Source organism: Ralstonia sp. RL, from assembly GCF_001683835.1.
Lineage (GTDB): Bacteria > Pseudomonadota > Gammaproteobacteria > Burkholderiales > Burkholderiaceae > Ralstonia > Ralstonia mannitolilytica.
The window spans coordinates 1-57,671 of record NZ_LWRX01000247.1 but is presented as its reverse complement, the minus strand read 5'-3'; the positions used below and the strand labels follow the sequence as shown (position 1 = coordinate 57,671).

Below are 57,671 nucleotides of genomic sequence, written 5' to 3'. Positions count from 1 at the left end.
GCTTGCCCGGCTTGAACGGGATCAGCTTGGCGACCCCATCGACGAAGTTGTAGCCGAGGTCGAGCACGCGGCCCACGTCGCGCACGGCAGCCTTGGCCGCCATGGTGCCGAAGGTGGCGATCTGCGAGACGGCGTCCTTGCCGTACTTCTCCTTCACGTACTGGATGACGCGGTCGCGGCCGTGCTGGCAGAAGTCGATGTCGAAGTCGGGCATCGACACGCGTTCCGGGTTCAGGAAGCGCTCGAACAGCAGGTTGTACTTGAGCGGGTCGAGGTCGGTAATGCCCAACGCATAGGCCACCAGCGAGCCGGCACCCGAGCCGCGGCCCGGTCCCACCGGCACGCCGTTGTTCTTGGCCCAGTTGATGAAGTCGGCCACGATCAGGAAGTAGCCCGGGAAGCCCATCTTGATGATGGTGCCGGTCTCGAATTCCAGGCGGGCGTAGTACTCGGGCCGCTTCGATTCGCGCACGGCCTCGTCGGGGAACAGCACCTCCAGCCGCTTCTCCAGCCCTTCCTTGGCCAGTTGGACGAGGTAGTCGTCCAGCGACATGCCGTCGGGCGTCGGGAACCGCGGCAACTTGGGCTTGCCCAGCTCGAGCGTGAGGTTGCAGCGCTGCGCGATCTGCACCGCATTGGCAAGCGCAGACGGGATGTCGGCAAACAGCTCGCACATCTCGTCCTGCGTCTTGAAATACTGGTCGGTCGTGAAGCGACGCGCGCGGCGCGGGTTGGCCAGCAGGTCGCCCTCGGCAATGCAGACGCGCGCCTCGTGCGCGGTGAAGTCGTCCGGCGTCATGAACTGCACCGGGTGCGTGGCAACCACGGGCAGGTGCATCGCCGCCGCCAGCTTCACGGCCTGCTGGATGTAGGCCTCGGTGCCCGCGTGGCCCGCGCGCTGCAACTCGATGTAGAACGCGTTCGGGAACACGCGCGACCAGTGCGCTGCCAGCTTGCGCGCGAGCGCCTCGTTGCCGTTGGCCAGCGCCATGCCGATATCGCCGCCCATCGCGCCCGACAGCGCCAGCAGGCCGCCGGCCAGCGGCGCGCCCTCCACGCCAGGCTCGTCGAACCACTCGGGTGCGATTTCGGCGCGGCCACGGTGCTGGTTGGACAGCCAGGCGCGCGCCAGCAGCTGGCACAGATTCAGATAACCCTGCTTGTTGCGCACCAGCAGCAGCAAGCGGCTCGGCTTGTCGCGCTCGTCGTGATTGGTGATCCACACGTCTGCGCCCACGATGGGCTTGATGCCCTTGCCGCGCGCTTCCTTGTAGAAGCGCACGAGGCCGAACGCATTGGCGAGGTCCGTCAGCGCGAGGGCGCCCATGCCGTCCTTGGCCGCGGCCTTGACGGCATCGTCAAGGCGCACGTTGCCGTCGACGACGGAGTATTCGGAATGGAGACGGAGGTGGACGAAGCGCGGCGAATTCATCCGCGTATTGTACCGGGTGACACCTTCCGCAAAGCATTCCGAGCACGCCCGCCCGGCCTGCGGCAGCCCCGCACCGCTGCGCGGGCGGCTATAATTTCGGCTTACGAATCAACGGGTTATCCAAGCGCCTGAAAAACGGCGCGGCAGCACATGCAGATCGTCAATATTTCCGCTTACAAATTCGTCACGCTCGAAGACCGCGAAACCCTGCGCCCCGCCCTGCTGGCCGAGTGCCAGGCGCGCGAGCTCAAGGGCACCGTGCTGCTGGCCCCCGAGGGCATCAACATCTTCCTGGCCGGCACGCGCGAGGCTATCGACGGCATCGTCGGCTGGCTGCGCGCCGACCCCCGCTTTGCCGATCTGAACCCGAAGGAAAGCCTGTCCGACCACCAGCCGTTCCGTCGCCTGCTGGTGCGCCTGAAGAAGGAAATCATCACGATGCGCCACCCGCTGATCCGCCCGGAAGACGGACGGGCGCCATCGGTTTCGCCGGCCGACCTCAAGCGCTGGCTCGACCAGGGCCACGACGATGAAGGCCGCCCCGTGGTGATGCTCGATACGCGCAACGGCTTTGAAGTCGCGGTCGGCACGTTCCGCAACGCTGTCGACTACGGCATCACCAAGTTCACCGAATTCCCCCCGGCCATTGCCGCCCACAAGGACGACTTCGCAGGCAAGACCGTCGTGTCGTTCTGCACCGGCGGCATCCGCTGCGAAAAGGCGGCGATCCACATGCAGAAGATCGGCGTCGAACGGGTGTACCAGCTCGAAGGCGGCATCCTGAAGTACTTCGAAGAAGTCGGCGGCGAGCACTATGATGGCGATTGCTTCGTCTTCGACCACCGCACCGCGCTGAATGCCCAGCTGCTGCCGGCCGGCCCCAAGCAGTGCTTCGCCTGCCGCGCGGTGGTGACACCGGAAGAACAGCAATCCGCCGACTACATCCCCGGTCAGCGCTGCCCGCATTGCGCCGACCGCCAGACCCGCGCCGCCGCATGAAGCGACTGAACGCCGCCCTCCTGCTTGCACTATGCTGCCTTGCGGTGTCGGGCGGGTGCTCCACCAGCTGTGCGGGGGGCTCCAACCGGGGCGTGTTCTGCGGCACCGGCACGCGGTTCTGAACGCACGCCTCATAAAAAAACGCCGGACATGATGCCGGCGTTTTTTATTCTGGTGCATGGGCTTACTGGGCGCCACGCACGAACTGGTTCGTGATGGCGACTATGCGTTCACCATACAGCCTGGCGGTTTCCAGGTCGCCCGGCAGCGGGCCCTCTTCCGGGCTGACATCCGACGGCGATTGCGCCAGCGCCCCGCCAAACCCGCCCAGGTAGTTGACGTCGTTGCGCGTGGCGGCCTTGGTGTTAGCCGGCATCATGCCCGTGCCCACCCAGATCATCCCGTGCTGCTGCGAGAGCGTCCACAGGTACTGGATCGAGGCGTACTTGTCTCCGTTCATCGATGCCGAGTTGGTGAAGCCAGCCGCGATCTTGTTCTTCCATGCCCCGGTAAACCAGGCCTTGGACGAGGCATCGGCAAACTTCTTGAAGTCGCCCGACACACCGCCCATGTAGGTCGGCGCGCCAAAGACGATCGCATCGACACTGGCCAGCAGGGCCCACGTGTCGTCATTGACGTCGGCCACCGAGATCAGATGCGCTTCGGCGCCGGCATTCTGGATGCCTGCGAACACGGCTTCCGCCTGCTTCTTGGTATGGCCATAACCACTGTGATAAACGACGGCAACTTTTGCCATGGGAATCCTCTTTTGGTTGGGTCGACAAAAAGACGAGAGAAACGGCGCACCAGCGTGCGCCGTCAACATTACGGCAAATCGAATACCAGCACTTCGCTGTCTTCGCCGTCCGACAGCGTCACCGCGGTTTCGTGCGTCAGCTTGGCCGCATCGCCACCGGTCAGCGCCCGGCCGTTGACGCTCACCTTGCCACGCACCACGTGCACGTAGGCGCGCCGGCCGTCTGCCAGGGACAGCGTCGCGGCTTCGGCACCGTCGAAGCGGCCGGCGTAGAGCGCCATATCCTGGTGCACCTCGACCGAGCCGTCGCGGCCATCGGCGCTGGCGATCAGCGCAAGCTTGCCGCGCTTGGCCGCCGCATCGAAATGGCGCTCTTCATAGCTCGGCGTGAGGCTCATCTGCGCGGGCAGCACCCAGATCTGCAGGAAGTGCGTCGTCTGGTCCTGCGCGTGGTTGAACTCGGAGTGACGCACGCCAGTCCCAGCCGTCATGCGCTGGACGTCGCCCGGGCGCAGCACGCTGCCGTTGCCCATGCTGTCCTTGTGCGCGAGCTCCCCGTCCAGCACGTAGCTGATGATCTCCATGTCGCGGTGGCCGTGCGTGCCGAAGCCCATGCCGGGCGCGACGCGGTCTTCGTTGATGACGCGCAGCGGCCCGAACTGCACATGCTCCGGGTCCATGTAATCGGCAAACGAGAAGCTGTGATACGACTTCAGCCAACCGTGGTCTGCGTAGCCGCGGTCCTGCGAGGGGCGGATTTCAATCATTTTGATGGATCTCCTATCCAAATCACTGCGTTGATGTGGCAATGCTACGCACATTGGCTATATTTACGCGGTGCCGCTTTGACACATCCCATCAAAAATTCTGAATATGGCGCTCTCGCTGGAATCCCTGGAAGTGCTGGACGCGATCGAACGCAAGGGCAGCTTTGCCGCAGCCGCGCAGGAGCTCGGCAAGGTGCCGTCGGCGCTCACCTATGTCGTGCGCAAGCTGGAAGACGACCTCGACGTGCTGCTGTTCGACCGCCGGCGCCACCGTGCGGAGCTGACGCCCGCCGGCCGGGCGCTCCTCGACGAAGGCCGCCACCTGCTGCAGGCCGCCGACGATCTCGCGCGCCGCGTCAAGCGCCTGGCCACCGGCTGGGAGGCCACGCTGACCATCGTGGTGGATGATCTCGTGCACTTCCGCGCACTCATGCCGGTCATCCAGGATTTCTACGCCGAGAACACCGCCACGCGCCTGCGCTTCTCCCGCGAAGTGCTGGCCGGAACATGGGATGCACTGCTCTCGGGCCGTGCCGACCTGCTGATCGGCCCGGCCCAGGTGATGCAGATGCAGGGCCTGCAGACGCGCACGCTCGGAAAGATCCCGTTCGTGTTCGCGGTGGCGGCGCACCACCCACTTGCGCGGCTGGAGGAGCCGCTGCCCGCTGCCGCCATCACGCGACATCGCATCGTTGCGGTCGGGGATACGTCACGCAGCCTCCCGGCACGCACGATCGGCGTCATGGCGGGGCAGGACACGCTGGTGGTGCCGTCGATGGCCGACAAGGTGCAAGCGCAGATCCGAGGCCTGGGCTGCGGCTGGCTGCCCGTTCCGCTGGCGCAGCCGTACCTGGACTCCGGCGTGCTGATCGCCAAGACCACTACCGAGGACGACCGTGCCGGCACCTTCCAGGTGGCCTGGCGCACGAACATGCGCGGCAAGGCACTGCAGTGGTGGGTCGACAAGCTGGAGGACCCGCGCCTGGCGCAGGCCCTGCTGATGCAGTAGCGGTAGCCGCTGCGAAATCGCGCACAATAGCGGTGTCGGTATCTGCGCCTGGAGTGCTGCGTTGTCCCAAGCCAATCTCGATTTTCCGGATTCCACCCTCGCGTCGCGCGGACCATACCGCGGGCGCTTCGCCCCGTCGCCGACGGGGCCGTTGCACATCGGCTCGCTGGTCACCGCACTGGCGAGCTGGCTCGACGCGCGCGTGCACGGCGGTACGTGGCTCGTGCGCATTGAAGACATCGACTTCCAGCGCAACGTGCCAGGCGCCGATCGCGACATCCTGGCCACGCTGGAGGCGCTCGGCCTGATCGCCGACGAAGCGCCCCAATGGCAGAGCGGCCATCTGGCGCGCTTCGAATCGGCACTGGAACGGCTGCAAACCGTCGGCAAGCTCTACCCCTGCGGCTGCACGCGGCGCGAGATTGCCGACTCCGTCACGACCATCGACGCCAACGGCCGCCTGCGTCACCAGACACTGATCTATCCCGGCACGTGCCGCAACGGCCTGCACGGGCGCCAGGCGCGCGCCTGGCGCGTGCGCGTGCCCGATCCGCAAGCCGCGACCGTGTGCTTCAACGACCGCTGGCAGGGCACCCAATGCCAGAACCTGGCCGAAGCCGTGGGCGACTTCGTGCTCAAGCGCGCCGACGGCATGTGGGCGTATCAGATCGCGGTGGTGGTGGACGATGCCGCCCAGGGCATCACCGATGTGGTCCGGGGCGCCGATCTGCTCGACTCAACCCCGCGCCAGATCTATCTCCAGCAGTTGCTCGGGTTGCCCGCACTGCGCTACCTGCACGTGCCTGTCGTCGTCAACACCGAAGGCGAAAAGCTGAGCAAGCAGACCGGCGCGCGCGCCATCGACCGCAATCAGCCGCTTGCCGCGCTCACCGAGGCAGCAAGGCATCTTGGGCTGGAGATCCACGCGCAGGATGTGGAAGGCTTCTACCGGGAGGCCGTCCCGGCATGGGCCAATCGCCTTGCACGATTGACTCCGGCGGCATAGTTGCCGCCGTTCCCGACGGCGCGCCTTAACGCTTGCGCGGCACGCCGCCCAGCAGCGCCGCGATCGGACGCTTGGCCGTGCGCGGATGCCCCGCCGGTTGTGCGGGCTTGGCGGTCTCGGCCGTTTCCGCAGGCGCCGTCGACTCGTACGGACGATTGAAGAACGGATCATCCGACGGCCGGAATGCCGGGCGGACGACGGTGTGGTCGAGCACGCGGGCGCCGTTGCGCTCCTCGCGCTCACGGGCACGGCGCACTTCGGCGCGCGCACGCTTCTCGTTACGCTCGCGGCGCTCACGGTCCCGGGACTGCTCGCCGGTGGGGTCGAACCCTTCCAGTTGCTCGCGCGGCAGGTTGCGCTTGATCAGCTTCTCGATATCGGCCAGCAGCCTCTCATCGCCGGGAGCGAACAGCGACAGTGCGTCGCCGGACGCGCCGGCACGGCCTGTGCGGCCGATACGGTGCACATAGTCTTCCGCATTGAAGGGCAGGTCGAAGTTGATCACGCACGGCATCTGCGAGATGTCGAGACCACGTGCTGCCACGTCGGTGGCGACCAGCACATCGACGGTGCCCTGCTTAAACGCTTCGAGCGTCTGCATGCGTTCGGTCTGGGTCTTGTCGCCGTGGATGGCGCTGGCGTTGATGCCTTCGCGCTCCAGCGCACGCGCCAGGCGCGAGCAGCCGATCTTGCTGTTCGAGAACACGATGCACTGGCGCGGCAGGCCCTGCTCGGCGCGCTGCTTCAACAGGTGCACGAGCGCGGCCTGCTTGTGGTTGTCCGGCACGGTGTAGATCACCTGGCGGACGTTCTCGGCCGTGGCGTTGCTGCGCGCCACTTCGATGGTCTGCGGATGACGCAGGTAGCTGGCGGCCAGCTTCTTGATCTCCGGCGAGAACGTCGCCGAGAACAGCAGCGTCTGCCGATGCGCCGGCAGCAGGTTGATGATGCGCTGCAGGTCGGGCAGGAACCCCATGTCGAGCATGCGGTCGGCTTCGTCCAGCACCAGCATGCGCACCTGCGACAGGTTCACGCTGCGCTGCTGCACGTGGTCCAGCAGGCGGCCCGGCGTGGCCACGAGGATTTCCACGCCCCGGCGCAATTGCTCGGTCTGCGGGTTCATGTCGACGCCGCCGAACACGACCGCGCTGCGCAGCGCCGTGTACTTCGCGTACTTGGCAACGTTGTCGTACACCTGGTCGGCCAGCTCGCGCGTGGGCGTCAGGATCAGCGCCCGCACCGGGTGGCGCGCCGGCGATGCGCTCGTATTGGCGTCCGGCAGCAGGTTCTGGATGATCGGCAGCGAGAAGCCGGCGGTCTTGCCGGTGCCCGTTTGCGCCGCGCCCATGACGTCACGGCCGGCAGTGACCACCGGAATGGCAGCCGCCTGGATGGGCGTGGGCTTGGTATAGCCGCTTTCGGCCAGCGCACGGAGGATATCGGCGTGCAGGCCAAAGCTGTCGAATGTCACCGATTCGTTGACCGGCGCTTCTGACGATGTCGCAGTGTTCATAGGGGGATGCAGCATGCCGGGTGGCATGGCGGCGCGACAGACTCAGGCGGAAACACCCGCGAGCGGCTCGCGCAAAGCGTTAAAAATCAAAAGTTTATCACGTGCAGCCTAGGCAAGACCGACAACGGACAGCGCCGGGCTCCTGTCGGGTCACGCGAGCCTTGACACGGATCAAGCGCCGGCGCGCGGCGCTGCGCGACCATCGCGGCATCCCAACCGCGCCCTGCCCGCCATGGTCACCACCCTGTATGAAGCGCCCCAGCACGTCTGCCTGATGTTCTCCGACCTCGTCGACGACCACGACGCCCTGCCGGTGCAGACCAACCAGTTCCTCATCGTCGACCACGGCCACGGCGCGCTCATCGACCCCGGCGGCCAGATGACGTACAACGCGCTCTTCCTGGCGATGAACCGCTACTTTGCGCCGAAGCAGCTCGACTATGTGCTTGCCTCGCATGCCGACCCGGACATCGTTGCCTCCGCCGGAAGATGGCTCACGAGTTCGAGCTGCGACATCCTGATCTCGCGCGTGTGGGAACGGTTTCTGCCGCACTTCTGCAACGTGGGCAAGACCGAAGGTCGCATCGTGCCGATCCCGGATACGGGCATGGCGATCCCGCTCGGCAACACGCACCTGCTGGCGGTGCCGGCGCACTTCCTGCACTCGGAGGGCAATTTCCAGTTCTACGATCCGCAGTCGCGCATCCTGTTTTCGGGCGACCTGGGAGCGTCGATGGTGCATGCCAATGTGGCTGCCACACCGGTGAAGGATTTTGATGCGCACCTGCCGCTGATGGCGCCGTTCCACCGCCGCTACATGAGCGGCAACCGGGTGTGCCGGCTGTGGGCGCAGATGGTGCGCGGGCTCGACATCGAATGGATCGTGCCGCAGCACGGTCAGGCCTTCCGCGGCAAGACCATGGTCAATCGGTTCATCGATTGGGTGGAAACGCTCGATTGCGGCATCGACCTGATGACGCCGGAGACTTTCCGGCTCCCCGCGCTGCCGCCAGGGGCAACGGGGGCTACGCTCAGCGCGCGCGCTGGGGCCCGGGGCTCGGAGCAGCCGGCAGGATGATCTTCATCATGGCGTCGGCCAGTTCGCGCGCCAGCACCTCGGCGTCGATGCGCGACGGGTCATGCCACGTGTACATGAAACCCATGACGCCGCCCATGGCGTGTGCCGCGACGCGTGCATCGCCAAACTCGAACACGCCCAGGCGCTTGCCTTCGTCGAGCAGCGCATACAGGTCGCGATAGTACGCGCGCGACATCGCGCCCATCCATTCGATCGTCTCGGGGCGCAGGTACTGGCGGTCGCGATAGCAGAGCGTGGCCGAGTAATGGCACGCGATGCAGCGTCGGGCCAGTTCCAGCATGCACGCATGCAGGCGTTCGCGCACCGGCAACGCCGGGTCGGCCGTCTCGCGGATGGCCGACATGGTGATCCGCGCCGACTCGCGGCACAGGATGTCGAAGATCTCGTACTTGTCGGTGAAGTAGTAATACACCGCCGGCTTGGTCACGCCGAGCGCGCTGCACAGATCACTCATCGTCATGCCGGCATAGCCCTTCGTGAAGAAGAGCTGGGCGGCGGTATCGAGAATCTGGCGGCGGCGCGCCTCCTGCCGCTCGGCAATGTGCGGGCGCATCGACGGCGCCTCGGCTTCGGCAGGCGGATTCACGTCGGAGACAGCGGTTTTGCGGACGGAGGACATAGCACGCATTTTCGCACGCCGCCCGGGAACACGCCGTAGCGTGCGCACATCCTGGCGGCCCGGCATCCTGGAATGCTTGACGCCTCAAAAAACGGCTCCTATATTCATACCCGTTGGTATAAAAAACTACCATCAAGTATAGACAGTGCGACGCCCACGGGCGTATGCCCTGCACAACCCAACGGAGACAAGCTTTGGCGATGGACGAGTCCGAGTATCTCGGCCGCGTTCGCGCGCTCTGGGCGCGCGCATGGCCGGTCGATGCCCCCCGCGAACCCCACTACCCCGTCGGACGCGTCGCCCTGACCGAGTATCTGCGCCACTGGGCTCGCACCACGCCAGACAAACCGGCCATCCACTTCTACGGGCACGACACGACGTTCGCCCAGCTCGATGACCTGTCTGACCGCTTTGCGGCGCTGCTAGCCCGGCACGGCATTGGCGCGGGCGATCGCGTGGGGGTGTTCCTCTCGAACTGTCCGCAATTCAATGTGGTGTTCTTCGGCATCCTGAAGCTCGGTGCCGTGTATGTGCCGATCAGCCCGCTATCGCAGCGCGCGGAGTTGATGCATGCGCTCACCGACGCGACGCCGCGCGCCATCGTCACGCTGGATCGGCTGATGCCGCTGGTGCGCGACGTGCGGGCCGAGACATCGCTCGAGCATGTTTTCGTCACGCGCTATGCGGATGTGGTGCCCGCGCAGCCGACGCTGCCGCTGCCCGCGATGCTGGCCGAAGCGCCCGCCCCCTGCGATGACGCCATCGACCTGGTGCCGGCGCTGGCAAACACTGCGCCCATCGCTTTGCCGCCCGCTGGGCTCGACGCCCCCGCCGCGCTGAACTACACCGGCGGCACGACGGGCCTGCCCAAGGGCTGCATCCACACGCAGGGCGACATGGTCGACATGGCCGCCGCGTTTTCGGCCGTGTCGCTGCGCGCAGACGGCGACACCGTCATGCTGAGCTTCTATCCGCAGTTCTGGATTGCCGGCGAGAACACCGGGCTGATCTTTCCCGCGTTCCTCGGCGTGCCGCTGGTGCTGCTGGCGCGCTGGGATGCCGAGGCCTTCATGGCCGGCGTGCAGCGCTACCGCGTCACCAACGGCTCGATGCTCGTCGACAGCGCGGCCGAAGTGATGGCGCATCCGCGCGTGCACGAATACAACCTGCGCTCGCTGCGACACACGGGCGTGTCGTCGTTCGTCAAGAAGCTGAACCCGGAGTACCGCCGCGCGTGGCGGGAGCTCACCGGCTCGATGATGGCCGAGAGCGCCTGGGGCATGACCGAAACGCAAACCTGCAACACCTTCACGGTCGGCATGCAGGATGACGATTTCGACCTGCGTTCGCAGCCGATCTTCGTGGGACTGCCCGTGCCGGGCACCGACTTCAAGATCTGCGATTTCGACACGCACGAAGTCCTGCCCATCGGCGCAGAGGGCGAACTGTGCGTGCGCACCCCTACGCTGCTCAAGGGTTACTGGAACAAGCCGGAAGCGACTGCACAAACCCTGCGCAACGGCTGGTTCCACACCGGCGACATCGGCTGCATCGACGAGCACGGCTACATCCATTACCTCGGCCGCCGCAAGGAGATGCTCAAGGTCAATGGCATGAGCGTATTCCCGGCCGAGATCGAAGCCATGCTCGGCAAGCACCCCGCTGTGCTGGGCTCCGCCGTGGTCGGCCGCGCCGACGAGCAGCGCGGCCAGGTCCCGGTCGCGTTCGTGATGCTGCGCCCCGAGGCCGTCGGCACGCTGGACGACGCGACGCTCACCCAGTGGTGCCGCGACAACATGGCGGTCTACAAGGTGCCCATCGTGCGCATCGTCGATGCCCTGCCGCTCACGGCCACGGGCAAGGTACGCAAGCAGGATCTCGCGCCGCTCGCAGAACGGATTTGACGCCTCCCCCTCACATGACGTTTCGCAAACTGCTGATCGCCAATCGCGGCGAGATCGCCATTCGCATTGCCCGCGCGGCCGCCTCGGTCGGCCTGCCTTGCGCCGCCGTCTATTCCGAAGACGACCGGGATGCCCTGCACCCGCTGCGCGCCGACGAAGCCGTACCCTTGCCCGGCACCGGCCCCCGTGCGTACCTCGATGGCGAAGCGATTCTCGCCGCCGCGCGCGCCGTGGGCGCCGACGCGCTCCACCCCGGCTACGGCTTTCTGAGCGAGCACGCCGCGTTCGCGCGCCGGTGCGCCGAAGCCGGCGTGCAGTTCATCGGCCCTGCCCCGCGCGTGCTCGACATGTTCGGCGACAAGGCCCGGGCTCGGGCGCTGGCACACGAAGTCGGCATCCCGATCGTCAATGGCACACGCGGCGCAACGTCGTTGCAGGAGGCGCAGGCGTTCTTCGCGGCGCTGCCGCCGTCGCACGGCATGATGATCAAGGCCGTGGCCGGCGGCGGCGGGCGCGGCATGCGCGCGGTGCACGATGCGGCTGCGATTGCGCAGGCCTATGCGCGCTGCGTGTCCGAGGCCCAGGCCGCATTCGGCAGCGGCGACGTCTACGTGGAAGCGCTGGTGCCGGCGCCGCGCCACATTGAAATCCAGATCGTTGCAGACGCACACGGCAATGTCGCGCACCTGGGCGAGCGCGAATGCAGCCTGCAGCGCCGTCACCAGAAGCTGGTCGAGATCGCACCCAGCCCCGCGCTGGACGACGCCCTGCGCGCGGGCATCGCCGACGCGGCCATTGCGCTCGCCAAAGCGGCCGGCTACTGCGGCATCGGCACATTCGAGTTTCTGGTGGAAGGCGCCGGCACACCGCACGCCGCGTTCTACTTCATGGAAGCCAACCCGCGCGTGCAGGTCGAACACACCGTCACGGAGATGGTGACGGGTGTCGACCTCGTGGCGACGCAATTGGCGCTCGCGCAAGGGGCGTCGCTGGCAGAGCTTGGGCTGGGCCAGCCGATCGCACCGCGCGGCCACGCTGTCCAGGTGCGCATCAATGCCGAAACGCTCGACGCTTCCGGCCAGCCGCATCCGTCCACCGGCACGCTTGCCGCGTTCGAGCCACCCAATGGCCCGGGTGTGCGCGTCGACACGTGCGGCTACGTCGGCTATCGGCCGAACCCGCGCTTCGATTCGCTGCTCGCCAAGCTGATCGTCCATACAGCGCGCGGCACGTATGCGCAGGCGCTGGCGCAGACGTACCGCGCACTGTGCGAATTCCGCATCGAAGGGTTGGCGACGAACAAGCGGCTGCTGCAGGATCTCCTGAGCGATGCAGACGTGCAGGCCAACGCGGTCCACACGCAGTTTCTCGACGCGCGCCTGACGGAGCTGCTGAACGCCAGCGACGGTGCGCACCGAGCGTTTCATCCGTCGTCGGATGCCGCGGCAGATCCGGATGGGCAGGCGCGCCACGTCCCCATCGATGATCTGCCGGACGATGCCGAACTGCTGACGGCGCCCATGGACGGTGCGCTGATCCAGATCCACGCGGAAGCCGGCGCAGCCGTCACGCGCGGCCAGGTGCTGGCCGTGATGGAGGCGATGAAGATGGAACACGTGGTGCTCGCGCCGGCATCCGGGCACGTGCTTCAGGTGTATGCACAACCCGGCGCCACCATGCGCGAAGGCCAGCCGCTGCTGGCGCTGCAGCTGGACGATGCCGACCAGCACGCCGAAGCGGCGGACGTTGAAGTCGACCTGGACCACATCCGCCCCGATCTGCAGGCCGTCATCGACCGCCATGCCTTCGGGCTCGACGAGAACCGGCCCGAGGCCGTCGCCCGCCGACGCAAGACGGGCCAGCGCACCGCGCGCGAGAACATCGCGCACCTGTGCGACGCCGATTCGTTCATCGAGTACGGCGCCCTGGCCATTGCCGCGCAACGGCAACGGCGCTCGCTGGACGACCTGATCCGCTCGACGCCGGCTGACGGCATCATCACCGGCATCGGCACCGTCAACGGCGCGCACTTTCCCGACCAGGACGCCCGCTGCATGGTGCTGGCCTACGACTACACCGTGCTGGCCGGCACGCAGGGCACCTTCAACCACAAGAAGACCGACCGCGCGCTGGACCTGGCGCAGCAGTGGAAGCTGCCCGTCGTGCTGTTTGCCGAAGGCGGCGGCGGCCGGCCCGGCGACACCGAGAAGCGCGGCATCAGCGGGCTGGACTGCCCGACCTTCATCCAGTTCGCGCGCCTGTCGGGGCTCGTGCCGACGGTGGGCATCGTGTCGGGGCGGTGCTTTGCCGGCAATGCGGCGCTGCTCGGTTGCGCCGACGTGATCATCGCCACGCGCGATGCCACCATCGGCATGGGCGGACCGGCCATGATCGAGGGCGGCGGCCTGGGCGTGTATGCCCCCGAGGAGGTCGGCCCCGTGAGCGTGCAGGCCCCCAACGGCGTGATCGACGTGCTCGTCGAGAACGAAGCGCAAGCCGTGGACGCGGCGCGCCAATACCTCAGCTACTTCCAGGGCCCGCTCGCCCACTGGAGCGCCAGCGACGCCCGACGCCTGCGCCACGTGATCCCGGAAAACCGCTTGCGCAGCTACGACATGCGCGCCGTCATCGATGCACTGGCCGACACCGGCTCCGTGCTGGAGCTGCGAAAGGCGTTTGGCGTGGGCATCATCACCGCGCTGATCCGCATCGAAGGCCGCGCATTCGGCTGCATTGCCAACAACCCCCGGCATCTCGGCGGCGCCATCGATTCGGCCGCCGCCGACAAGGCCTCACGCTTCATGCAGCTGTGCAACGCCTTTGACCTGCCGATCGTCTCGCTGTGCGACACGCCGGGCTTCATGGTGGGCCCTGAAGCGGAGAAGACGGCCACCGTGCGCCACGTCTGCCGGATGTTCGTCACGGCGGGCAGCCTGCGCGTGCCGCTCTTCACGGTGGTGCTGCGCAAGGGCTACGGCCTTGGGGCGATGGCGATGGCGGCGGGCGGCTTCCAGGCGCCGTTCTTCACGGCGTCGTGGCCGAGCGGCGAGTTTGGCGCCATGGGCATCGAGGGCGCCATCCGCCTCGGCTACCGGAAGGAGCTGGAAGCGGTGCAAGACCCGGCCGAGCGCGAGGCGCTGTTCCGCAAGATGGTTGACGAGGCCTACGAGCAAGGCCGCGCGCTCAACATTGCGAGCTATCTCGAGATCGACGCGGTGATCGACCCCGCCGACACGCGCCGCTGGCTGCTGCGCGGGCTGCGATCGGTGCCGCCTGCCCCGCCGCGGCATACGCGCGACCCTGCCTCGCGCCGCTTCATCGATACGTGGTAGGCCACAACGAACAATCAAGGAGACCCCATGGCTGCATCATTCCGCTTCGCCCGTCCGTCGTCAGCGCTGGCCTGTGCCGCGACGCTGCTTTGCGCACCGCAGGCGCACGCCGCCGATGCCGCGCCGATCAAGGTCGCGTTCATCGATCAGCTGAGTGGCCCGCTCTCCAACGTGGGCGAGCAGTTCCTGGCCAACATCAAGCTCGCCATCGACGACGCCAACGCGCAGCCGCAGGGCGTGCTCAGCGGTGCGCGCTACGAACTGTCGACGTACGACAACAAGCTCTCGGCGCAGGACAGCCTGTCGGCGTTGCAGAGCGCGATCGATGCCGGCGCGAAGATCGTCTTCACCGGGGGTTCGGGCTCGTCCGTGGTGGCGGCCATGGTCGATGCGGCCACGAAGCACAACGAGCGCAATCCCCACAAGCGGGTGCTCATCATCAACTACGCGTCGATCGACCCGGACCTGACGGGCGCGCACTGCAGCTTCTGGCACTTCGCCACCGAGGCGAACACGGCCATGAAGATGCGCGCGCTGGCCAACTTCGTGAAGACGCAGCCCGACATCCGCAAGGTCTACTCGCTCAATCAGGATTACGCGCATGGGCGGCTGTGGGCGTCGCTGGGCAAGCAGATGATCTCTGCGGCACGGCCCGACGTGCAGTTCACCGGCGAGACGCTGCACCCGATCGGCAAGGTGAAGGACTTCGCGCCCTATGTTTCGAAAGCCAAGGCCAGCGGCGCGGATACGCTGCTCACTGGCAACTGGGGGCAGGATCTGAACCTGCTCATCAAGGCCGCCGGTGACATGGGCTACGACGTGCGCTACCTGAACCACAGTGGCGCGGGCGCACCCGGCACAGTGCTGGCGGTATCACAGGCCAAGCTCGGCAAGGTGACGTGGGTGTCGGAATGGACGCCGGGCAGCGGCAACGCGCCGCTGATGCAGATGGACGCCCGTGCCCGGCAGACGGCCGCCGGCGAGCATTTCGCACCGCGGACCGTGCTCTCGGTCGAACTGCTGACCGATGCCATCCGCAAGGCCCATTCCACCGACCCGCTGAAGATCGCCCTTGCCCTGGAGGGCATGCAGAAGCAGAGCTTCCTCGGCGAAGTCACCATGCGCAAGGTCGACCACCAACTGCTGCTGCCGCAAGTCGTCTCGACGATCGCACCGGTGGACGGCAAGACCGTCAAGGTCGGCTATGACGGCACGCAATGGGGCCACAAGACCGAAAGCACCACCGCCGCCAAAGACCTCGACCTGCCGACCACGTGCAAGATGAAGCGGCCGGCAGGCGCGTGACGGTTCAGTCTGCGCGGTCGGTGCGCAGGGGGCCGTACTCGATCGGCACCCAGGCGAAGGCCTTGCCGTCCTTGCGCACGTGGCCCAGGCCCGGGAACGGCAGGTGCGCACCGGCCACCCACAGCTTGTTCTGCGCCGCGTCGGCAAACAGCTTGCGGCGCGAAGCCACGGCCTGCTTCTGGTCGACGTCGTATTCGAACGCGACCTCGGGGTGCTGGAACTGCACCGCGTGGCTGTGGACGATGTCGCCCCACACCAGCAGGCTGCGGCCCTTGGAACTCACCAGGTAGCCGCTATGCCCCGGCGTATGGCCGTTCGCCACCACCGAGCGCACGCCATCCACCACTTCGTCGCCGGGCTTGAACTGCTTCAGCCTGCCGGCGGCGGCGTACGGCGCCACGGCATCGCGTGCCATCTTGAAGAACGGCTGCATGTCTTTCGGCTTGGATGCCGCGATCGTCTCGCTGAGCCAGAAATCCGCTTCCGGCGCAGCCACATACACCTGCGCGTTGGGGAACGTCGGCTGGCCTTGCGGCGTCAGCAGGCCGCACGCGTGATCCGGGTGCAAATGGGTGAGCAGCACCGCATCGACCTGCTCGGGCTGGTAACCGGACGCGCGCACGTTGCCCGCCAGGCCGCCCATGGTCGGACCGAAGCAGGTACCCGAACCCGTATCGACGAGGATGCGCTTGCTGCCCGTGTCGATCAGGTAGCCGTTCACGGCAGTCTGCATGCCGGGTGTGCTCGATACGAACATGCGTGCCAGCAGGCTCTGCACCGACTGCGCGTTCATGCCCACCAGCGTTTTGGCAGGCAGGTCGACGTAGCCGTCGTACAGCGCGGTCACGACGTCATCCCCGAGCGCCATGCGGTAGTAGCCCGGCACCTGCGTGCGTTGCTGTGCAATGGCGGGTGCCGGTGTGGCGGCAGGCGTGGCGGTCTGTGCGTGGACGATGCCGACGGATGCGGCCATCGCAACGGCCGCTGCGGCGGAAGTGAGCAAACGCATGTCTTGGCTCCTGAAGATTGGCCGCTGCCCCGGTGCAGCGGCGCAAGCGCGATCATGCCACTTCCGAAGCACATGCGTTGTCGCTATTGGCGACAGGGGTATTGCCCTGAGAAGCACGCCCCAGAACAAGCCAGGCCCGACATGCCGGGCCCATTGCTTCATGCCGATTGACAGCGGCTGCGCATCCGCGGGCCAATCGGTGGCGTGCTTACTGCACCGTGAACTTCGGCGACGAATACACGGTGCCGCCGACCTTGCAGTCCGGATCCATCGGCGCGTTGGTGAACGTGAGCGACGATGCATCGTTGTTCCACGTCGTCACCACCTTGCTCGGGCCGCACTTGCCCGCCAGGAAGACATTGACTGCAGCGTTGTTGATGGTCAGCTGCGTGGTGCTGTCCGCCTGCCCGGTCCACGGCGTGAGGCCGGTGATCAGGCCGCACGTCCCGCCACCGGCAAAGGTGGTTGACGTGATGTTGACGATGCCCGACGGTGTGATGGTGCCGTTGAACGTCACCGTGCAGTTGGCGCTCAGGATGCCCTTGGACAACGTGGTTGCGCCGGTCACGGAGAACGGCTCGCCGTTCGGGTTCATCGGCTGGCCATCGACACGCGAAACGGTGACGGCCAGTGCGGGTGTGGCTGCTACGGTGGCAAGTGCGAGTGCAACTGCAAGAGATACGACTTTACGTGTGCTCATTTATTGCCTCACTGGAACTGACGGTGGAAACCGTCTTAAGAAAGCGGCGGGAACCCGTTCCCGTTGGACGCCCGCCGCGCCGATTTAGCCAGGTAGACAGCGGCACCCGGCTAAAACTTGTACGACACCCCCACGAACGTGATGATCGGATTGGCCTTCAGCGTGGTCTTCGTGGTGGCGAGCGTCGTGCCGTCCGCGGCCTTGATCACGGTGGCGGCTTCGGTCTTGAGCGGGATGTACGACACCGTTGCCGTCAGCGCCCAGCGCTCGTTGATGGCATAGCTCGCGCCCAGGTTGAAGATCGGCGACCACGACGACGAGGATTTCCCCTCCACGCTCGTCGGCCCCGGCTTGCCCGCACCCGCGGCGAGCACGCTGCCCAGCTCGCGATTGACGGCCGAAGCAAAGTTCGGATTCAGCTCGATGTTGGTGAAGAAGCTGTAGACCACGCCCGCGCCCACGAACGGCCGGAACTTCGATTGCGCATGCCCGAAGTAGTACTGCAGGATGACGCCGGGGCTCCACTGGCGCGCCTTGCGCACCGCCGGCTGGTTCGAAGGATCATCCAGGTCCACATGCCCGAGCGCGCCTGCCGGCCCGGGCGCGCGGATCACGCCATGCCCGGTCAGCTTGAATTCGGGCGGCACGCCGGCAATCGTGGTCAGCGCGATGTTGTCCGTAAAGAAGTGCGTGAGCGTCAGGCCGAGCGTGTCGGCGTTGTTGACCGTCAGGCCGCTGTTGGGCGACGTGAAGCTGCGCGGCAGGCGCAGCGGGTCGTTGATCGGCGCGTTGATCACCGTGGTCGTCAGGTTGTTGCTGGAGTCCTGCGGCATGATGTGGAACCACCCCAGCGTGGCCACGTTGTCGCCGGCCTGCTGCGCCATGGCGCCGCCCGTTGCACAAGCCGCCATCAATGCGACAGTCAGTCGTTTCATGTTCCTTCCTCCTGTTGTTCTGAGCGGGGCGTGGCGCTGCCTCGGTCATGCGCCACGCCCATGGCGTTTTCGGATGGAGCCGTCACTGCACGAAGGCACCCACGGTGAAGTACGGGTTCTTCGTATCGCTCATGTCCAGGAAGCCGAAGGTCTTGCCGGTGAAGATCAGCTTGCCCGTCGGCGCGGAGCCTGCGGGCGCGCTCGTCTGCGTGGTGCGGATCACGCCCGGCACGGTCTGCGTGAAGTCCAGGTTCAGCGGACGGGTGAGCGCGGCCTGCGAGGCGTTGAACGGGTCGAGCAGGGTGGCCTGCGTGCCGACCAGCGCCGTGGCGCGATAGTTGAACTGGCTGTCCACGCCCGTGTACTCGCCGTCTTGCGAGCCCTGCGCGACGTTCGCGGCCGGCGCCATGATCGAGATGCCGGATTCGTCGTCAGCCACGGGCGGGCCGGCCGTCAGATCAGAGTTGGCCGCGCCCACGCGAATGAAGATCGGGACGAGCTGGCCGTACAGCTTGCCCACGATCAGCACGCCCTTACCCGCCTTGCTCGGATCGAGCGACGACACCGTCGGCGGCACCTGCGGCTGGTAGTTCAGCGTGGTGAAGGCCGGCGCGTCGCTGCGCAAGGTGAACTTCTGGTTGACCGTCGCGGTGGAGGTCAGGCATGCACCGCCGTTCTTCACGCCGAGGTTGTCGCATTCGGTGTACGTGCCGTCTGCGTTGATGGTGAAGCGCGCATCGACCGCCTGCTGCGAGAAGCTCTGCGACGGCACCTGGTGATAGCCCAACTGGTTGTAGTTGCCCGCGATCTTGCTCAGATCGGTCTCGGTGTTCGAGAAGCTGATGAACGGGTAATACGGAAAGGTCGTCTGCGGAATCCTGCCCACGCCGACAATGCCGTCGAACTGGATCGTCGCGCCCGGAATCGTGCCGCCCAGCACCCCTTGCCCCAGGAAGAACCGCGCGGGCCGGCTCGGGTCGAGACTTGCGTTGTTCAGGCGGAACGCGCACTGGTTCAGCTTCTCGGTCGGCAGCGCCGTCTCCTGCGTGAGCGTGCCAGTCTGCACGTTGTTGGGCGGCGTATCGCGCGTGGGTGCCACGGTGCCGGTCTTGACCGGAATCGGCGAGGCCAGGTACGTGATCTGGTACGTCATCTTGGTGGTGTCGAGCTGCACCTTCACAAGTTCGCCCGAGCCCGAGCCCCCGGTGAAGACGGTGTTGTAGTCGATCGCTTGCGGACACAGGCGCTGGATCACGGGCGGCGGCGGGTCGTCTCCACCACCGCATCCCGTCAAGAGTGCCGCCGTCATCGGTGCGCACGCGAGCGCTGCCAGCCATTTACGCCATTGCATTTGCGTCTCCTCCATATCGTTGTTCAGACGCGGCAGCGCGCTGGCGCTGCCGCCTGCGGTTGCGTTGCTGCGCGTCCTACTGGACGAACGCGCCCACCGTGAAGAACGGGTTGTACTTGTTGTTGTTCATGAGCATTGCGTACACGTCGCCCACCTTCACCGCGACGCCCTTGTCGCCGGCCTTGAACAGCGCCACGTTGCCGCTTGCCCCTTGCGCGTTGAAGTCGTTCTGCGCGGTGACGATCAACTTGCCGGGCGAGGCCTGCGTGTAGTCGAGCCCGAACTGCGCCGTCACACGCGAGGTGAGCGGGTTGATGAAGGCGGCCGTGCCGTTCTGGAACAGCGTGGACGTGTAGTTCGCGGCGAGCGTGGAGACGGCCGTACCGTCGCTGCAGTTGCCGGCTTCCGGATGGAAGAAGCCATTGCTGTAGGTGCCGGGAAGCTCGGGGTGCGGGACCGTACCATTGATGCCGTTGAAACCGCCGATGTTGGTGGTCGGCCCATTCGAAGTCACGAGGCCGCATGCCGATGCGCTGGTCGCACCGATGTAGCCGCCGGCGAGCGCGTTCGTCGGGATGGGCGTCGCGGGTGTCAGGATCGAGATGCCGATCTGGTCATCGCCCACCGAGGCCAGCAGGTTCGCGGGGTCGCTGTACGAGTACCCCACGCGGATCACCACCGGCACCACCTGCCCGCCGAGCTTGCCGACGATCATGATGCCCTTGGCCTGGCTCGGCGCCAGCAGCATCAACGGCGAGACCTGCCCGACGTAGGCATAGGGGGTGTTCGGGCCGGTCGGATGGCTGACGAACACGTTGTCCGGCGAGCCGTCGTCGTTATGGCGCAGCGTCCACGGCGTACCGGTGGTGTGGCAGGAATAGTCCGACGCGTCTGGCGTGCAGGAGCCGTCAGCGTTGAGCGTTTGCGTCCAGTTCACGGCATCCGGTTCCCAGCCTTGCGGCGAAGATGTCTGGTTGCCCGAACCGGTCGGGGTGACATGCACGCCGAGCTCGTTGTAGCGGCCGGCGACTTGCGAGAAGTCCGTCACGGTCTCGGAGAAGCCGAGGAACGGATAAAAGTCGAACGTGCGCGACGGCACGACGCCGATGGGCACGCCCGGAAGTGGCCCATCAAACTGGATCGTCGCGCCCGGAATGCCCCCGCCCACGATCCCCTTGCCGACAAACAGCATCGGCGGATCCTGCGGGTTGACGGTGATCGCATAGCTGTTGTCGGTCGTCTTGCCCGACTGCAGCACGAACGCACAGCGGTTCTGTTCGGCCGTCGGCAGATTCGTCGGATGGACGAACGTACCGTTGATCGTCAGGCCCTTGCGCGTGTTGTTGATCTGTCCCGCGGAAGTCGGCACCGACGACTCGATGAACTGCATCTGGTACGTGTTCTTGCTCGTATCGAACCGGACCTTGATGTACTCGCCGCTGCCCGAACCACCGGTGTACGTGGTCGAATAGTCGAGCGACGCCGGGCACAGGCTGGCGGGGGTGCTGGGCGTGGTGGTCGCGCCGCTCGGAGGGCAGGAACTGCCCGAGCACTGCGCCACATCCGACGAACCGGGGTCATCCGCCCCGCCGCACCCGCCGATGAACGGCACGGCCGCCAGACAACTGGCTGCCATGACAATAAAAAGATGACGTGGACTTCCCATGGTGTCTCCTCGCGTTTTCGGAACTTGTTGTGCTGGCGCCGGCGGTATCCGGCCAATACTCCGTCTGCCGCGCATGGAAGCCGGCAGCGCACGCTTCGTCTTGTCCACAGGCCGGGCGGCAAACGACGGAAACGACAAGCGTGCTTGAACGCGTGCGACCCGCAATGCGCGGGTATCACGCAGATCGGCCAGGCGCCGATCTCAAAACAATGAAGGTGAGGCTGCTACCGCAGGCGAGCCGGATCGCCGCCGCGATGACGATGACGCGCGTGGGCACGCGCAGAAGCGGAATGTTGGAATGGCCCGTTTTGAATGCGTAACATCCTGTGTCTCCGAAGGTACGCTACTGGCTATTTACTTGTCGTTATGGCGGAAACTATGGTCCGCGCCGAGTATGAAGTAAATAGAGATTTCATTCAAAACACCGCCGACCATCCCCTGTACAAGCAGGCGCGGCGCGGGCTGCCGATTTTTCAAACGAGGGAATGAAACGGTTTCGTTTGAAGTGTTTTAAACCCATCCCCCATTGAGGGGACGTATTGGCGCGCCGGCATTATCGAATTCAGGAATCAGCCGATATTTCTTGGAAGGGAAGTGTTTTAGCAAAAGCCGGTCCCGGAAGGGCAAGGCGCTCTTGGCCGCACCAGACTGAAGGGGCCGGCACCCATGTCGGCCAGCAAGAGACTACGTCGAGGGAAGAAAAGATGGTGGGCCCCCCGGGAGTCGAACCCGGCACCAACGGATTATGAGTCCGCTGCTCTAACCAAGCATGAGCTAGAGGCCCAAGGTGTGCGGCGCCCGAACAGGCGCCCGGCAAAAAGAAACCCGGCGGGTTAGGCCGGGCCATGTATGCGATTTTACCCGAAAGTGGGCCGAAGCCCACCCCTGGATTCGACCTTAGCTGCCTTCCAGGAAGCTCTTCAGCTTGTCGGAACGGCTCGGATGGCGCAGCTTGCGCAGTGCCTTCGCCTCGATCTGCCGGATACGTTCGCGCGTCACGTCGAACTGCTTGCCGACCTCTTCCAGCGTGTGGTCGGTGCTCATCTCGATACCGAAGCGCATGCGCAGCACCTTGGCTTCGCGCGGCGTCAGCGAATCGAGCACGTCCTTCACCACACCGCGCATCGAACCATGCAGCGCCGCTTCGGCCGGGGCCAGCGTGTTCGTATCCTCGATGAAGTCGCCCAGATGGGAGTCGTCGTCGTCACCGATCGGCGTTTCCATGGAGATCGGCTCCTTGGCGATCTTCATGATCTTGCGGATCTTGTCTTCCGGCATCTCCATCTTCTCGGCCAGCGTTGCCGGATCCGGCTCCTGGCCGGTTTCCTGCAGGATCTGACGCGAGATGCGGTTCATCTTGTTGATCGTCTCGATCATGTGAACCGGAATACGGATGGTGCGCGCCTGATCCGCGATCGAGCGCGTGATGGCCTGGCGGATCCACCACGTCGCGTACGTCGAGAACTTGTAGCCACGGCGGTATTCGAACTTGTCCACCGCCTTCATCAGGCCGATGTTGCCTTCCTGGATCAGGTCGAGGAACTGCAGGCCGCGGTTGGTGTACTTCTTCGCGATCGAGATCACCAGACGCAGGTTGGCCTCGGTCATCTCGCGCTTGGCCTCGCGGGCGCGGCGCTCGCCTTCCGACATCTTGCGGTTGACGTCCTTCAGCTCGGCCAGCGGCAGAACGACGCGCGCCTGCAGGTCGATCAGCTTCTGCTGCAGCTCGTGCACGGCCGGCACGTTGCGCTCGACGATGGCGCTGTACGGTTTGCCGTCGGCCACGACGGACTGGATCCAGTCGAGGTTGGTCTCGTTGCCCGGGAAACGCGCGACGAAATCGGCGCGCGGCATGCCGCACTTGTCGACCACGATGTTCAGGATCGCGCGTTCGAGCTTGCGCACCTCGTCCACCTGGCCGCGCAGCGTGTCGCACAGGCGCTCGACGTTGCGCGCCGTGAAGCGGATCGTCATCAGTTCGTTCTGGATGGCTTCCTGCGCCTTCAGGTACGGCTTGGACTTGTAGCCTTCCTTCTCGAACGCGCGGCGCATCTTGTCGAACTGGTCGGCGATGATGCGGAACTTCTCGAGCGCAGCCTGCTTAAGCTCTTCGAGCTGACGCGCAGACGCGGCCGACGCGCCGGCGCCGTCATCGTCTTCGTCTTCTTCTTCGTCGCCTTCCTCTTCGGCTTCCTCGTCCTCGAAGTCTTCGTCTTCCTCGGCTTGCGCGGCGGCAGCGGCCTCGGCTTCGGCATTCGGGTCGATCAGGCCGTCGATGAACTCGTCGATCTTGGCTTCGTCATTGGCCACGCGCTCGCCCATGGCGAGGATTTCCGAAATGGTGACCGGGCAGGCCGAGATGGCCATGACCATGTCCTTCAGGCCGGCTTCGATGCGCTTGGCGATCTCGATTTCGCCTTCGCGCGTGAGCAGCTCGACCGTGCCCATTTCGCGCATGTACATGCGCACCGGGTCAGTCGTGCGACCGAATTCGGAGTCCACCGTCGACAGCGCGGCTTCGGCTTCTTCCTCCGCCTCTTCTTCCGTGGTCACGGAAGGCGCGTTGTCGTTCAGGAGCAGCGTTTCGGCGTCCGGCGCCTGCTCGTACACGGCCACGCCGATGTCGTTGAGCGTGGCAACCAGCGTCTCCATCGACTCCACGTCGACCATGTCGTCGGGGAGGTGGTCGTTGATTTCGGCGTAGGTCAGGTAGCCACGCGATTTGCCCAGCTTGATCAGCGCCTTGAGCTTCTGGCGGCGAGCCTCGAGCTCTTCTTCCGAACCGCCTTGCTGCGAGGCCGCGAATTCCTTGAGCAGGGCCTTTTCCTTGGCCTTGCGGTCACGGGCCTTCAGCTTCTCGGATTTCGGCGCCGGAGCGGCGGGGGTGTCAAATTCTTCAGTCACGTCCGTGCTGCTGTCGTCATCTGCCTGCGTCTCGGCCTTGGGCTTGCGACCGCGCTTCTTGGGCTCGGCTGCCGCCGCCGCGCGGGGCGCAGGGGGAGTTGGGGTGGGAGTGGCCGCTGCCTGGGCCGTGCGCTTGGTGTCCTCCGCTGCCGCCTTGGTCGGCTTGGCTGCGGTGCTGGTACGAGCGGTACCCGTCTTGGTTGCGCGCGCGCTGGCAGTGGTCTGCTTGCTCTCGACTTCGGTAACTTTCGATTTCGCCACGGTGGTTGTCTTGCCCTTGAGTGCGACGGAAGCGGCTTTGCCGCCAGGTCTGGCGCTCGTGCTCATCGACGTCGAGACCTTGCCTGAGGTTGAAGATTGGACTGCACCCTTTGTGCGTGGTGCCGTTTTGGCGGCGACGGCGATGTCGGCGGACTGGCGCGGCTGGGCTTTCCCCGTCTTTGCCGGCGCAGTGGCCTTGGTTCCCGCCTGCCCCACATGGGTCCGACCGTTCGCGACTTTCGCCGTTCCCGCTGTGGTCTTTCCGCCCCCGGCGCCGCGCGCCGATGAGACTCGCGTGGCAGAAACAGAAGCAGGACTGGCCTTGGAACCGGCCTTCGCGGAGGTCTTCACCTTCACCATGGGCACGCTCACTCCCCCGAAAATGGGAAAAAGGTCTTGCAATCCAAACCGGCTATTCTAGCACGTCAGACCCGGCCGGTCTAAACGAAAATCGGGTTTTCGCCTGAAAAATCAAGGGGCTACCCGCAATGGCCCGCCCCGTCTGGCCCCGGCGCTGCGGCGTCGGCGCTACACGAGCTGCCGGCGGCGGCTGATCTCGGCCACCAGCCAGCGCATGCGCTCCTTGTCGTCGTCGCTCGCATGGCCGGCTTCCATCTTGCGCTGCAGCATCTCCAACTCACGCTTGAGCGGCTCGGCGAGCATCTTCTGCACCGCAGTATCAAACTCCAAGATCGCGGGCTCGAGTTCGATGTCGTCCTGCAGCACGGCGGTACGCAGGCCGGCAAAGGCTTCGGCGTAAGGCGTCTGCCCCAGGCGCTCGACAAAGGCGCCGAAGTGCACGTCCGGGCCCGCGGCATCGCATTCGGCCAACAGTCCTGCCAGTACCTCACCTTGGGGCAGTTCGGGCGCTGTCAACTGGGCGCGCGCATCGGCATCGAGCCGGCCGGCCAGGGCCGGATACCGCATCAGCAACCGCAGCACCTTCTGCTCCAGCGCGGTCGGTGCCGTACGCGCCACACGCGGGCGCTTCTGCGTCATGCGGCCTGCCTGGGCGGGGTCGCTGCGCAGGCCGCACAGCGCTTCGATGTCGGCGGGCGTGGTGCCGGTCAGTTCGGCCAGGCCGCGCACGATCTGCAGGCGCAGGCCGCCGGCCGGCATCGCAGCGAGCAGCGGCTTGGCTTCGTACTGCGCGCGGGCACGGCCCTCGGGCTGGCGCAGGTCGAGATCTTCCGTCACGGCCTGCAGCAGGAAGCGCGACAGCGGCATAGCGTTGTGGACTTCCCGGGCGAACGCCTCGGTGCCCTCTTCGCGCACGAACGTGTCCGGATCGTGCTCGGGCGGCAGGAACAGGAACTTGATCGTCTTGTTGTCGGTGGCGTGCGGCAGGCAGGCTTCCAGCGCGCGGCGCGCGGCCCGGCGCCCGGCGCTGTCCCCGTCGAACGAGAAGATCACGGTATCGACCTGCCGCAGCAGCTTCTGCACGTGGATGGGCGTGCAGGCCGTACCGAGCGTGGCGACGGCGTTGGCAAACCCGAGCTGCGCCAGCGCGACGACATCCATGTAGCCTTCCACGACCAGCACGTAGTCGAACTCGCGGATGGCGTTGCGCGCCTCGAACAGGCCGTACAGCTCGGTGCCCTTGCTGAACAGCGGCGTCTCGGGGGAGTTGAGGTATTTGGGCTCGCCCTGCCCCAGCACCCGGCCGCCAAAGCCGATCACCACGCCCTTGGTATTGCGGATGGGGAACATGATGCGATCGCGGAAGCGGTCGTAGCGGCGGTGCGTGCCGTCGGCGCCGGTCTTCTCGCTTTCGATGACCAGGCCCGCTTCGATCAGCGGCGCGGCAACGGCGTCGTCCCGGTACGGGCCGAACACGGCTTCGAGCGATTGCCAGTCGTCGGGCGCATATCCGAGGCCGAAGTGCGCGGCGATCTCGCCCGTCAGGCCGCGGCCCTTGAGATACTGGATGGCGTTGGGTGCGCTGCGCAGCTGCTTGCGGTAGTGGTCGCAGGCACGGGCCATGATGTCGCCCAGGGCGACCGTCTTGGCCTGCTGCTCGGCGCGGGCGGCCGGTGGCAGGCCGCCGCGCTCCTCGGGCACCACCATGCCGACGGACTGCGCGAGGTCCTTGATGGCCTCGACATACGACAGGCCCGAAAACTCCATCAGGAAGCCGATGGCCGAGCCGTGCGCGCCGCATCCGAAGCAGTGATAGAACTGCTTGGTGGGCGACACCGAGAACGACGGCGACTTCTCGTTATGAAACGGGCACAGCCCCATGAAGTTGGCGCCGCCCTTCTTCAGCTGCACGTAACGGCCCACCACGTCGACGATGTCGACGCGGTTGAGCAGGTCGTCAATGAACGGCTGCGGGATCACGCGCGGTGCGCCCCTGTGGGGAACGTTGGTCGGGCAGGATCAGGCGCCGGCAAGCACCGCCTTCACGCGGGCGGAGACTTGCGTCATGTCGGCGCGGCCGGCGAGGGCCGGCTTGAGGATGCCCATCACCTTGCCCATGTCCTGCGGACCGGCGGCACCGGCCCGGGCTACGGCCTCGCGCACCGCGGCATCGACTTCCGCTTCGGACAGCTGCGCCGGCATGTAGACCTGCAGCACGGCGACTTCCGCGGCTTCCTTTGCGACGAGGTCGTCGCGGCCGGCCTGCTCGAACGCGGCGATGGAGTCCTTGCGCTGCTTGATCATCTTGTCCACCACGGCCAGCACGGCGGCGTCATCGAGCTCGATGCGCTCATCGACCTCGCGCTGCTTGATGGCGGCCTGCAGCAGGCGGATCGTGCCCAGACGATCCATTTCCTTGGCGCGCATGGCGGCCTTCATGTCTTCCGTGATCTGTGCCTTGAGGGACATTCCGAACTCCGATAAACGGCAAAACCCGCTTGAGCGGCTGGCCCAGCGGGTTGCAAACGTAGAAAAGTGGATCGCTGATCGTAGCACAGAACCAGGACGGTTCCCGGCCCCGTCCGCGGCGTCAAGCGGCAGACACGGCCTCCCCCGCCGCCACGGCAGAGGCCCACGCCCACTGGAAGTTGTAGCCCCCGAGCCACCCCGTCACGTCGACGACCTCACCGATGAAGTAAAGGCCGGGTGCGCCCTGCGCCTCCATGGTCGTGGAGGACAGCGCACGCGTATCCACGCCGCCGCGCGTGACCTCGGCCTTGCGGTAGCCCTCGCTGCCCGACGGCGTCAGCTCCCATCGATTGAGGGCCGCACCAAGCGCACGCAGCAGTTTGTCGGGTAGCTCGGCAATCGGCGCATGCGGGTTGGCGCCATGCGTGGCGCACCAGGCCTGCGCCACGCGTTCCGGCAGTCGTTGCGCCAGCACCGTCCCGAGCTGCTTGCGCGAGCCCGACTTCTCGTCGCACAGCCACTGCGCGGCGTCCGTGTCGGGCAGCAGATCGATGGCCAGCGGCTGGCCTGCATTCCAGAAGCTCGAAATCTGGAGAATGGCCGGGCCGGACAGGCCGCGGTGCGTGAGCAGCAGGTCTTCGCGAAACGTGGTGGCGCCGCCCTTGCGGCCCTTGCCCGCCTGCTGCGCGACGGTCACATCCACTTCCATCGACACCCCGGACAGCGCCGAGAACGGCGCCCAGTGCTCGGCGTTGAACGTGAGCGGGACCAGCGCCGGATGCGTCTCGACGATCTTCAGCCCGAACTGGCGCGCAACGCGATAGCCAAAATCCGTCGCGCCGATCTTGGGAATGGACAGCCCGCCCGTGGCGATCACCAGCTTGCGCGCGACGATCTCCCCCGCGCTGGTTGAAAGCCGATACGCATCGCCCGCCTTGCCGACCTCAGCAATGGAGCAGCCGGTGCGCCAGAGGACGCCGCCCTTCTCGCACTCGGCTTCGAGCATGCGGATGATGTCTTCGGCGCTGTCGTCGCAGAAAAGCTGGCCCTTGTGCTTCTCGTGATACGGGATGCGGTAGCTGGAAACGAGGCGGATGAAATCCTGCGCCGTGTACCGCGCCAGCGCGGAGCGGCAGAAATGCGGGTTGTTCGACAGGTAATTGGCCGGCCCCGCGTTGACGTTGGTGAAGTTGCACCGGCCGCCGCCCGAGATGCGGATCTTCTCGGCGAGCCGGGTCGCGTGGTCGATCAGCACCACGCGCGCGCCCCGCTGCCCGGCCACGGCCGCGCACATCATCCCGGCCGCGCCCGCGCCGATCACCGCCACATCGCACCGCATCATGATCGCCGCGCCGCCTCTGTCTATGCCTGAAAACCGCGCATTTTAGCTTGTGCTATCTTCGGCGCCTCCCTACGGATTTCTTCCTTCACACGCCATGCTGGTCCTCGGCATCGAATCTTCCTGTGACGAAACCGGCGTCGCCCTGTACGACACGGCCGCCGGGCTGCGCGCGCACGCGCTGTATTCGCAGATCGCGATGCACCGCGAATACGGCGGCGTGGTGCCGGAACTGGCCTCGCGCGACCACATCCGTCGTGTGATCCCGCTACTGGAGGAAGTGCTGGGCAAGGCAGGCGCCACGCCCGCCGACATCGATGCGATTGCCTACACGAAGGGCCCAGGGCTGGCGGGCGCGCTGCTTGTCGGCGCCTCGGTGGCGAACGCCCTGGCGTTTGCGCTGGGCAAACCGGTGGTGGGCGTGCATCACCTCGAGGGCCATCTGCTCTCGCCGCTGCTGGAGGCCGACCGGCCCGAGTTTCCGTTCCTGGCGCTGCTCGTTTCGGGCGGGCACACGCAGTTGATGCGCGTCGACGGCGTCGGCCAGTACACGCTGCTTGGCGAAACGCTCGACGACGCGGCCGGCGAGGCGTTCGACAAGACCGCCAAGCTGCTCGGCCTCGGCTACCCCGGCGGCCCGGCGGTGTCGCGCCTGGCCGAATTCGGCAACCCAGGGGTGTTCGACCTGCCCCGGCCGATGTTGCACTCGGGCAATTTCGATTTCTCGTTCGCGGGACTGAAGACGGCGGTGCTCACGCAAGTGCGCAAGCTGAACCTGACCGACAGCGAAACCTGCTACCAGCCGCGCGCCGACCTTGCCCGCGCGTTTGTCGATGCGATCGTTGAAGTACTCGTCAGCAAGACGCTGCGGGCGGCGCGCGAGCATGGCCTCAAGCGCATCGTCGTGGCTGGCGGCGTGGGCGCCAACCGCCAGTTACGCGAGGGGCTCAACGCTGAAGGCAAGAAGCGCGGCCTGCGTGTGTACTACCCCGACCTGCAGTTCTGTACCGACAACGGCGCGATGATCGCGTTTGCCGGCGCGATGCGGCTGCAGGCAGACCCTGCGCAGGTGCAGGACGGCTACGGCTTCGGCGTCACGCCCCGATGGGACCTCGAAGACATCCGCATCCACCCCGCATGAAAAAAGCCGCTCGGATGAGCGGCTGTTTCTTGCAGCGCGGCGCGTCGATCACTTGTCCGTGCGCTTGTCGCGCTCGATCAGCGCATAGGCGCTGTGGTTGTGAATCGATTCGAAGTTCTCGGCTTCCAGCGTGTAGGCGACGATGCGGTCGTCCTGGTTCAGGCGCATGGCGATATCGCGCACCAGGTCTTCCACGAACTTCGGGTTTTCGTACGCACGCTCGGTCACGAACTTCTCGTCCGGGCGCTTGAGCAGGCCCCACAGTTCGCACGAGGCTTCTTCTTCAGCCATGCGGATCAGCGCTTCGACGGGCGTGTCGGCCGCCAGTTCGGCGTCGATCGTGATGTGCGAACGCTGGTTGTGCGCGCCGTACTGCGAGATCTTCTTCGAGCACGGGCACAGGCTCGTGACCGGCACCAGCGCCTTGACGCGGACCGTGGTATGGCCGTTGCGCACTTCGCCGATCATCGTCACCTCATAGTCCATCAGCGACTGCACGCCCGACACCGGGGCCGTCTTGCTGACGAAATACGGGAAGTGGACTTCGATACGGCCGGCGTCGGCCTCGAGCTTCTCCAGCATCTTTTCCAGCAGCAACTGGAACTGGGCCAGGTTCAGCGGCTCGCGCTCTTCTTCGAGCAGCGCGACGAAACGCGACATGTGCGTGCCCTTCTGGTCGGCCGGCAGGTGCACGTCCAGGTTGAACGTGCCCACGGTGTTCTGCACGCCCGACGGCGTCTGCAGCGACATCGGGTAACGCACCCCGCGCACGCCAACGCGCTGGATCGGAATCTGGCGGGTATCGTGGCTGGACTGCACGTCCGGCATGGCGAAGGCCGGGTTCATATCGTTCATGATCGGTTTCCTTTACGGTCGCCCGGCCATCGCAGTCGACCGGAACGCAACGAGTGTGAAACCGCGGAACCTGGCTGATCGAGACCACCCCTCAAGTGATCGTCTCAACCCATCCCGCGACTGCGCACACAATTCACAAAATGGACTGGCGGAGTGTAAGGGAAATTTCCCACCTCTGCAGTCAACTACTCAAACCCGCAGAAGCAATACGGGTGATTGATTCTGCCTATGCATGATGTGTTGCTCAGGCAACACGCGCGGCCGTGGCTCGCGGCTGTACGGCAAAACGCTCGCGGATGGAGGCGAGGATGCCGTTGGCGTCGAGCCCACATTGCGCGAGCAGCGCCGCATGGTCGCCGTGATCGACGAAGCGGTCAGGCAATCCAAGCTGGAGCACCGGCGTGGCGACACCGGCCGCGGCCAGCGCTTCGACGCAGGCGCTGCCGGCGCCGCCCATCACGCAGCCTTCCTCCACCGTCACCACGTAATCGTGCGTGCGTGCCATGTCCAGCACGCAAGCGGCGTCCAGCGGTTTGACGAAGCGCATGTTCACCACGGTCGCATCGAGGCGCTCGGCAGCGGCGGTGGCGGGAGCCACCATCGAGCCAAACGCCAGGATTGCCACGCGCTGGCCCGCAGGCGCCGCGGATGCACGGCGGACCTCCGCCTTGCCAAGCGGCAGCGGCTCCAACGTGGGCTCCACCGCAACGCCCGGGCCGGCGCCGCGCGGATAGCGCACCGCCGTCGGGCAATCCTGCGCGAATGCCGTGTTCAACAGCCGGCGGCATTCGTTCTCGTCGGCCGGCGTCATCACCATCATGTTCGGGATGCAACGCAGATACGCAATGTCGTACGCGCCGGCGTGCGTAGCCCCGTCCGCGCCGACCAGGCCGGCGCGGTCCAGCGCAAACACCACCGGCAGGTTCTGCAGCGCCACGTCGTGGATCAGCTGGTCATACCCGCGCTGCAGGAACGTCGAATAGATCGCGACGACGGGCTTCAGACCCTCGCAGGCCAGGCCGCCAGCGAACGTGACGGCGTGCTGCTCGGCGATGCCGACGTCGTAATAGCGGTCGGGAAAGCGCTGTTCGAACTCGACCATGCCCGAGCCCTCGCGCATGGCGGGCGTGATGCCGATCAGGCGCTTGTCGGCTGCGGCCATGTCGCACAGCCATTGCCCGAACACCTGCGTGTACGTCACCTTGGCCGGGCGTGCGGACGGTTTGATGCCTTCCTGCGGATTGAACTTGCCGGGGCCGTGATACAGGATCGGGTCCGCCTCGGCCAGCTTGTAGCCCTGGCCCTTCTTGGTGACCACGTGGAGGAACTGCGGACCACCGCCTTCCAGCGCGCGTTGGCGGATGTTCTGCAGCGTCGGCACGAGCGATTCGAGGTCGTGTCCATCGATCGGGCCGATGTAATTGAAGCCGAACTCTTCGAACATCGTGGCCGGCACGAGCATGCCCTTGGCGTGCTCCTCGAAGCGTTTGGCGAATTCGAGCACCGGCGGCGCCACCGACAGCAGCTTCTCCACCCCCTTCTTGGTCGCCGCGTAGAACTGGCCGCTCATCAGCCGCGCCAGGTAGCGGTTGAGCGCCCCCACCGGCGGCGAGATCGACATGTCGTTGTCGTTGAGCACCACCACCAGCGGCAGGTCTTTGTAGACGCCCGCGTTGTTCATGGCCTCGAAGGCCATGCCGGCGCTCATCGCACCGTCACCGATGACGGCAATGGCGACACGCTGTTCACCGTTGGTCTTTGCGCCCAGCGCCATGCCCAGCGCGGCGGAAATCGACGTGGACGAGTGCGCCGTGCCGAACGTGTCGTACGGGCTTTCGCTGCGGCGCGGGAAGCCGGAGATGCCGTCCAGCTGGCGCAGCGTGCTCATCTGGTCACGGCGCCCGGTGAGGATCTTGTGCGGATAGCTCTGGTGGCCGACGTCCCACACGATGCGGTCTTCCGGCGTGTTGAAGACGTAGTGCAGCGCGATGGTCAGCTCCACCGTGCCGAGGTTGGACGACAGATGGCCGCCCGTCTGGGAGACGGAATCGAGCACGAAGGCGCGCAGCTCATCCGCCAGGGGCCCGAGCTGGCGACGGTCCAGGCGGCGCAGGTCGGCCGGGTCGTCGATGGTGTTCAGAAGTTCGTACGTCATGTGGGACCGCCGCTTTGGCGTTTTGGCAAAGACTTCTAACGTCTATGCGATGTTGTTCAGTGGCCACGCCGCACGATCAGGTCGGCCATCTCGGCCAACCGTACGGTGCGCGCCTCGCCGGCTTCGCGGGCCAGCCGCGCGACCGCCGCGACGGCCGCGGCATGCAGCTCGTCCGCCAGCGCACGGGCCTGATCGAGCCCCAGGATGGACACATAGGTCGGTTTGTCATTGGCCTCGTCCTTGCCAGCCGTCTTGCCGAGCGTCGCCGTGTCGGCCGTCACGTCGAGGATGTCGTCGACGACCTGGAACGCCAGCCCAACGGCAGCCGCGTAGGCATCCACCTGCTGCAGTGCCCCGGCCTGCACACCCGCACAGAGCGCCCCCATACGCAGGCTCGCCCGCAGCAGCGCGCCGGTCTTCATGCGATGCATCGCTTCCAGGGCGTCTTGCGACAGCGCCACGCCAACACTTTGCAGGTCGATTGCCTGCCCGCCCGCCATGCCGACCGACCCCGAAGCGCGCGCCAACTCACTGACCAACGCGGCCCGCATGGCCGGGGCGACCGGGTCCAGCTCGGCCAGCACGGCGAAGGCCTGCGTCTGCAAGGCGTCGCCCACCAGCAGGGCCGTCGCTTCATCATAGGCGCGATGCACGGTCGGGCGGCCGCGGCGCAGGTCATCGTCGTCCATGCATGGCATGTCGTCGTGGACCAGCGAGTAGGCGTGGATCATTTCCACTGCGCAACTCACGCCATCGAGCGCCTCGGGCGATGCGTCACCCAGCGCACCGGCGGCATGTGCCAGGAGCGGCCGCACGCGCTTGCCGCCGCCCAGGGCGGCATACCGCATGGCGGCATGCAGGCGCTGCGGCGATACGGTTTCGGCGGGCAGGGCGCGGTCGAGCGCCTCTTCGGTCCGCGCCACCACCGACGCCATCCATTGCGAGAAGTCGGTCATGCGCCGGCCTGCTCGTTCGGGCTGCCGTCGTCGGCCAGCGGCTTCAGGGCGTCGCCATCGAGCACGCGCACCTGCTGCTCCACGCGCTCCAGCACCTGCTGGCAATACCGGACCAGCTCGGCCCCGCGGCGATACGCCGCAAGCGAGGCCTCCAGCGGCAGTTCACCGGATTCCATGCTGGCGACCAGGGTTTCGAGCTCGGCCATGGCCGCTTCATAAGATGCCGGGGCTGCGGCGGGAGTGGCGGACGCGTCGCCGGCAGCGGCGGAGGCGTCGTTAGAGGCACGGGGCATGCCGGTTGCGAATGAGAGAAGGACAATCCGGCATTTTACGGCAAATCGGCGTGCGTTCTGCGCATATGGCGCAGGGCGGCGGCTTCTGGGCGGTTGGAAGCGGCGGCGACGGCGGCGGACACCGGCAGGACCGGCCGGCAGCCGAAAGGCGACGAAAAATCAGGGACTTATCGATTTCCCTGGGGTACAATCCCCCCCTTTCCTCCAAAGGCCGGGCCGGCATACACCGCCCCGTACCGGTGGTTCGGGTCTGTTGGCCCATCAAGCGTATGGTCGTTGGCCCAAGCGGGGGCCGGCAGCGCTCGTTTTTTCATTTCAACAGACCTTGAGCCGCCCGCCGATGGCGTCCTTTCCCAAATCGATCTTTTCGATGGTTGGGTTGTTCACTGCTTTCACCGTTATTGGGAGTGGGGATAATGTCCAATCTCAGCACCGCACTGAACCTGGTGCCGTCTGAAACCCAGTTGCCCGTCTCTGCATACTTTGACGAGGCGCTGTATCAAACTGAAATCGAACGTCTGTTCAAGCAGGGCCCGGGCTATGTCGGCCACGAGCTGATGGTTCCGGAGGTGGGTGACTACCACACGCTCGCCGCCGAATCCGAAGGCCGCGTGCTGGTCCGCAACCCGAACGGCGTCGAACTGCTCTCCAACGTGTGCCGGCATCGGCAGGCCATCATGCTCAATGGGCGCGGCAATGCCCAGAACATCGTGTGTCCGCTGCACCGCTGGACGTACGATCTCAAGGGCGAGCTTCTGGGCGCGCCGCATTTCGCGCAGCAGCCGTGCGTGCACCTGTCGCGCTCGCCGCTGCAGAACTGGAACGGCCTGCTGTTCGAGGGCAAACGCGATGTCCGCAATGACTTGGCCCGCCTGGGCGTGGCGCGCGATCTCGACTTCTCCGGCTACATGCTCGACCACGTCGAGGTGCACGACTGCAACTACAACTGGAAGACCTTCATCGAGGTGTACCTCGAGGACTACCACGTCGTGCCCTTCCACCCCGGTCTGGGCCAGTTCGTCTCGTGTGACGACCTGCAATGGGAATTCGGCGAGTGGCACAGCGTGCAGACCGTCGGCATCCACGCCAATTTGCGCAAGCCAGGCACACCGGCGTACCAGAAGTGGCACGACGCCGTGCTGCGCTTCAACAACGGTGAGATGCCCAAGTACGGCGCGATCTGGCTCACGTACTACCCGAACGTGATGGTCGAGTGGTATCCGAACGTGCTGGTGGTCTCGACCCTGCATCCGATGGGCCCGGCCAAGACCCGCAACGTGGTCGAGTTCTACTACCCGGAAGAGATCGTCCTGTTCGAGCGCGAGTTCGTGGAGGCCGAACGGGCCGCCTACATGGAAACCTGCATCGAAGACGACGAGATCGCCGAACGCATGGACGCCGGCCGCCTGGCGCTGCTCAAGCGCGGCACGAGCGAAGTCGGCCCGTATCAGTCCCCCATGGAAGACGGCATGCAGCACTTTCACGAATGGTATCGCCGCGTCATGGATTACTGACCATAGGCATCCGCCGCCTTCCGCGTCACAATACGAACGGTGCAGCCCTTGTGGCCTGCGCCGTTTTTTTTGCCCTTCGCCCATGCCCGCCGATACTGCAGTCGAAGCCGCCCAGACGGCCACCAGTTCCTCCCGCCAGTCGTTGTGGATGATCCTTGCGGCTTTCGCGTTTTCTGCGATGGGCGTATGCGTCAAGCTCGCCTCGGCGCACTACAGCACCGGCGAAATCGTCTTCTACCGCAGCGTGATCGGCATGGCGCTGATGGGCGCCGTGCTGTACCGCACGGGCGCTGGCATCCGTACGCCGTATCTCACGTCGCACATCAAGCGCAGCGTGTTCGGCGTGACGTCGCTGCTGCTGTGGTTCACCTCCATCAGCCTGCTGCCGCTGGCGACGGCCATGACGCTGAACTACATGTCGCCGGTGTGGATTGCGCTGATCATCGGCGCGGGCGCCACGCTGGCCGGCAAGCCGGGCGGCGCCGATCGCAAGATGGTGACAGCGATCCTGATGTCGTTCATCGGGGTGATCTGCCTGCTGCAGCCCAGTGTCGGGCCGTCGCAGATGACCGGTGGCATGGTCGGGCTGGTGTCCGGCGTATTTACCGCCCTCGCCTATGTGGAGGTCCGCCAACTGGGCGACCTGGGCGAGAACGAGGCGCGCATCGTCTTCTACTTCTCGCTGGTGAGCGCGGTGGCGGGCGGCGTGTGGATGCTGATTGGCGGCGCACAGCCGCATACGTGGGCAAGCGCGGGACTGCTGCTGGCCGTTGGCCTGCTCGCCACGCTAGGCCAGACTGCCATGACGCGCGCCTACAAGCGCGGCAATACGCTGCTGACGGCCAACCTCCAGTACACCGGCATCGTGTTTGCGAGCGGTTGGGGTATGTTGTTGTGGCACGACCACCTGAACGCGTTGTCGTGGGCGGGCATGGCGCTCATCATCGGGAGCGGCATCGTGACCACGATCATGCGGGCCCGCCAGTCGGGCAGCGAGCATCCGACGCCACAGACCGCCGTGTCCGGCCCGGAAGCCGAGATTCACCCAGAAGTTTGATCGAACCCCGGAGATTGCCGCCATGAGCGAACGCGCTCACTACGCCACCCTCATCACCGCGCCGCAACTGGCCGCGCTGCAGCAAAGCGCGCCGCAGAGCGTTGTCGTCATCGATTGCAGCTTCGACCTGGCCGACCCGGCCGCCGGACGCGAGGCGTATCACGCCAAGCACATCCGTGGCGCGTTCTACTTGCACCTCGACAACGAGCTGTCCGGCCCCAAGACGGGCACCAACGGCCGGCATCCGCTGCCCGATGCCGACGCGCTCGTCGCCCGGCTGCAGGCGCTGGGCGTGAACGACGATTCGCAAGTCGTCGCCTATGACCGCCAGGGCAGCATGTATGCCGCCCGGCTGTGGTGGCTGCTGCGCTGGGTCGGCCACGCCGACGTGGCCGTGCTCGACGGCGGCCTGCAGGCGTGGGAGGCCGGGCACTATCCCGTCGAAAACGTCGTGCCTGAAGAGCCGCAGCTGGTGGCTGCCCCGGGCAACCTGACGCGCAAGCCGTCGCTTGCGCCGCTGGTGACGGTGGATATCGTCCAGAAGTATCTCGGGCAGCCTGGCAAGCCCATCATCGATGCCCGCGCGCCGGACCGCTACCGCGGCGAGAACGAGACGCTCGATCCGGTCGGCGGACACATCCCCGGCGCTCGCAACCGGTTCTTCCGCGACAACCTGCGTGCCGACGGCACATTCAAACCGGCCGAACAATTACGCGCCGAGTTTGCCGGCGTGCTGGCCGGCGCCAAGCCCGAAGACGCCATGCTGCAATGCGGCTCCGGCGTGACGGCATGCCACAACGCGCTGGCGATGGAAATTGCCGGCCTCCAGGGCGCGGCGCTGTACGCGGGCTCATGGAGCGAGTGGTGCGCCGATCCATCGCGCCCGGTCGCCACGGGACCGAACCCCTGACGCCCCAAGGCGCCTGGATGCCACCGGAAAAATGCCCGGCATGGACCGGGCTTTTTTCCTCGCCTGATTCGGGCGCTCAGTGCGCGTGTCCGTGCAGGCCTTCCGTGAGCAGGAAGATCATCCCGACCCCGGCGACGATCAGCGCGACCTGCACGGCGGATTCCTGCCAGCGCGGCCGCCGCTTCATCTGCGGCATCAGATCGCACACGGCGATGTAGATGAAGCTGCTCGACGCAACCACCAGCACATACGGGATCCATGACGTCAGACGGTCGAGCAGGTAGTAGCCCAGCACGGCCCCCACCAGTGCACAGACGCTGCACAGCAGGTTGTAGACAAAGGCACGCGTCTTCGAGAAGCCTGCGTTCAGCAGCACCATGAAGTCGCCGATCTCCTGCGGGATTTCGTGCGCGGCAATCGCCAGGGCCGTCACGATGCCGACCTTGATGTCCGCCAGGAACGCAGCCGCAATGACAATGCCGTCGGAAAAATTGTGCAGCCCGTCGCCCACCAGAATCATGAGCCCGCTGCGCCCGGCCTCCTGCCGATCATGTCCGTGGTGGTGGCCATGCCCGTCGCCCTCATGGTGATGCGAGTGGCGGATCAGCGAGATCTTCTCGAGCAGGAAAAAGCCCAGCAGCCCCGCGAGCAGCGTGGCGAACAGCGCGTGTGTGTTCGGCACGACGCCGTGGTGCGCCTCAAATGCCTCAGGCAGGGAATGCAGCAGCGACGTTGCCAGCAGCACACCGACCGAAAAGCTGACCATGCGATCGACCACGCGCGCCAGCACGGTCAGCGAAAGCACGGCGGCGCCGGCCATGCTGCCGATGCCCGACAGTGCGGTGGCCAGGAGGATGCCTAACAGGGTGGTATCGAGGGTCATGTGGCGGGAGCCGACAAACGCAACACAGTTGCAAGAAGGCACGCATTGTATGCCCGTTTGCCGTCCTTTGCCAGCGCAACCAAATACAAAAGGCCCCAAGCGATGGCATGGGGCCGTCGTGCAAGCAGCGGACGCGGCCTATTCCACGCCGTGGTCCTTGAACCAGGCGACGCACTTCTTCCAGCCGTCTTCCGCATCCGCCTTGACGTAGCTGGGCCGGTAGTCGGCATGGAACGCGTGGCCGGAATTCGGATAGACGATGATGCGCGACGCGCGGGCCTTCGGGTTCTTGGAATGCTCGAGCGCCTGCTTCATGGCGTTGACGGCATCCTGCGTGATGCCGGTGTCCTTGGCGCCGTACAGGCCCAGCACGGGGGCCTTGAGCTCGTCGACACGGTCGATCGGAAACGCCGGCTGCAGCGCACTGGGATTGCCCTTCAGGTGGCCATACCATGCCACCGCCGCCTTGATATCGGGGCTGTGTTCGGCAAACAGCCAGGTCTGGCGGCCGCCCCAGCAGAAACCGGTGATGCCGATGCGCGCGGCGTCGCCGCCGTTCTGCTTGACCCACGCCACCGTGGCCTCCAGGTCGCCCGTCACCTGCGCGTCGGGCACCTTGGAGATGATCTTCTCCTGTAGCTCGCTGATCGTCGCGATCGACTGCGGGTCGCCTTGGCGCACGAACAGCTCCGGCGCGATGGCGAGATAGCCGAGCTTGGCGAAGCGCCGGCAGACATCGGCGATGTACTCGTGCACACCGAAGATCTCGCTGACCACGATCACCACGGGCAGCTTCGTCTTGCCCTCCGGCTGGGCGCGGTAGGCGGGCATCTTGAAGTCGCCCACCGGCACCGTGACCTCGCCGGCCGTCAAGCCATTGAAATCGGTCTTGATGGCCTGTGCGGACACCGGCAAGGCCGCTGCCGCAAACGCCGAACCCAGCGCCGTCTTCATGAAGCCGCGCCGATCGAAGCTGCGGCCGGGTACCAGACTCTCCACTTCTGCTTCAAGCTGCATCGCACTCTCCTCACGCCCTCGGGCGGTTACGGTGGACGAAGCGGCTAGTGTAGCTTGACGCGCGGATTCGTCTTGCTGCGCAGCCAGTGCGTGACCGTATCGAGCGCCATGCGTATAAAGCCGTGCAGCGCCATCACGTGCATGCGATACAGCGAGGTGTACATCAGCCGGGCCATCAACCCCTCGATGAACATCGAGCCGCCGATCAGGCCGCCCATGAGGCTCCCCACGGCGCTGAAGTGCCCCAGCGAGACGAGCGAGCCGAGATCCTTGAACGCGAACGGCTCGGCCGGTTTGCCTTCAAGCCGCAAACGCAGCGCCTTGAACAGATACGTCGCCTGCTGGTGCGCGGCCTGGGCGCGCGGCGGCACGCTGCCCGACGTTTCGGGCCATGGGCAGCTGGCGCAATCGCCAAACGCATAGATCGTCTCTTCGCCGTCGACCTGCAGCGTGCGCGAGACGATCACCTGCCCCAGCTTGTTGACCGGCAGGCCCAACTCACCCAGCACCGACGGCGCCCGGATGCCTGCGGCCCACACAGTCAGATCGGCCGGGATGGACTTGCCGCTCGCAGTATTGACGGCGGTGCCGGTGACTTCCGTCACGCGCTCGCCGGTAATGACGTCGACGTTGAGCTTGTGAAGCAGCTTGGTCGTCTCGGCTGAGACACGCTCGGACAGCGCCGGCAGGATGCGCGGCCCGCCCTCGATGAGGTGGATGCAGATATCGCGGCGCGGGTCCAGCTTGTGCAGGCCATAGGCGGCCAGGACGTGCGCCGTGTTGCGCAGCTCGGCCGACAACTCCACGCCGGTCGCACCGGCGCCCACGATCGCGATATCGACCTGCGAGCGTGCGCCCGGCACGCCGTTCTGGGCACGCATGCAGGCAGAGATCAGCTTGCGGCGGAAGCGCTCGGCCTGCGACGCGGTATCGAGCGCGATGGCGTGTTCAGCGGTGCCCGGCACGCCGAAGAAATGCGTCACGCTGCCAATGGAGAGCACCAGCACGTCGTACGGAATGGCGCGCTCGGGCAGCACCTCCGTGCCGTCGGCATCGAGATAGCCCGACACGGTGATCGTCTTGCCGGCGCGATCGAGCGCCTTCAGTTCGCCCTGCTGGAATTCGAAGCCATGCCAGCGCGCCTGCGCGGCGTATTCGAGCTGGTGCGTGTTCGGATCCATGCTGCCAGCAGCGACTTCGTGCAGAAGCGGCTTCCAGATATGGGTCGGATTGCGATCGACCAGCACGATCTGCGCGGTGCCCCGCTTGCCGAGCCTGTCGCCAAGACGCGTGGCGAGTTCGAGCCCGCCCGCGCCGCCGCCCACCACCACAATGCGCGGTCCGCCCGCGCCGTCGGCCTGCCCTGCCATACCGTTCTCCTGGAGCTTTGAATCTTTGGAATCACGTCCAGTCTGCTGCAACGCAAAACCCGCCGCAACCCCGCATCAATGGATACGGCGGATCATCGGCGATGGATGCTGCGGCCGCACGCACACTGCCTTGGCAGGAAACCAAACGCCATGCCTTGCGGAACGGCAAGCGGGCAGCCGCCTCAGTGCGCTTCTTCCCAGTTGGCGCCGGCACCGACTTCGGCCACCAACGGCACGCGCAGTGTTGCGACGCCACACATCAGTTCCGGCAACCGCTCGCGCACGACGGCCAGCTCATCCTGCGGGACCTCCAGGACCAGTTCATCGTGCACCTGCATGACGAGGCGCGAGCGCATCGCATCGCGCTCGAGCCATCCCTGCACGGCGAGCATCGACAGCTTGATGAGGTCAGCGGCCGTGCCCTGCATCGGCGCGTTGATGGCGGCGCGCTCGGCCGCCTGGCGGCGCGGGCCGTTGCCGCCGTTGATGTCGGGCAGCCAGAGTCGCCGCCCGAAGACGGTTTCCACATAGCCGCGCTCCCGCGCGGTCTGGCGCGTTTCGTCCATGTAGCGCGCGGCGCCGGGATAGCGGGCGAAATAACGGTCGATATAGAGCTTGGCGGCGTCGCGGCCAATGCCAAGGTTGCTCGCCAGCCCGAACGCGCTCATGCCGTAGATGAGGCCGAAGTTGATGACCTTGGCTACGCGGCGCTGGTCGGGCGTCACCTCCAGCGGCGTGACGTTGAACACCTCGGCGGCGGTCGCGCGGTGCACGTCCTGACCCTCACGGAAGGCGCGCAACAGGCCTTCGTCCTGCGACAGATGCGCCATGATGCGAAGCTCGATCTGCGAGTAGTCGGCCGAAACGATCACGCTGCCCTCCGGCGCGATGAAGGCCTCGCGGATGCGCCGCCCTTCTTCGGTGCGCACCGGAATGTTCTGCAGGTTCGGCTCGGTGGAGGCAAGACGCCCCGTGACCGCCGTCGCCTGGCCGTAGGTGGTGTGGACCCGGCCAGTGCGCGGATTGACCATCTTCGGCAGCTTGTCGGTGTAGGTCGACTTGAGCTTGGCGAGCCCCCGGAAATCGAGCAGCAGCTTCGGCAGCGGGTAATCCTCGGCGAGCTTCTGCAGCACCTCTTCATCGGTGGAGGGCGCGCCGCTGGCGGTCTTCTTGATGATGGGCAGCTTCAGCTGGTTGAAGAAGATCTCGCCGATCTGCTTGGGAGAATTCAGGTTGAACGGCTGCCCCGCCAGCGCAAACGCCTGCTCTTCGAGCTCCAGCAGGCGCTGGCCAAGCTCGGCACTCTGCCGGGCCAGGCGCTCGCCGTCGACCAGCACGCCGTTGCGCTCCATCTTCTGCAGCACGATGGAGGTCGGCATCTCGATCTCTTCGTAGACGTAGCGCAGCTTCTCGTCATCCGCCACCTTGGGGAACAGCGTGCGATGCAGCCGCAGCGTGATGTCGGCATCTTCGGCCGCGTATTCGGTCGCGCGATCGAGCGGCACCTCATCGAAGCCGATCTGCGATGCGCCCTTGCCGCACACGGCTTCGTACGTGATGGTCTTCAGGTGCAGCACGCGTTCGGCCAGCGCGTCCATGCCGTGATTGCGGTGCGATTCCAGCACGTACGATTCGAGCATGGTGTCGTGCAGGATGCCGCGCAGCGCAATGCCGTGGTTGGCAAACACGTGCGCGTCGTACTTCAGATGCTGACCGACCTTCTTGCGCGATTCGTCTTCGAGCCACAGCTTCATGCGTGCGAGCACGGCGTCGCGCGAGAGTTGCGCCGCGCCGTCGAGCCCCGCCACATCGGGCCCCCGATGCGCGACCGGGATGTAGCATGCCTCGCCCGGCTTGACCGAGAGCGAAATGCCCACCAGCTGCGCGAGCATGGGGTCGATCGAGGTCGTCTCGGTATCGATGCAGACGAGGTCCACTTCATCGAGCCGCCGCATCCACGATTCGAGCTGCGCCTCGGTAGTCACGGTCTCGTACCGGACTTCATCCGGCGGCGCTTCCACGTCGAACAGGTTGGCCTGCGGCTGCGTGGCCTCGCCAGCGTAGTTCTTCACTGGCGTTGCCGCCTTGCGTGCAGCACCGACGCTGCGCGTATCCGGCAGCGCTTCACCCGAGGCCTCGCGCAGCCACGTCTTGAAGCCGTAGCGGCTGAAGAAATCGACGAGCTGGGCCTTGTCTTCGCCGCCGTCGATGAGTGCGTCGAACGTCGGCACTTCCTTCGAGAGGTCGCAGTCGACCTTGACCGTCAGCAATTCGCGGCCCTTGGGCAGCCACTCGAGCGTGTTGCGCAGGTTGTCGCCCACCACGCCCTTGATCTCGCCCGCCCGCGCGATGATGTTGTCGAGCGAGCCGAATTCGGTCAGCCATTTGACCGCGGTCTTCGGGCCGACTTTCGGCACGCCCGGCACGTTGTCGACCGTGTCGCCGATGAGCGAGAGATAGTCGACGATGCGCTCGGGCGGCACACCGAACTTCGCCAGCACACCGGGCGGGTCGAGCGTTTCGTTGGTCATGGTGTTGACCAGCGTGACGTGGTCATTCACCAGTTGGGCGAGGTCCTTGTCACCCGTTGAGACGATGGTGCGAACGCCTTCCCTGGCGGCACGTTTGGCCAGCGTGCCAATCACGTCGTCGGCCTCGACGCCATCGACCACCAAGATGGGCCAGCCCAGTGCCCGCACGGCTTCGTGGATCGGTTCGATCTGCGCGCGCAGGTCATCGGGCATGGGCGCGCGGTGCTCCTTGTAGGCCGGATAAAGGTCGTCGCGGAAGGTCTTGCCTTTGGCGTCGAAAACGCAAGCGCTATACTTGGCCGGGTAGTCGCTGCGCAGTTTGCGCAGCATGTTCACGATGCCGTAGATGGCGCCCGTAGGAAACCCTTCTCCATTTCGCAAGTCGGGCAGTGCGTGATAAGCACGGTACAGATAACTCGAGCCATCGACGAGCAACAGCGTTTCTTGACTTTCCGACATTCCCATGGACTCTAAAGTGACTGGAACGCCCAACGGCGCTTCCGACAATGGCGCTTCCGCTTCCGGCGGCGTGACACAGCAGGCTGCAGGCCCTTCCTCGGCTGAAGTTTCGGCAACGGAGCTGACGGGGGTGAGCCCTGCGCGCCGGGCCACCACGGCGGACATGGACGTCAACGTGACGGTGGGCGTGGAACACGAGCCCAAAGCCGACATCGCGCACGGCCGCACCGATCGCAAGATGATTCCCAGCCTGCGGGCACTCGCCGACGAAGAACGCGCGACCGCAAAGAAGGCGCGCGCCTCCTGGCAGATGTTCACGATTATGGCAGAGTTCATCGAGGCGACCGAGTACCTCTCGGAGATCCGCCCGGCCGTCTCGATCTACGGCAGCGCGCGCCTGCGCGAGGATTCGCCGTACTACGAACGCACCATCGAAATCGCGCGACTGTTCTCGGATGCGGGCTTCGCCGTCATCTCCGGCGGCGGCCCCGGCATCATGGAAGCGGCCAACAAGGGCGCGCATGCGGGCAAGTCTGCCAGCGTGGGCCTGAACATCGAGTTGCCGCACGAGCAGCAGGGCAATCCGTATCAAGACATTTCGATGCGCTTCCGGCATTTCTTCACGCGCAAGGTCACCTTCGTGAAGAATTCCGACGCGTTCATCGTCATGCCCGGCGGCTTCGGCACGCTCGATGAGCTGGCCGAGGTGCTCACGCTCGTGCAGACCGGCAAATCGCGCAGCGTGCCGGTGGTCATGTTCGGCAGCCGCTTCTGGAAGGGCCTGCTCGACTGGTTCCGCTTCACGCTGCTGCCGATGGGCCTGATTGCCGAGCACGACCTCGACATCATGCGCATCGTCGACGAGCCCAAGGACGCGCTCGACGCCGTCTACGAGTTCTACGAGAAACGCGAAGGCACGTCGCCGATTCCGCCCAAGGAAGAGATGTTCTACCTGTGACCCTGGTTGCGACCTCCGGTGTGACATCCGGCCCACGCCGCACGGACGATGGCGGGTGCCCGGACTGCTAGAATGTAGGGTCCCAGATCACTCGCCGGAGTCCATCATGGATTCGCTGTTTCACCTGCCCGCCGCCCTCCGCCCTGCCAATATTGCGCGCCTGATGCGCCACGCAGGGCTGCTCGCGGGCGCGGCCATCTGCCTCGCCATGCCGGCGCACGCCGAGGTGACTTCCGACAGCGCCGGCCTGGACCTCCCCGACGTCAAGGCGATCAACAATCAGCCGATTGCCAAGCCGACCCAGGGCGCGATCCATCACGAGACCGTCAAGCCCAGCTTCGACTACCGCGACAACGACGGTACGCAGGTCGAGGAATACCGCTTCCAGAAAGGCCAGGCGCCGGACATCCACGTCAAGTCGGGCATGGGTACGTCGTACAACATGAGCAAGCCCGAAGACAGCTCGCCGCGCATCCGTGAACGCGGCAGCGTCGACCGCGTGCCCTCGGTGAATGTCCTGAAGTTCTGAATGGCTGCGCCTGAGAGGCGCACCAGCGCGGCAACATCGGCTTGCCGCGCATTCTCCTCCACCCGTCTCCCCTTCCTGAAGCATGGCTGTTTTCACCCCGGTCTCCGACGCCGAGATCGCTCTCTGGCTGGATCAATACGATGTGGGCGCCGTGCGCGCGTTTCGCGGCATTCCCTCCGGGATCGAAAACTCCAACTTCTTCCTGACCACGGAAAAGGACGGGCGGACGCATGAATACGTCGTCACCCTGTTCGAGCGGCTGACATTCGAGCAGCTACCGTTCTATCTGTACCTGATGCAGCATCTGGCACAGCACGGCATCAGCGTGCCGGCGCCGATTCCAGGCCGCGACGGCGAGATCCTGCGCACGCTCAACGGCAAACCGGCAACCATGGTGACGCGCCTCTCGGGCCGCTCGAACCTCGCGCCGACGGTGTCGGAATGCGCCATCGTCGGCGACATGCTGGCGCGCATGCACCTGGCCGGGCGCGACTATCCGCGTCATCAGCCTAACCTGCGCAGCCTGCCGTGGTGGAACGAGGTGGTGCCCGACGTGGCGCCGTTCGTGCATGGCGACACACGGGCGCTGCTCGAGAGCGAACTCGCGCACCAGCAACGCTTCTTCGCCAGCGCCGACTACGCTGCGCTGCCCGAAGGCCCGTGCCATTGCGATCTGTTCCGCGACAACGTGCTGTTCGAGCCGGCGCAATACGGTGAGCCGGAACGCCTGGGCGGCTTTTTCGACTTTTACTTCGCCGGCGTCGACAAATGGCTGTTCGACGTCGCCGTCACGGTCAACGACTGGTGCATCGACCTGGCCACCGGCGTGCTGGATACCGCGCGGGCACGCGCCATGCTCCAGGCGTACCACGCCGTACGCCCGTTCACCGCTGCCGAGGCACGACACTGGCAGGACATGCTGCGCGCCGCGGCGTATCGCTTCTGGGTCTCGCGCCTGTGGGATTTCTATCTGCCGCGCGATGCTGAACTGCTCAAGCCGCATGATCCGACCCACTTCGAGCGCGTGCTGCGCGAACGCGTCCGGGCCCACGGCCTGATTCTGAATCTACCCCAACCATGCAACTGATCGAAGTACCGGCCAAGCAAGGCTACGTGTGGCTGCGCCAGGGCGCGTGGCTGTTCCGCAAGAACCCGATCGGCTTTTTGCTGCTGCTGTTCATGTACCTGTTTGCCGCCAACCTGCTGATGCTGCTGGTACCGCCGGCAGGCGTGTTCGCCATCCTGCTGGTCAACCCCGCCATCTTTGTGGGGTTCATGTCGGCGTGCCGCGACACGGTCGCTGGCAAGCGGGTCGGCCCGGCCTCGCTCATTGCGGGCTTCCGGTCGTATGGCATGGATGCGATGCGCAGCCTGCTCAAGCTGGGCGGCATCTATGGCGTGCTGTTGCTGGTCGTCAGCGGCGTGCTGATGACGATGGTCGATGTCGACACGCTGATGACCGTGCTCAGCGACAAGCCGCTTTCCCCCGACGCCATCCGCGAGTTCTACCTGGCCATGGTGATGGGCTCGGTGCTGTACATCCCGGTGGCGATGCTGTTCTGGTTTGCGCCGCTGCTGGTGGCATGGCACGGCATCCCGGTCGGCAAGGCGCTGTTCTTCAGCTGGATGGCCGTATGGCGCAACCGGGGGGCGTTCATCGTGTACGGCGTGCTGGTGGCGATTCTGCTGATCGCCGTGCCGCTGTTCATCGATGCCCTGTTTGCATCGAGCGATGCCAACAACATTGCCCCGCTCATCGCAACCCCGTACCGGATTCTGGTGATGGCGATTCTGTACTGCTCGTTCTACGCGACCTACCGTGGCTGCTTCAACGTCACGCAAGCGGCCGGCCAGACGACCGATACGGCGGTCTGACGATACCCCCCCCCGGCCCGTTCGATGTTCAGTTGATCGGGTCCAGCTTGGCGATGCCCAGCGCCAGCACCTTTACGCCATGGCGGTTGAACTTGATGTGGGCGCGCGCCTCGGCGCCCTCGCCTTCCAGCGTCGTGATGACGCCTTCCCCGAACTTGTTGTGAAACACTGACTGGCCGACGCGGAAGCCCGTGGCCTCCGCACGCTTGGCGTCGGCGTAGTTCTTGCCGGTGTCCATGCCGCCGGTCGGGCGCGTGCCGGTATAAGCCTCTTCATCGCCGCGTTCCGGGCGCTTGAACCAGTCCTTGCCCCAGGCCGATTCGGCCGTCACGCGGCGCGTGGCCTGGTATCCCGCATGCTGCGGCGTGAGCCATTTCAGCGTTTCCTCGGGCAACTCGTCGAAGAAGCGTGAACGGATGTGGTAGCGGATCTGTCCGTGCAGCACGCGGCTTTGCGCAAACGACAGGTACAGCCGTTCGCGCGCCCGCGTAATCGCCACGTACATCAGGCGGCGCTCTTCTTCCAGGCCGTCCATCTCCATCTGGCTGTTCTCGTGCGGGAACAAGCCCTCTTCGAGCCCGGTGATGAACACGACGTGGAACTCGAGCCCCTTGGCCGCGTGCACGGTCATGAGTTGCACGGCGTCCTGGCCGGCCTGCGCCTGGTTGTCGCCGGCCTCGAGCGACGCGTGCGTGAGGAATGCCACCAGCGGCGTCATCTCGGCCGGCGCTTCGTCGGTGACGAGCTCCGAGGCGGTATCGCTCTCTCCGCCTTCGATGCGCAGCATCGCGTCGTGGCGCACCGGCAAAGCCGTCGCGATGGCGTCCACGCCGTAGCCTTCCTCGGCCACGAAGGCCTGGGCCGCCGTGACGAGTTCCTGCAGGTTCTCGATGCGGTCCAGCCCTTCCTTCTCGCCCTGGTAATGCGGGATCAGGCCGCTCGCGTGGATCACGTGCTGGACGACCTCGGGCAACGTCATCTGCCGCGTATCGGCGCGCATCTGCTCGATCAGGCGCACGAACGCGGCCAGCTTGGTGCCCGCCGCACCCGTCAGGTACGGCACCGACGCCGCCAGCGAAATGCCGTACAGCCTGGCTGCATCCTGAAGCTGTTCGAGCGACCGCGCCCCGATCCCGCGTGCCGGAAAATTCACTACACGGCCGAACGCCGCGTCGTTGTCCGGGTTTTCCAGCAACTGCAGGTACGCCAGCGCGTGCTTGATCTCGGCCCGCTCGAAAAAGCGCAGACCGCCGTACACCTTGTACGGGATGCCGGCCGAGAACAGCGCATGCTCGATCACGCGCGATTGCGCATTGCTGCGATACAGGATGGCGATCTCGGAACGCGCCATGCCGCTGGCGATGCGGTCGCGGATCTCATCGACGATCCAGCCGGCTTCCTGTCCATCCGTGGCGGCCTGGTAGACGCGCACGGGCTCGCCATGGCCGGCGTCGGTGCGCAGGTTCTTGCCGAGGCGGCGCGAGTTGTGGGCGATGAGGTGGTTGGCCGTATCGAGGATGTTGCCGTGCGAGCGGTAGTTCTGCTCCAGCTTGATGCGGTGCTGCACACGGAATTCGCGCTCGAAGTCGACCATGTTCCCGACATTGGCACCGCGAAACGCGTAGATGCTCTGGTCATCGTCACCCACGGCGAAGATGGCGTTGGGCGTGACGCCCGGCTCGCCCAGGCCGGCCAGGAGCTTCAACCAGGCATATTGCAGCTTGTTCGTATCCTGGAACTCGTCGACCAGGATGTGCTTGAAGCGGCGCTGGTAGTGCGCGCGGATGGCGTCGTTGTAGCGCAGCAGTTCGTAGCAGCGCAGCAGGAGTTCGGCAAAATCGACCACGCCTTCGCGCTGGCATTGCGCATCGTAGGCGGCGTACAGGTCGGCCATGCGCCGGTCGAATTCGTTGGCGATTTCCAGATCGCCCGCACGCAAGCCCTGCTCCTTGGCCCCGTTGATGAAGTACTGGACGTTCTTGGGCGGGAATTTCTCGTCGTCGATATTGAGCGACTTGAGCAGGCGCTTGACGGCGGAAAGCTGGTCCTGCGTGTCAAGGATTTGGAACGTCTGCGGCAGACCGGCATCACGGTAGTGGGCGCGCAGCAACCGGTTGCACAGGCCGTGAAACGTGCCGATCCACATGCCGCGCGTGTTGATCGGCAGCATGGCCTGAAGACGGGCCGTCATTTCCTTGGCAGCCTTGTTGGTAAAGGTGACGGCCAGCACACCCGACGGCGACACCCGCGCACTCTGGATCAGCCACCCGATGCGGGTCGTCAGCACGCGGGTCTTGCCGCTGCCCGCCCCCGCCAGGATCAGCGCCGACTCATCGGGAAGTGTGACGGCGGCGCGTTGTTCGGGGTTCAGGTTGGCGAGCAGGTCGGACATGCGGAGGAGCCTTTGCGGAATCCCGGAATTATAGCGAGGGGTGGGGGCCTCCAGCCCGTGCGCAACGCGGACAGGCCGTATAATTCAAGGCTTTCGCCCGCCATTTTCCTGGGCCAAACGTCTCTTTGCGCCGCTTTTTGCGCCCCCTGTCAGCATGACCGATCAAAACCAAGCCCTCGCCAAGAGTTTCGAACCCGCCACCATCGAACAGAAGTGGAGCGCAGCGTGGGAAGCGATGGGCGTCTCCCGTGCGACGCTTGAAGCCGGCAAGCCGGATTTCTGCATCCAGCTGCCGCCGCCGAACGTGACGGGCACGCTGCACATGGGCCACGCGTTCAACCAGACCATCATGGACGGCCTGACGCGCCACGCGCGCATGTCGGGCGCCAACACGCTGTGGGTACCGGGCACCGACCACGCGGGCATCGCCACGCAGATCGTCGTCGAACGCCAGCTGGATGCCCAGGGCGTATCGCGCCACGACATGGGCCGCGAGAAGTTCGTCGAAAAGGTGTGGGAATGGAAGGAGCAATCGGGCTCGACCATCACCCGCCAGGTGCGCCGCATGGGGGCCTCGATCGACTGGGAGCGCGAATACTTCACGATGGACCCGAAGATGTCGCGCGCCGTCACCGACGTCTTCGTGCGCCTGTATGAGCAGGGCCTGATCTACCGCGGCAAGCGCCTGGTCAACTGGGACCCGGTGCTCGGCACCGCCGTCTCCGACCTGGAGGTGGTGAGCGAGGAGGAGGAAGGCTCGCTCTGGCACATCCGTTATCCGCTGGTCGAGGCGGATACGGTTCGCGGCCTGACGCACCTGACGGTCGCCACCACGCGTCCGGAGACGATGCTCGGCGACACGGCGGTGATGGTGCATCCCGACGATGAGCGCTACGCCCACCTGATCGGCAAGTTCGTCCACCTGCCGCTGACCGATCGCAAGATTCCGGTGATTGCCGACGAATACGTCGACCGCGAATTCGGCACCGGGGTGGTGAAGGTCACGCCGGGCCACGATTTCAACGATTACGCGGTCGGCCAGCGTCACAAGCTGCCGCAGTTGTCGATCCTGACGCTGGACGCGAAGATCGTCGCCGACGCCCCGGCCGCCTATGCCGGCATGGACCGCTTCGATGCACGCAAGAAGATCGTCGCGGACCTCGAAGCGCAAGGCCTGCTGGCCGAGGTGAAGAAACACACGCTGATGGTGCCGCGCGGCGACCGGACCGGCGTCGTGATCGAGCCGATGCTGACCGACCAATGGTTTGTCGCCATGAGCAAGCCGGCGCCGGAAGGCACGCGCTTCCCCGGCCGCTCCATTGCTGAAGTGGCGCTGGACGCGGTGCAGAGCGGCAAGATCAAGCTGGTGCCGGAGCAGTGGGTCAACACGTACAACCAGTGGCTGAACAACATCCAGGACTGGTGCATCTCGCGCCAGCTGTGGTGGGGCCACCAGATTCCGGCGTGGTACGACGACGCGGGCAACGTGTACGTCGGCCGCACCGAAGAAGAGGCGCGCGCGCAAGCTGCGGCAAAGGGCTACACCGGCGCGCTCAAGCGTGACGACGACGTGCTCGACACGTGGTTCTCGTCGGCGCTCGTGCCGTTCTCGTCGCTGGGCTGGCCGGCCGATACGCCGGAACTGAAGCACTTCCTGCCGTCCACCGTGCTCGTCACCGGTTACGACATCATCTTCTTCTGGGTGGCGCGCATGGTCATGATGACCCTGCACTTCACCGGCGAAGTGCCCTTCCACACCGTCTACGTGCACGGCCTCGTACGCGATTCGGAAGGCAAGAAGATGAGCAAGTCCGAGGGCAATACGCTGGACCCGGTGGACCTGATCGACGGCATCGCGCTGGAGCCGCTGCTGGCCAAGCGCACCACCGGCTTGCGCCGCCCGAAGGACGCGCCCAAGGTGGAAGCCCGCACGCGCAAGGAATTCCCCGAAGGCATTCCGGCGTTTGGCGCCGACGCGCTGCGCTTCACCTTCGCGTCGCTCGCCACGCTGGGGCGCAGCATCAACTTCGACCCGAGCCGCTGCGAGGGCTACCGCAACTTCTGCAACAAGCTGTGGAATGCCACGCGCTTCGTGCTGATGAACACCGAAGGCCAGGACTGCGGCATGCAGGAATGCGTCGGTGACTGCGGCCCGGAAGGCTACCTGCACTTCTCGCAGGCCGACCGCTGGATCGTCTCGCTGCTGCAGCGCGTGGAAACCGAAGTGGAAAAAGGCTTTGCCGACTACCGCTTCGACAACATCGCCAACGCCATCTACAAGTTCGTCTGGGACGAATACTGCGACTGGTACCTCGAACTCGCCAAGGTGCAGATCCAGACCGGAACGCCCGCGCAGCAGCGCGCCACCCGCCGCACGCTCCTGCGCGTGCTCGAAACCGTGCTGCGCCTGGCCCACCCGATCATCCCGTTCATCACGGAAGAGCTCTGGCAGAAGGTCGCGCCGATGGCCGGCCGCGCCAAAGGCGACGGCACCGAAAGCCTGGCACTGCAGGCGTACCCGCGCGCCGTGCTCAGCAAGATCGACGAGCAGGCCGAGCAATGGGTGCAGCAGCTGAAGGCCCTGGTCGATGCGTGCCGCAACCTGCGCGGCGAGATGAACATCTCCCCCGCGCAGCGCGTGCCGCTGTACGCCAACGGCGAGGCCGAGTTCCTGCAGGCCGCCGCCCCCTACGTGCAGGCGCTCGGCAAGCTGTCGGAAGTGAAGGTCTACACGGACGCCGCGGCCATGGAGCAGGACGGCGCCGGCGCCCCGCTCGCCATCGTCGGCGAGAACAAGCTGCTGCTGAAGGTCGAGATCGACGTCGCGGCCGAACACGCGCGCCTGTCCAAGGAAATCGACCGCCTGCGCGGGGAGATCGCCAAGTGCGAGGGCAAGCTCGGCAACGAATCGTTCGTCGCGCGCGCGCCGGCGGCGGTGGTGGAACAAGAACAGAAGCGTCTGGCGGATTTCAAAGCCACGCTCGCCAAACTGGAAGCCCAGATTGCACGCCTGCCCGTGCAGGCCGCCTGAGCCGTCGGGTCAGAATCAAACGTCGTCAAGGAAACCACGATGCAACGTGTCACCAAAGCCGTCTTCCCTGTTGCTGGCCTCGGCACCCGCTTTCTGCCGGCCACCAAGGCCAGTCCGAAGGAAATGCTGCCGGTGGTGGACAAGCCGCTGATCCAGTACGCCGTGGAGGAAGCCATGGCTGCCGGCATCACCGAGATGATCTTCGTCACGGGCCGCAGCAAGCGCGCCATTGAAGACCACTTCGACAAGGCCTACGAACTCGAAGCCGAGCTCGAAGCCAAGCAGAAGACCGCCCTGCTGGAGGTCGTGCGCTCGATCAAGCCGTCGCATGTCGATTGCTTCTACGTGCGCCAGCCCGAAGCGCTGGGCCTGGGCCATGCCGTGCAATGCGCCGAGAAGCTCGTCGGCGACACGCCCTTCGCCGTCATCCTGGCCGACGACTTGCTCGACGGCACCCCGCCCGTCATGAAGCAGATGGTCGACCTGTACGACCACTACAACTGCTCGGTGATCGGCGTGGAAGAGATCGACCGCGAGCAGAGCCGTTCGTACGGTGTGGTCGATGGCCGCCCGTGGGAAGAAGACGGCAGCGTGATCAAGATGTCGGGCATCGTTGAGAAGCCGGCGCCCGCGAACGCGCCGTCCAACCTGGGCGTGGTGGGCCGCTATATCCTCACGCCGCGCATCTTTGACCACATCCGCAATCTCAAGCCCGGCGCCGGCGGCGAACTGCAGCTGACGGACGCGATCCAATCGCTGCTGTCGGCCGAGCAGGTCCTGGCCTACCGCTACAAGGGCGTGCGCTACGACTGCGGCAGCAAGCTGGGCTACCTGAAGGCCACGGTCGAACTGGCGCTCAAGCACAAGGAAGTCGCCGACGAGTTCCGCGCGTATCTCGCCTCGCGCGGCTGATCCGGCGCGCCAGAAAAAAACCCGCGTCAGCACAGGCCGACGCGGGTTCTTTATTGCCGGGCCAGACATCGACCCGGGTCCCGTATATCCCCCTTTTGGATACAGGTTGCCGTGGCGACTATTGCGGCGCCGCCAGCGGCTTGATGGTGTTGTTCAGCAGGCTCCAGTACGAGCTCGTTGTGTACGGCAGCATCTGCTCGACGTAATTCCACCAGAAGTAGCCACCGATGAAGCGCGGATCCGCTGCCATCGTGGTGGTGCCCATCGGGTAGTACGACTTGAGCAGGCTTTGCTGCACCGACGTCGGCGCCGAGGTGCTCGACGTGCCGATCTCGCCGAAGCCGACCTTTGCCGCCGGGAAGATGCTCTCCAGCAGCTTGAAGTCGCTCGTCCACGTTGGCTTCAGCCCCGGGCAGTCCTGGTACGGGTAATAGCTGAACAGCGCGTAATCGGTGCCCTGCCGCACACGGGCCGGCAGGAAGTTCGTCGCCCAGGTGCGCCACGAATCCATCGGCAACTCGTAGCAGTTGGTGCCCTTGCCGTCGTCGTTGTAGTACATCGTCACCGAGACGAGGCCGCCCGCGCCCTTCACGATGTCGTACGCATTGCCGACCATCTGGCCGATTGCCTGCTCCTGCGCCGTGGCTGTCGCCGTGGGGCCGCTCGGGTTGGCGCGCAGCCATTCGCCGTTGATCTCGTTGGCGATTTCCCACACATCGACCACGTTCTTCAGTGTGCTCACCAATTCCTTGGTGCGTGCGCTGTAGGTGCTGGAGTCGACAGGAAAATAGTACGAATCCATCACTTCGCCCATGACGTAGGCCACCTGATGGAGCTTGACCAGCGGCGCGTAATAGTCGGCCGCCGAGGTGCCCGGGTCGAACACCACGCGTACCGTCGGCTTGTACGGAAGGTGCGTGAGCGATGCCACGATCGCGTTGATGTTGGTGACGTCATCGAGGGTGACGCCGTAGATGGGAGCCTTCGGGCGCGTAGCCTGCGCCAGCGCCGACTGCATCCCCAGGCCGGCCAGCGCTGCCGCCGCCACCAGGCCCACCTTGGCGCGCAGGCTCATACGCGCCGCCTTCTGTGCTGCTGTGGTTTCCAACATGTGTTTTATGTTCCCTCGGACGCAACATGACGCCCAGATGTGGTAGACGAGCGCCGTCCTACCTGTGCGGTATCCCTTTCCGATGTGAGCTGATTGACACACTGAACACCGAACGGCTCTCAGCGTCAGACGACGCCCGGTCGGCGCATGAACGCGCGATTAGGAGTCCGGCCGATCACTCGGCGGACCTTGCGCTTATTGGAAACTGATGCGCGTGGCGCCCCACCGGGGCAGGACGCAACCCGCCGATCCCGGCAAGCCCGCGCTTCAGAGCGCTGCCAACTACACACCCCCCGTCAGCAGACAGACGGCATGATACCGGAAGTTATGAGCAGATCAACGAAATTTAACGCTGCTTACGCAACAACAATAAAAAAGCCGCGCTCCCAGCGGAGGCGCGGCTCCTTCGAAACGCCCGTCTGGCGAGCGTCTTGACGGCTTGCCAGCCGTTACTTGTGCCGATAGTTGATGCGACCTTTGGTGAGGTCGTACGGCGACATCTCCAGCTTCACGCGGTCGCCCGCGAGAATGCGAATGCGGTGCTTCTGCATCTTGCCCGATGCGTAGGCCCAGATCTCCACGCCGTTTTCCAGTTGCACGCGAAAACGATTATCGGGCAGTGCTTCAGACACCACCCCTTCAAATTCAATCAGTTCTTCCTTGGCCAAACTCGTTCCTTTGTATGCAGCACGCAGCTGCGCCGATGGTTGCAATGATGTGATGACCCACCCGAATCCCGCTTCACACCCACGGGTGCACAGCGTATCGCCGCGATCATCTGCCCGGACAGCGGGCCTGGGGGGTACCGAATTGCACGAAACACAAATCGCGCCCGCCATTGGCGCGCGCCGTGTGGTGCAAGCGAGAGCGAAGAATGGGTGGCGGTTGCAGATGCGCGCCGCCCGGCTCGGCGCGGGGTAATCCCCGGTGCTGGATTCGGCTGCCACCGGCCACGGCAGGCGCGGCGGCGGGCCGGATTCGCCTATTATTCTATCACGGGCGGGGGCGTCGCTTCAGGTGCTTCCCGCGGCAAGCGACAGGTCCGGCACGTCGCCATCGATGATGCTTTCGGCAAAGCGCAGCGCCGCCACACGGGCGTCGCCGATGTTGGTGAACTGCTGGTCCCCCGACAGGCGGAACACCTGGGTCTGCCCTGGCTCGGGCGACTCCCCCGCCCGACAGATCATCACGGCTGCGTTGTAGCTGCGGTCTTCCCTGGCCTCGGGCCAGCGTGCCGTGCGTTCATGTTGGAAAGCCAACGGATAAATGTCGAAGCCTTTGTATTGGCCCGCCGGCGAAGTGTCCATCTCGAGTGCCCCCTTCTTGAACGTCGACTGCTGTCCGACTATACACCCGCGAATCTGGCGTGGCGATGAAACCCGCGCCAACGTTTGGTCTAGGCCCTGCCTCCGCTTGACGTAGGGTTGCGGTGACCCAGCTTGCTGCCTATGCACGCGCATCGTCGGGCCACGCGTTGTCGCGCCATGCCGGCCGGCACGCTCGACCGGAATCATCCCGGCACGCTTTCCATATCGCATAACCGGATAGTGCGGATACACTCTATCGCCCATCCAGATAGTGGTGCTGCCATGTCCGCCCTGCCCGCTTTCGACCTGAACCTGCTGCCGATCCTGCTGGCGTTGCACGACGCCCGCAGCGTCAGCATGGCCGCGCAGCAACTCGGCATGAGCCAGCCGGGCGTGAGCACGGCGCTTGCCAAACTGCGCACGGCATTCGATGACCCGCTGTTCGTGCGCACGTCGCGCGGCATGGAGCCCACGCCGCGTGCGATGGCGCTTATCCCCGCCGCGCGCGATGTGCTCGCACGCGTGCAGCAGGGCATCCTCGACACCGGCGCGTTCGACCCGGCAACGACCACGCATGTCTTTTCGATCGCGCTCTCCGATGTAGGCGAGATGGTGTTTTTGCCGCGCATCGTCGAAGCGATGGCACGCGCCGCGCCGCGGGCGGCGGTCCAGTCGGTATCGCTGCCGCCGGCGCAGATCGAGCGGGCGCTCGAGACCGGCTCGCTGGACCTCGCCCTGGGCTATTTCCCCGACCTGAAGAAGAACAACTTCTTCCAGCAGCGCATGTTCACGCACTACTTCACGTGCATCGTGCGGGCCGACCACCCCGTCACGCGTGGCGGCAACACGAAGCTGACGATGGCGCAGTTCCTGGAATACGGTCACGCCGTGGTGCGCGCAGAAGGACGCAGCCAGGAGCTGTACGAACGCTTCCTCGAGCGCAAGCGCATTCGGCGCACGCCCACGCTGCTCACGCCGCACTACATGAGCATACCGTTCATTCTTGCGCGCACCGATCTGATTGCGACGGTGCCGCACGCGGTGGGGCTGTCGTTCATGCAATCGCACGCCAACATCCGCATGATGGAGCCCCCGCTGGAACTCCCCAGCTTCGACCTCAAGCAGCACTGGCATCGCAAATTCCACAACGACGCGCGCAGCCGGTGGTTCCGCGCGCTGGTGTCGTCGCTCTTCAACGACGAAGCCGACGAATGGCGCGAACCCGGCCACCCGCCGGCCAAACGCAAGCACACGAAGTAGTCGACTCTGGCGCGAGTTGTTCACAATCCGAACACTCGATTGCAATGCGAACACAGAGCCTTTAGGATCATCGCCACGCGCACGCGACGCCGTTGCGGTTTCTCGGCCCACGCTTGCCGATCAACCTTTGGAGACCCTCATGAAACGCCGTGCCCTGCTGTTGACCGCCGTTGCCGCCGCGCTGATGACCGGCCTGCCGGCGCTTGCCGACGAGCCGATCAAGATCGGCCTGATCGCGCCCTTCTCCGGCCCGTTTGCCGACTACGGCAAGCAGATGGAAGGCGGCATCAAGGCGTATCAGAAGCTGCACGGCACGACCGCCGGCGGACGGCAGGTGCAGATCGTCCTGAAGGACACGACCGGCCCCGTGCCCGATGTGGCCAAACGGCTCGCGCAGGAACTGGTGGTGCGCGACAAGG

The 57,671-nt window shown here is 65.6% G+C and carries 46 protein-coding genes and 1 tRNA gene (1 of these 47 running past the window's edge); 20 read left to right on the top strand and 27 right to left on the bottom strand.

Annotation, left to right across the window (positions count from 1 at the left end; translation table 11 throughout):
- Positions 1–1,432, bottom strand: partial view of a DNA polymerase III subunit alpha gene (dnaE, locus tag A6M56_RS22370; protein ID WP_102079971.1) — the start only. 2,087 nt of this gene lie to the left of the window's left edge; the window shows 1,432 of its 3,519 coding nt (coding positions 1–1,432); the start codon lies at positions 1,430–1,432; its stop codon lies beyond the left edge, outside the window.
- A gap of 150 nt (positions 1,433–1,582) precedes the next feature.
- On the opposite strand from dnaE, the gene A6M56_RS22365 reads away from it, so the two are divergent.
- Positions 1,583–2,431, top strand: a complete 849-nt coding sequence (locus tag A6M56_RS22365) for a sulfurtransferase (RefSeq protein ID WP_062738315.1) — start codon at positions 1,583–1,585, stop codon at positions 2,429–2,431.
- 184 nt (positions 2,432–2,615) lie between these two features.
- Here A6M56_RS22365 and A6M56_RS22360 read toward each other — a convergent pair whose 3' ends face one another.
- Both A6M56_RS22360 and A6M56_RS22355 read right to left on the bottom strand, forming a co-directional pair.
- Positions 2,616–3,188 carry a flavodoxin family protein gene (locus A6M56_RS22360; protein WP_062738314.1) on the bottom strand — a complete coding sequence of 191 codons (573 nt, stop codon included), beginning with the start codon at positions 3,186–3,188 and terminating at the stop codon, positions 2,616–2,618.
- A 68-nt stretch (positions 3,189–3,256) separates the two neighbouring features.
- Positions 3,257–3,955, bottom strand: a complete 699-nt coding sequence (locus A6M56_RS22355) for a pirin family protein (protein WP_102079972.1) — start codon at positions 3,953–3,955, stop codon at positions 3,257–3,259.
- A 106-nt stretch (positions 3,956–4,061) separates the two neighbouring features.
- On the opposite strand from A6M56_RS22355, the gene A6M56_RS22350 reads away from it, so the two are divergent.
- Positions 4,062–4,964, top strand: coding sequence for a LysR family transcriptional regulator (locus A6M56_RS22350; RefSeq protein WP_062738312.1), 903 nt, complete (start codon positions 4,062–4,064; stop codon positions 4,962–4,964).
- A 61-nt stretch (positions 4,965–5,025) separates the two neighbouring features.
- Positions 5,026–5,970, top strand: a complete 945-nt coding sequence (gene gluQRS, locus A6M56_RS22345) for a tRNA glutamyl-Q(34) synthetase GluQRS (protein ID WP_102079973.1) — start codon at positions 5,026–5,028, stop codon at positions 5,968–5,970.
- Positions 5,971–5,995: 25 nt separating this feature from the next.
- Here the strand turns inward: gluQRS and A6M56_RS22340 are convergent, their stop codons facing one another.
- Entirely contained in the window at positions 5,996–7,483 is a 1,488-nt protein-coding gene (locus A6M56_RS22340; protein WP_102079974.1) for a DEAD/DEAH box helicase, read from the bottom strand.
- A gap of 232 nt (positions 7,484–7,715) precedes the next feature.
- On the opposite strand from A6M56_RS22340, the gene A6M56_RS22335 reads away from it, so the two are divergent.
- Complete coding sequence (locus tag A6M56_RS22335) at positions 7,716–8,561, top strand: oxygen-binding di-iron domain-containing protein (protein ID WP_062738309.1); 846 nt, start codon at positions 7,716–7,718, stop codon at positions 8,559–8,561.
- On the opposite strand, the gene A6M56_RS22330 is transcribed toward A6M56_RS22335, so the two are convergent.
- Positions 8,515–9,201, bottom strand: a complete 687-nt coding sequence (locus A6M56_RS22330) for a TetR/AcrR family transcriptional regulator (protein WP_062738308.1) — start codon at positions 9,199–9,201, stop codon at positions 8,515–8,517. The genes A6M56_RS22335 and A6M56_RS22330 overlap by 47 nt on opposite strands.
- Positions 9,202–9,401: 200 nt before the next feature.
- Here A6M56_RS22330 and A6M56_RS22325 point away from each other — a divergent pair, with 200 nt between their 5' ends.
- The 3 genes from A6M56_RS22325 to A6M56_RS22315 are packed head-to-tail and all read left to right on the top strand — an operon-like array spanning position 9,402 to position 15,742.
- The gene (locus tag A6M56_RS22325) at positions 9,402–11,105 is read left to right on the top strand and encodes an AMP-binding protein (protein ID WP_102079975.1); all 1,704 of its coding nucleotides are present in this window, start codon (positions 9,402–9,404) and stop codon (positions 11,103–11,105) included.
- 14 nt (positions 11,106–11,119) lie between these two features.
- Complete coding sequence (locus A6M56_RS22320; protein WP_102079976.1) at positions 11,120–14,437, top strand: acetyl-CoA carboxylase family protein; 3,318 nt, start codon at positions 11,120–11,122, stop codon at positions 14,435–14,437.
- Between the two features lie 27 nt (positions 14,438–14,464).
- Positions 14,465–15,742, top strand: coding sequence for a branched-chain amino acid ABC transporter substrate-binding protein (locus A6M56_RS22315; RefSeq protein ID WP_286758445.1), 1,278 nt, complete (start codon positions 14,465–14,467; stop codon positions 15,740–15,742).
- A gap of 4 nt (positions 15,743–15,746) precedes the next feature.
- Here the strand turns inward: A6M56_RS22315 and A6M56_RS22310 are convergent, their stop codons facing one another.
- The 7 genes from A6M56_RS22310 to rpoD all read right to left on the bottom strand — a co-directional run bounded on the left by A6M56_RS22310 (position 15,747) and on the right by rpoD (position 24,634).
- Positions 15,747–16,751 (bottom strand): MBL fold metallo-hydrolase, encoded by a 1,005-nt coding sequence (locus A6M56_RS22310; RefSeq protein WP_102079978.1) that lies wholly within the window; start codon positions 16,749–16,751, stop codon positions 15,747–15,749.
- A gap of 208 nt (positions 16,752–16,959) precedes the next feature.
- Positions 16,960–17,451, bottom strand: a complete 492-nt coding sequence (locus A6M56_RS22305; RefSeq protein WP_158656349.1) for a PraA/PraB family alkane oxidation protein activator — start codon at positions 17,449–17,451, stop codon at positions 16,960–16,962.
- Positions 17,452–17,561: 110 nt separating this feature from the next.
- On the bottom strand, positions 17,562–18,386 hold the full coding sequence (locus A6M56_RS22300) for an OmpW/AlkL family protein (protein ID WP_045787332.1): 825 nt from the start codon (positions 18,384–18,386) through the stop codon (positions 17,562–17,564).
- An 82-nt stretch (positions 18,387–18,468) separates the two neighbouring features.
- Complete coding sequence (locus tag A6M56_RS22295; protein WP_102079980.1) at positions 18,469–19,737, bottom strand: DUF2957 domain-containing protein; 1,269 nt, start codon at positions 19,735–19,737, stop codon at positions 18,469–18,471.
- Positions 19,738–19,813: 76 nt separating this feature from the next.
- A complete protein-coding gene (locus tag A6M56_RS22290; RefSeq protein ID WP_102079981.1) occupies positions 19,814–21,403 on the bottom strand; it encodes a DUF2957 domain-containing protein in 1,590 nt (529 codons plus the stop codon).
- Positions 21,404–22,108: 705 nt separating this feature from the next.
- Positions 22,109–22,187, bottom strand: a tRNA-Ile gene (locus A6M56_RS22285).
- Between the two features lie 113 nt (positions 22,188–22,300).
- Complete coding sequence (gene rpoD, locus A6M56_RS22280; RefSeq protein ID WP_233902589.1) at positions 22,301–24,634, bottom strand: RNA polymerase sigma factor RpoD; 2,334 nt, start codon at positions 24,632–24,634, stop codon at positions 22,301–22,303.
- On the opposite strand from rpoD, the gene A6M56_RS22275 reads away from it, so the two are divergent.
- Positions 24,627–24,989 carry a hypothetical protein gene (locus A6M56_RS22275; protein WP_233902588.1) on the top strand — a complete coding sequence of 121 codons (363 nt, stop codon included), beginning with the start codon at positions 24,627–24,629 and terminating at the stop codon, positions 24,987–24,989. The genes rpoD and A6M56_RS22275 overlap by 8 nt on opposite strands.
- 107 nt (positions 24,990–25,096) lie before the next feature.
- On the opposite strand, the gene dnaG is transcribed toward A6M56_RS22275, so the two are convergent.
- The 3 genes from dnaG to A6M56_RS22260 all read right to left on the bottom strand — a co-directional run bounded on the left by dnaG (position 25,097) and on the right by A6M56_RS22260 (position 28,739).
- Positions 25,097–26,908 carry a DNA primase gene (dnaG, locus tag A6M56_RS22270; RefSeq protein ID WP_102079982.1) on the bottom strand — a complete coding sequence of 604 codons (1,812 nt, stop codon included), beginning with the start codon at positions 26,906–26,908 and terminating at the stop codon, positions 25,097–25,099.
- Positions 26,909–26,947: 39 nt separating this feature from the next.
- Positions 26,948–27,397 (bottom strand): GatB/YqeY domain-containing protein, encoded by a 450-nt coding sequence (locus A6M56_RS22265; protein ID WP_045787337.1) that lies wholly within the window; start codon positions 27,395–27,397, stop codon positions 26,948–26,950.
- A 121-nt stretch (positions 27,398–27,518) separates the two neighbouring features.
- Complete coding sequence (locus A6M56_RS22260; RefSeq protein WP_102079983.1) at positions 27,519–28,739, bottom strand: BaiN/RdsA family NAD(P)/FAD-dependent oxidoreductase; 1,221 nt, start codon at positions 28,737–28,739, stop codon at positions 27,519–27,521.
- Between the two features lie 94 nt (positions 28,740–28,833).
- On the opposite strand from A6M56_RS22260, the gene tsaD reads away from it, so the two are divergent.
- Positions 28,834–29,877 (top strand): tRNA (adenosine(37)-N6)-threonylcarbamoyltransferase complex transferase subunit TsaD, encoded by a 1,044-nt coding sequence (tsaD, locus tag A6M56_RS22255; protein WP_102079984.1) that lies wholly within the window; start codon positions 28,834–28,836, stop codon positions 29,875–29,877.
- Positions 29,878–29,925: 48 nt separating this feature from the next.
- On the opposite strand, the gene folE2 is transcribed toward tsaD, so the two are convergent.
- The 4 genes from folE2 to A6M56_RS22235 all read right to left on the bottom strand — a co-directional run bounded on the left by folE2 (position 29,926) and on the right by A6M56_RS22235 (position 34,136).
- Positions 29,926–30,732: a GTP cyclohydrolase FolE2 gene (gene folE2, locus A6M56_RS22250; RefSeq protein WP_045787340.1), complete on the bottom strand. Its 807-nt coding sequence runs from the start codon at positions 30,730–30,732 to the stop codon at positions 29,926–29,928.
- 244 nt (positions 30,733–30,976) lie between these two features.
- On the bottom strand, positions 30,977–32,887 hold the full coding sequence (gene dxs, locus A6M56_RS22245) for a 1-deoxy-D-xylulose-5-phosphate synthase (protein WP_102079985.1): 1,911 nt from the start codon (positions 32,885–32,887) through the stop codon (positions 30,977–30,979).
- 56 nt (positions 32,888–32,943) lie between these two features.
- Positions 32,944–33,843: a polyprenyl synthetase family protein gene (locus A6M56_RS22240; RefSeq protein ID WP_102079986.1), complete on the bottom strand. Its 900-nt coding sequence runs from the start codon at positions 33,841–33,843 to the stop codon at positions 32,944–32,946.
- Positions 33,840–34,136: an exodeoxyribonuclease VII small subunit gene (locus A6M56_RS22235; protein ID WP_045787343.1), complete on the bottom strand. Its 297-nt coding sequence runs from the start codon at positions 34,134–34,136 to the stop codon at positions 33,840–33,842. The genes A6M56_RS22240 and A6M56_RS22235 overlap by 4 nt, the downstream gene beginning before the upstream one ends.
- Before the next feature lie 416 nt (positions 34,137–34,552).
- Here A6M56_RS22235 and A6M56_RS22230 point away from each other — a divergent pair, with 416 nt between their 5' ends.
- The 3 genes from A6M56_RS22230 to A6M56_RS22220 all read left to right on the top strand — a co-directional run bounded on the left by A6M56_RS22230 (position 34,553) and on the right by A6M56_RS22220 (position 37,617).
- Positions 34,553–35,650, top strand: a complete 1,098-nt coding sequence (locus A6M56_RS22230; RefSeq protein ID WP_045787344.1) for an aromatic ring-hydroxylating oxygenase subunit alpha — start codon at positions 34,553–34,555, stop codon at positions 35,648–35,650.
- 82 nt (positions 35,651–35,732) lie between these two features.
- Entirely contained in the window at positions 35,733–36,707 is a 975-nt protein-coding gene (locus tag A6M56_RS22225; RefSeq protein ID WP_045787345.1) for a DMT family transporter, read from the top strand.
- Positions 36,708–36,729: 22 nt separating this feature from the next.
- Complete coding sequence (locus tag A6M56_RS22220) at positions 36,730–37,617, top strand: sulfurtransferase (protein WP_045787346.1); 888 nt, start codon at positions 36,730–36,732, stop codon at positions 37,615–37,617.
- A gap of 76 nt (positions 37,618–37,693) precedes the next feature.
- Here the strand turns inward: A6M56_RS22220 and A6M56_RS22215 are convergent, their stop codons facing one another.
- The 4 genes from A6M56_RS22215 to polA all read right to left on the bottom strand — a co-directional run bounded on the left by A6M56_RS22215 (position 37,694) and on the right by polA (position 43,877).
- The gene (locus A6M56_RS22215; RefSeq protein WP_062738301.1) at positions 37,694–38,500 is read right to left on the bottom strand and encodes a ZIP family metal transporter; all 807 of its coding nucleotides are present in this window, start codon (positions 38,498–38,500) and stop codon (positions 37,694–37,696) included.
- 138 nt (positions 38,501–38,638) lie between these two features.
- On the bottom strand, positions 38,639–39,517 hold the full coding sequence (locus A6M56_RS22210; RefSeq protein ID WP_045787347.1) for a dienelactone hydrolase family protein: 879 nt from the start codon (positions 39,515–39,517) through the stop codon (positions 38,639–38,641).
- A gap of 44 nt (positions 39,518–39,561) precedes the next feature.
- Positions 39,562–40,887 carry an NAD(P)/FAD-dependent oxidoreductase gene (locus A6M56_RS22205; RefSeq protein ID WP_045787348.1) on the bottom strand — a complete coding sequence of 442 codons (1,326 nt, stop codon included), beginning with the start codon at positions 40,885–40,887 and terminating at the stop codon, positions 39,562–39,564.
- 182 nt (positions 40,888–41,069) lie between these two features.
- Positions 41,070–43,877: a DNA polymerase I gene (polA, locus tag A6M56_RS22200; RefSeq protein ID WP_045787908.1), complete on the bottom strand. Its 2,808-nt coding sequence runs from the start codon at positions 43,875–43,877 to the stop codon at positions 41,070–41,072.
- A 4-nt stretch (positions 43,878–43,881) separates the two neighbouring features.
- On the opposite strand from polA, the gene A6M56_RS22195 reads away from it, so the two are divergent.
- The 4 genes from A6M56_RS22195 to A6M56_RS22180 all read left to right on the top strand — a co-directional run bounded on the left by A6M56_RS22195 (position 43,882) and on the right by A6M56_RS22180 (position 47,239).
- The gene (locus tag A6M56_RS22195) at positions 43,882–44,835 is read left to right on the top strand and encodes an LOG family protein (protein ID WP_045787349.1); all 954 of its coding nucleotides are present in this window, start codon (positions 43,882–43,884) and stop codon (positions 44,833–44,835) included.
- A gap of 106 nt (positions 44,836–44,941) precedes the next feature.
- Positions 44,942–45,364 carry a hypothetical protein gene (locus A6M56_RS22190; protein WP_102079987.1) on the top strand — a complete coding sequence of 141 codons (423 nt, stop codon included), beginning with the start codon at positions 44,942–44,944 and terminating at the stop codon, positions 45,362–45,364.
- A gap of 82 nt (positions 45,365–45,446) precedes the next feature.
- Positions 45,447–46,451 carry a homoserine kinase gene (locus tag A6M56_RS22185; RefSeq protein WP_102079988.1) on the top strand — a complete coding sequence of 335 codons (1,005 nt, stop codon included), beginning with the start codon at positions 45,447–45,449 and terminating at the stop codon, positions 46,449–46,451.
- The gene (locus A6M56_RS22180; RefSeq protein WP_102079989.1) at positions 46,442–47,239 is read left to right on the top strand and encodes a BPSS1780 family membrane protein; all 798 of its coding nucleotides are present in this window, start codon (positions 46,442–46,444) and stop codon (positions 47,237–47,239) included. The genes A6M56_RS22185 and A6M56_RS22180 overlap by 10 nt, the downstream gene beginning before the upstream one ends.
- A 28-nt stretch (positions 47,240–47,267) precedes the next feature.
- Here the strand turns inward: A6M56_RS22180 and A6M56_RS22175 are convergent, their stop codons facing one another.
- The gene (locus A6M56_RS22175; protein WP_102079990.1) at positions 47,268–49,631 is read right to left on the bottom strand and encodes a UvrD-helicase domain-containing protein; all 2,364 of its coding nucleotides are present in this window, start codon (positions 49,629–49,631) and stop codon (positions 47,268–47,270) included.
- Positions 49,632–49,785: 154 nt separating this feature from the next.
- Between A6M56_RS22175 and A6M56_RS22170 the strand changes: the two genes are divergently transcribed.
- Positions 49,786–52,662, top strand: coding sequence for a valine--tRNA ligase (locus tag A6M56_RS22170; RefSeq protein WP_102079991.1), 2,877 nt, complete (start codon positions 49,786–49,788; stop codon positions 52,660–52,662).
- A gap of 39 nt (positions 52,663–52,701) precedes the next feature.
- Positions 52,702–53,574, top strand: a complete 873-nt coding sequence (gene galU / locus A6M56_RS22165; RefSeq protein WP_102079992.1) for a UTP--glucose-1-phosphate uridylyltransferase GalU — start codon at positions 52,702–52,704, stop codon at positions 53,572–53,574.
- Between the two features lie 118 nt (positions 53,575–53,692).
- On the opposite strand, the gene A6M56_RS22160 is transcribed toward galU, so the two are convergent.
- The 3 genes from A6M56_RS22160 to A6M56_RS22150 all read right to left on the bottom strand — a co-directional run bounded on the left by A6M56_RS22160 (position 53,693) and on the right by A6M56_RS22150 (position 55,992).
- Positions 53,693–54,685: a hypothetical protein gene (locus A6M56_RS22160; protein WP_045787356.1), complete on the bottom strand. Its 993-nt coding sequence runs from the start codon at positions 54,683–54,685 to the stop codon at positions 53,693–53,695.
- Between the two features lie 449 nt (positions 54,686–55,134).
- On the bottom strand, positions 55,135–55,353 hold the full coding sequence (gene infA, locus A6M56_RS22155; RefSeq protein ID WP_004631109.1) for a translation initiation factor IF-1: 219 nt from the start codon (positions 55,351–55,353) through the stop codon (positions 55,135–55,137).
- A 345-nt stretch (positions 55,354–55,698) separates the two neighbouring features.
- The gene (locus A6M56_RS22150) at positions 55,699–55,992 is read right to left on the bottom strand and encodes a hypothetical protein (protein ID WP_045787357.1); all 294 of its coding nucleotides are present in this window, start codon (positions 55,990–55,992) and stop codon (positions 55,699–55,701) included.
- Between the two features lie 282 nt (positions 55,993–56,274).
- On the opposite strand from A6M56_RS22150, the gene A6M56_RS22145 reads away from it, so the two are divergent.
- Positions 56,275–57,252, top strand: a complete 978-nt coding sequence (locus tag A6M56_RS22145; protein WP_102079993.1) for a LysR family transcriptional regulator — start codon at positions 56,275–56,277, stop codon at positions 57,250–57,252.
- Between the two features lie 139 nt (positions 57,253–57,391).
- The coding region (locus A6M56_RS22140; RefSeq protein ID WP_286758444.1) for an ABC transporter substrate-binding protein at positions 57,392–57,671 on the top strand (280 nt) is incomplete at its 3' end.

Coding starts and splice junctions, on each gene's coding strand:
- A6M56_RS22365 (WP_062738315.1), top strand. CDS start 1,583: ATGCAGATCGTCAATATTTCCGCTTACAAATTCGTCACGCTCGAAGAC.
- A6M56_RS22360 (WP_062738314.1), bottom strand. CDS start 3,188: ATGGCAAAAGTTGCCGTCGTTTATCACAGTGGTTATGGCCATACCAAG.
- A6M56_RS22355 (WP_102079972.1), bottom strand. CDS start 3,955: ATGATTGAAATCCGCCCCTCGCAGGACCGCGGCTACGCAGACCACGGT.
- A6M56_RS22350 (WP_062738312.1), top strand. CDS start 4,062: ATGGCGCTCTCGCTGGAATCCCTGGAAGTGCTGGACGCGATCGAACGC.
- A6M56_RS22340 (WP_102079974.1), bottom strand. CDS start 7,483: ATGAACACTGCGACATCGTCAGAAGCGCCGGTCAACGAATCGGTGACA.
- A6M56_RS22335 (WP_062738309.1), top strand. CDS start 7,716: ATGGTCACCACCCTGTATGAAGCGCCCCAGCACGTCTGCCTGATGTTC.
- A6M56_RS22330 (WP_062738308.1), bottom strand. CDS start 9,201: ATGTCCTCCGTCCGCAAAACCGCTGTCTCCGACGTGAATCCGCCTGCC.
- A6M56_RS22325 (WP_102079975.1), top strand. CDS start 9,402: ATGGACGAGTCCGAGTATCTCGGCCGCGTTCGCGCGCTCTGGGCGCGC.
- A6M56_RS22320 (WP_102079976.1), top strand. CDS start 11,120: ATGACGTTTCGCAAACTGCTGATCGCCAATCGCGGCGAGATCGCCATT.
- A6M56_RS22315 (WP_286758445.1), top strand. CDS start 14,465: ATGGCTGCATCATTCCGCTTCGCCCGTCCGTCGTCAGCGCTGGCCTGT.
- A6M56_RS22310 (WP_102079978.1), bottom strand. CDS start 16,751: ATGCGTTTGCTCACTTCCGCCGCAGCGGCCGTTGCGATGGCCGCATCC.
- A6M56_RS22305 (WP_158656349.1), bottom strand. CDS start 17,451: ATGAGCACACGTAAAGTCGTATCTCTTGCAGTTGCACTCGCACTTGCC.
- A6M56_RS22300 (WP_045787332.1), bottom strand. CDS start 18,386: ATGAAACGACTGACTGTCGCATTGATGGCGGCTTGTGCAACGGGCGGC.
- A6M56_RS22295 (WP_102079980.1), bottom strand. CDS start 19,737: ATGCAATGGCGTAAATGGCTGGCAGCGCTCGCGTGCGCACCGATGACG.
- A6M56_RS22290 (WP_102079981.1), bottom strand. CDS start 21,403: ATGGGAAGTCCACGTCATCTTTTTATTGTCATGGCAGCCAGTTGTCTG.
- rpoD (WP_233902589.1), bottom strand. CDS start 24,634: ATGAGCACGAGCGCCAGACCTGGCGGCAAAGCCGCTTCCGTCGCACTC.
- A6M56_RS22265 (WP_045787337.1), bottom strand. CDS start 27,397: ATGTCCCTCAAGGCACAGATCACGGAAGACATGAAGGCCGCCATGCGC.
- A6M56_RS22260 (WP_102079983.1), bottom strand. CDS start 28,739: ATGATGCGGTGCGATGTGGCGGTGATCGGCGCGGGCGCGGCCGGGATG.
- tsaD (WP_102079984.1), top strand. CDS start 28,834: ATGCTGGTCCTCGGCATCGAATCTTCCTGTGACGAAACCGGCGTCGCC.
- folE2 (WP_045787340.1), bottom strand. CDS start 30,732: ATGAACGATATGAACCCGGCCTTCGCCATGCCGGACGTGCAGTCCAGC.
- dxs (WP_102079985.1), bottom strand. CDS start 32,887: ATGACGTACGAACTTCTGAACACCATCGACGACCCGGCCGACCTGCGC.
- A6M56_RS22240 (WP_102079986.1), bottom strand. CDS start 33,843: ATGACCGACTTCTCGCAATGGATGGCGTCGGTGGTGGCGCGGACCGAA.
- A6M56_RS22235 (WP_045787343.1), bottom strand. CDS start 34,136: ATGCCCCGTGCCTCTAACGACGCCTCCGCCGCTGCCGGCGACGCGTCC.
- A6M56_RS22230 (WP_045787344.1), top strand. CDS start 34,553: ATGTCCAATCTCAGCACCGCACTGAACCTGGTGCCGTCTGAAACCCAG.
- A6M56_RS22225 (WP_045787345.1), top strand. CDS start 35,733: ATGCCCGCCGATACTGCAGTCGAAGCCGCCCAGACGGCCACCAGTTCC.
- A6M56_RS22220 (WP_045787346.1), top strand. CDS start 36,730: ATGAGCGAACGCGCTCACTACGCCACCCTCATCACCGCGCCGCAACTG.
- A6M56_RS22215 (WP_062738301.1), bottom strand. CDS start 38,500: ATGACCCTCGATACCACCCTGTTAGGCATCCTCCTGGCCACCGCACTG.
- A6M56_RS22210 (WP_045787347.1), bottom strand. CDS start 39,517: ATGCAGCTTGAAGCAGAAGTGGAGAGTCTGGTACCCGGCCGCAGCTTC.
- A6M56_RS22205 (WP_045787348.1), bottom strand. CDS start 40,887: ATGGCAGGGCAGGCCGACGGCGCGGGCGGACCGCGCATTGTGGTGGTG.
- polA (WP_045787908.1), bottom strand. CDS start 43,877: ATGTCGGAAAGTCAAGAAACGCTGTTGCTCGTCGATGGCTCGAGTTAT.
- A6M56_RS22195 (WP_045787349.1), top strand. CDS start 43,882: ATGGACTCTAAAGTGACTGGAACGCCCAACGGCGCTTCCGACAATGGC.
- A6M56_RS22190 (WP_102079987.1), top strand. CDS start 44,942: ATGGATTCGCTGTTTCACCTGCCCGCCGCCCTCCGCCCTGCCAATATT.
- A6M56_RS22185 (WP_102079988.1), top strand. CDS start 45,447: ATGGCTGTTTTCACCCCGGTCTCCGACGCCGAGATCGCTCTCTGGCTG.
- A6M56_RS22180 (WP_102079989.1), top strand. CDS start 46,442: ATGCAACTGATCGAAGTACCGGCCAAGCAAGGCTACGTGTGGCTGCGC.
- A6M56_RS22175 (WP_102079990.1), bottom strand. CDS start 49,631: ATGTCCGACCTGCTCGCCAACCTGAACCCCGAACAACGCGCCGCCGTC.
- A6M56_RS22170 (WP_102079991.1), top strand. CDS start 49,786: ATGACCGATCAAAACCAAGCCCTCGCCAAGAGTTTCGAACCCGCCACC.
- galU (WP_102079992.1), top strand. CDS start 52,702: ATGCAACGTGTCACCAAAGCCGTCTTCCCTGTTGCTGGCCTCGGCACC.
- A6M56_RS22160 (WP_045787356.1), bottom strand. CDS start 54,685: ATGTTGGAAACCACAGCAGCACAGAAGGCGGCGCGTATGAGCCTGCGC.
- A6M56_RS22150 (WP_045787357.1), bottom strand. CDS start 55,992: ATGGACACTTCGCCGGCGGGCCAATACAAAGGCTTCGACATTTATCCG.
- A6M56_RS22145 (WP_102079993.1), top strand. CDS start 56,275: ATGTCCGCCCTGCCCGCTTTCGACCTGAACCTGCTGCCGATCCTGCTG.